Source organism: Gordonia jinhuaensis (assembly GCF_014639795.1).
GTDB classification, from domain to species: Bacteria; Actinomycetota; Actinomycetes; order Mycobacteriales; family Mycobacteriaceae; genus Gordonia_B; species Gordonia_B jinhuaensis.
This window is the reverse complement of sequence record NZ_BMGC01000030.1, coordinates 1-48,968: the sequence shown is the minus strand read 5'-3', so window position 1 is coordinate 48,968 and position 48,968 is coordinate 1. Positions and strand designations below refer to the sequence as shown.

Below are 48,968 nucleotides of genomic sequence, written 5' to 3'. Positions count from 1 at the left end.
GCGACGTTGGTCACGCTCGAGTTTCTTGTCCACCACAGTCATCAGTGTCTCGGCTTTCAGTCAGGAGCACCGCTACCTCACACAAACCATCTGACACGCTCCCTGTTGCCGCTGAACCTGACTCGGCCGAAGAGCCCGAACCCAAGCCCACAACCGAGTCCACGACCAAGCGCGCCTATTCCCCGCGCCACTCCGGTGTGGGGTTCATGGACGGCTACGGCGTGATCTCCGGCGACTACGTGCGCGAGTTGGCGAAACGCACGAGTGCGGTCATCAGACCGATCAACCCCAACGGTAAGCCGTTGCGCCCGCACCTACCCTCAGACCCCTACCGGCCGTCGACGGCGATGAACCTGTTCATCCGTATCCGGGACGGTTACTGCACCGTGCCCGGCTGCGACAAGCCCGCCTTCGCCGGCGACCTCGACCACGTGCACGAATACGACCACGACAACCCCGCCGCCGGTGGCCAGACCACCGCAGCAGGACTCGCGACCAAATGCCGGATGCATCACCAGATGAAAACCGACGGCGTGTTCCTCGACGACCAATACATCGACGCCACCGGCAAAGCCCGCCAAATCTTCTACACCCAGAACGGCACAACCATCCACGGTCACGCCGAATCCGGCGACGACCTGTTCCCCACCCTGCGGGACATCACCTTCACCAACCCGCAACCACCGAAACACCCACCACCACAACCAAACACCCCAGAGTCACCCACCAGACGCCGACCACGCCTGGCAGACACACACGCCCGCCGACGCCAAGAACGAGAACGCAACCGCAAAGCCCTTGGAGGAGAACATGCAGACCAAACGCGGCTCGGCGCGCACGACCCACCGCCCTACTGATGGCCGCTATGTCACGACGTCAGGCTGCGGCTCGTGTCCTTGAGATCCACACCCGAGCGCCCGAGCTCACGCGCGCCCGCGACCAGCGACGCGACGACCCGCGCGGCACCGGCATAGTCGAGCCCTCCCGGCGGGTGGATGTTGGAGATGCAATTGCGTTGGGAGTCAGCCATCCCCGGCTGTGGATGATGCGTCAGATAGATGCCGACGCTGTCGGCAACCGAGAGTCCCGGTCGTTCCCCGATGATCACCAGCAATGTCTGCGCCCCCAGCGCCGCCGCGATGTGATCCCCCAGTGCCACTCGCGCCTGCGTCGCGATCACCGGTGTCGCAATCGAATACACCGGCGACAACACATCCTTCACCGCACCCACCACTGCGGCGCCGTGCTCGGCGAGAGCGGTCGGCGACAACCCGTCGGCGAGCACGATCGCGATATCGGGGCCGGGAACCTCACCGGAGGCAACCGCGTTCACCGCCGACAGATCCGCAGGCAGCCTACCGAGATCGGGTCGACGCAGATACTCGCTGCGGTCAGCTGCCTGAGAGGTCACCGCCACCGGATCGCCGACACCCAACGCGGCGATCTGCGCGGACAACGCCTGCACGTCCAGCGGACGGTGCACCGCATCGCGCGCGGCGGCGTGCGCGGCGGCGAACTCCAGCACCCGCTCGGTGGGCAGCGAATCACCCGTCCTGCCCAAACCGATACGCGCAGATGTCCTCTGCCGCAACAACTCCCACAACTCGCCGCTCACGACAACGAACCCGTCAGTGCACGCAGCGGCGAACGTTCGGGTTCGATGTCGAGAATCCGTCCCGCCGCATCGAGCATCCCCACCCGATCCAGCCACGCCGCGAACTCCGGCGCCGGAGTCAACCCCATCGCGCGCCGCGCATACAGCGCATCGTGGAACGACAGGCTCTGATATCCCAGCATCACGTCGTCGGCACCCGGCACGGTGATCACGAATGCCACCCCTGCCGCGCACAGCAACGTCAGCAGCGTGTCCATGTCGTCCTGATCGGCCTCGGCGTGGTTGGTGTAGCAGACGTCGACCCCCATCGGCAGCCCCAGCAGCTTTCCGCAGAAGTGATCCTCCAGGCCGGCACGGATGATCTGTTTGCCGTCATAGAGATATTCCGGACCGATGAAGCCGACCACCGTGTTCACCAGTAGCGGTTCGAGTTCACGTGCCACCGCATACGCCCGGGTCTCGAGTGTCTGCTGATCCACCGGCGCCCCGTCGACCCCGAGATGCGCACCCGCCGACAGAGCCGATCCCTGCCCGGTCTCCAGGTACATCACGTTGTTGCCGACCGTGCCGCGCCCGAGTGACCGGCCGGCCTCGTTGCCCTCACGCAGCAACGCGAGATCGACCCCGAATCCACGGTTGGCGCCCTCGGTGCCGGCGATCGACTGGAACACCAGATCCACCGGCGCACCGGCCTCCACCAACCCGATCGTGGTGGTGACATGCGACAGCACACACGACTGCATCGGGATCTCGTAGCGCGTGCGGATGTCATCGAGCAGATGCAGGAGATCGGAGGTGGCCTGAGGCGAGTCGGTCGCCGGGTTGATCCCGATCACCGCATCGCCACACCCCAACAGCAGCCCGTCGAGCGTCGCCGCGGCGATTCCGGTGGGATCGTCGGTCGGATGGTTGGGTTGCAGCCGGGTCGCCAGCGTGCCCGGCAGACCGATGGTGGTGCGCAACCCCGCGGTCACCCGGGTGGCCGCGGCCACGGCGATCAGATCCTGGTTGCGCATGATCTTGCTGGCCGCCGCGACCATCTCCGGGGTCAGCCCCGGCGACACCGCGGTGAGCGTCGCCGCCGCATCGGCGGCGGGAAGACTCGCGGTCGCCAGGAGCCAGTCCCGCAGACCGCCGACGGTCAGCCCGGCCACCGGCGCAAACGCCTCACGGTCATGGCTGTCGATGATCAGCCGGGTCACCTCGTCGGTCTCATAGGGCACCAGCGGCTGCTCGAGGAACTCGGTGAGCGGCACGTCGGCCAGAACCCATTGTGCCGCAGCCCGTTCGGAGTCGGATGCGGCCGCACATCCGGCCAGCTCATCCCCCGACCGACGAGGTGTGGCCTTGGCCATCACATCGACGAGCCCGGAGAACTCGTAGCTGGTTCCCGACAGTGAATGCCGATACGTGCTCACGGTCGCACCTCACCCCATCATCGCCGAGTGCGCCAGGAGTCGTGCAAGGTCACAGGCGCTGATCCAACGGATCAACGCTAAGTGCCCGCATCGGCACTGTCTACCGATAGACGGCCAGATCACTGCCGCACATCAGGCGGCGGCCTTCTCCAGCGCCGGGGTCACCTTGTCCAGCACATACGGGATCGACAGCGGTGACGGGAGGTTCAGCCCGGTGATCTCGGCGACCGACAGGAAGGCGACCGCACCCTTGCGTACCGAGTCGAGATTCTTGTACCCGGGCAGCGCCTGCAACTTCGCCTTGAGATCGTCGGTCTGCGCGGTGATCGCGAGCAGGTCGGAGTTGAGCTGCGGGACGTTCTCGACACTCACCGGGAAGCGCGGCTGGTTCTGCTTCTTCGCCGTGGCGACCAGATTGTCGGGGATACGCATACCCAGCCGCGTGAACAGCGCTGCGGCACCGTCGGTGGGATCGCCGAACACCTGGATCTGGTCGGCGGAGTACATGTAGGCCAGCGTGAACGTCTTGCCCGCCAGCCCCGGATTGGCCTTCTTGACGCCGTCGACCTTGTCGTTGACACCGGCGATCACCGACTTGGCCTTGTCCGGGGTGCGCATGATCGTGCCGCCGAGGGTCACCATGTCCTCCCACGGGTCCACCTGCGCGCCGGTGATCGACGGGATCGTCGGCGCGAGCTGCTTCAGCTTCGTGAGCGTGTCGGGTTCGGCACCGAAGCCCGGCGCGAGGATCAGATCCGGATTCGCCTTCGCGACCTGGGCCACCAGATCTCCACCCGGATCGATCGACTGCGCATCCTTGAGCTTGTCACCGACCCACGGCGCGGGCGATTTGGTCTGCATCTCGACGTTGTCGACATAGGCCACCGGGGTCACACCGAGGGCGAGCATCACGTCGGTCCACTGCGAGCCGAGGGTGACCACGCGTTTGGGGATGTTCTTGATCTCCACCGATCCGCTCGACGTGTTCACCACCACCGGCGCCACCGTCGAATCCGAGGAGTCGTCGGCGGAACTGCATGCGGCGGCGAACATCACGACCACCGCGGTCACGAGGAGGGCCACGGAGAGGGACACAACGCGCGTCATCGAGCGAATCACGAACACAGCCTTATCTTGTTGGGTGACGTACCGGGGAAGCCTGATCTATCCGGTCAGTTGATGGATGCGAGCCATCGGGACCACCGGACCACTCGACACCGCACGCTCGCCGAACAGTTCACGCATGTCAGCGTCATCGAGATCGTCGATGCCGCGGTCGAATTCCCGTGAGACAACGGTGGTCTGGAGGAAGTCACGCCAGGAGACATTCTCCGAACGACTGCATCCACCCCAGGATCCGCTGGCGACCACCGACGTGAACGGCAACCCGTTGTGCGGACTGCCCGCATTCCCCATCGTGGACTGGTTGACCATCACACGCGAGACGTCGAGCTGACGGGCCAGCCGATCCACCCGCGCGCGGGCACGATCGTTGTCGCCGGTGTGGATCCCGCAACTGTGGCCGCGTCCGCTGTAGGTGAGGATGTCACCCACCGTGGCCACCGCCTCGGCGAAATCGTCATAGGGTGCGACCGAACACACCGGGGTCAGCTTCTCGGTGAACATCGGTCTGCCCACCGACACCCGTGTCGCGGTGAGGATCAGCAACCGTGCGCCGGTCGCGATGCCGGCCGCGGCCGCGATCGTCGCCGCCGAGCGGCCCACGAGATCACGTGCGCGTTCACCGCGCGGCCAGATCACCGCCTCCACCAGATCAGAGGTCTCCGGGTCGAGCACATGCGCTGCGCGCGTGGACAGTTCGGCGAGCAGTCGCGCATACACCGAACGGTGGACCAGCACATTGCTCTCCGACGAGCACGAGGTCCCCTCGTTGAAAGAACCGCCCTCGGCGATCACACGCGCGGCGCGCTCGATGTCGGCGAACTCGTCGACGATGATCGTGGAGTTCCCGGTCCCGGCACTCACCGCGGGCGTACCGCTGGCATAGGCGCGCGACACCGTGGCCGCACCGCCGGTGGCCACCACGAAGTCGCAGCGCGACATCAGCTCCGACACCGACTCGCGGTCGCCGGTGGCCATGAGCGACACCAGACCCGCCGGCGCACCCGACTTCTCGAGCGCATCACCGATATCGGCGACGATGCGCTCGGCGACGCGGCGCGCACTCGGGTGTGCGCTGACGATCACGGCATTGCGCGTCTTGAGTGCCGACAACGTGGTGGTGGCGATCGCCGTGGCCGGGGCGGTTGCCGGAGCCACCACGGCGATCACACCGAGAGGTTTCGCATGCCGTTCGAGTCCACGTCCCCGCTCGATCACCCCGACGGTGGTCTGACCGGACAGATCAGCCATGGTGCCCAGCACCCGCCGACGATGCAGATCGAACAGGTCAGCACTCCGACCCATCCCGGTTGTGTGACGCGAAAGATGCGCGTAGACAGCCACATTGCCGGGCTCATAACACGCCCACCCGACCGCACGCACCACCTCGTCCACCTGCTCCTGGGTGTACCCGGCGTACTCGCGACCGGCGATCCGGGCACGGGTCAGCGCGGCATCCACGACCACAGGGTGCACGGTCACAGGTTGCACGGTCACAGGTTGCACGAGAGCATCGCGTGCGAGGCGAAACTGCAGGCGCTCTTGTTGGAGAGCTTCCACTTGCCGTCCATCCACACGAAGGTGATCGGTTCTGTGCGGTCGGCATATCCGACCAGTGAGGTCACCAGGGTCGCGGTCAGGGTGTCGCCGCTGACCGTCACCGGTCCGGCGATACGCCACTTGTAGACCGGGCCGGCCAGACGCAGAGCGTTGGCGATGCCGTTGGCCGTCGACAGCGCACCGGCGCCGGCCTGCAGCTCGTCGGCCCGCGCAGCACTGCTCGCGTTCGTGTTGAGGATCGTGTTCACCTTGGTGGTGAGCTGTCCCGGCGTCAGCGGCGCGGGTGCGGCCGCCGAGGAGGTCTGTGCGGTCGGCGTCTGTGCCGGTGCGGCCGGTGCGGCGGCTGCCGCGGGAGCATCGGCGGTGGCCGTGTCGGCAGACCCGGCTGCGGCCGGTGCCGCGCCGCCCGCATTCGCCGGTGCCTCTTCGGGCACGTTCTCCGCGGCCGGTGCGCCACCCGCGGGAGCGCCGGCAGCGGCGCCGGTCTTGGGTGCGCCCGGGGCGGCCGACGCGGGCGCACCTGCCGTCGTGGCACCGGCAGCCGCGGTGTCGGCCGCCGCGCCGAGGTTCACCACGGTCGGCTGGGCAGCCGACGCCGAGGAGGAGTTGTTGTCGTCATGGGCCACCAGGATGCCGACCACACCGATGGTCACGATCAGCGCGGAGATCACCGCCGAGACACCTGCCGACACCAGAACGGTCGGCATGTTCACGCCGCTGCCCTTCGAGCTGGTCTGGTCGCTCATCTGCTCGTCTCCCGCACCCTGTTCCGAAAACCTGCCGTCCGCGGGTTCGCCGTACTGGCCCACCGAATACTGCCCATCGCTCACGCGTCAGATTGAACCATAGCCTTACCTAACTTTGACAAGAGCCCCGGGTGATCTCACTGCCATCCGGTGGAGAGATTCTGCCCACAGTCGCGACAGGCGGGTGCGCTCTGATTCGTCGAAAGTTCTTGCATTGACCCGCATTCCGGTGACGAGCACGGGTCCGGGTGCCACTGCGACCACCAGTTCCACCTCGTGGTCCAAGGCCAGCTCCGGCTCGGTGACCACATTCAGTTCACGCACCACATCGGGATCGAGGACAGGTACCCACACACCCTCGCCCACCACAGCCGCGAGCTGATCGATCCGTCCGAGGTAGTTCAGCTCGACCTGCCCTGGTCCGGCGACGGGTCGTTCACGGCCCCTGCTTTCCGTCCCGTCGAGATCGACGGCGACCGTATGTGCCCGGGTGAACCACCCGACCGTGCGGTCGAGCGCACCGGACCCCGGGTCCGTGTTGCGCCCGTGCCGCTCGGTGCTGATGGTCACCTGCGCGGGCGGCGTCTGCGACCACCAGGAGCCGGCCATCAGTGCGACCGCTTCGCGCAGCATCGCTTCCACGTCGCGGTGGTGTTCCAGCAACGCCTCGGTGGTCTGCTGATCGCAGCTGATCCAGTCGATCACCTGATCGCCGTGGGTGTCCACGGTCGGGTCGGTGGGACGCGAGCCCAGCGGACGCAGGTCGGGTCGCTCGTCAACCGTCTCGGTCTCCCCCGCTCGCGTCGCCGACCAGTCCGCATACGACTGCGCCTCCCCGGCCGGTGTGGCACCGGCTGCGACCGTGGCGATGTCCTCGAGCAGGATCTGCCACGACACGGCGTCGACGGCCAGATGGTGGACGGCGAGCAGCAGCAGGCCGCCGCGTCCGGTCGCGGTGATCTGGGTCGCGGCCACCATCGCCGCCGTAGCGGGATCGAGGCGTCCGACCGTGGCGGCCACCACGTCGGCGAGTGCGGTGTCCGGCCCGGCGAGTGCCACCTCGACGTCGAGTTCCGGTGTAGCCCCGGCGAGGAGAGCACCGTCGGTCACCCGCGATCTGAGCATCGGGTGCACCTGTGCGACCCCGCGCAGGATCGTCGCGAGGTGCTGCGGGGTGACGTCGTCGGGCAGTGCGATGAGGTTGTGCTGTGCGAAGCGGCGATACCGGCCGCCGTCCAGCAGCTGCGCCATCACCGGCGTCGGGGTCACCGGTGTCGGGCCGGCCACCTGCGATCCGTACGTATCAGCGCTCTCGGCCTGCACATCGACATCGCGCATGCTGTCGAGCATGGCCGCGAGATCGCGGATCGTGGTCGCCCCGGCCACCATGCGCGCGGACACCACGACTCCCGACGAGCGAATCGCATCGCCGGATCGAATCGCAGCGGCCAGTCGCATCGCTGTGATGCTGTCGAGACCCGCGTCGAGAAGGTCAGTGGTCACACCGATCTCGCTGCCGAGCATCGTCGCGACCACCCCGTGGACCAGTTTCTCGGTGTCGGTCTCGGGAGCCTCATTCCGCTGCGGCGAGGTCTGCGGTGCCGCCTGCGCCTGTGCACGCAACGCCGCGGAGTCGACCTTGCCGTTGGGGGTCATCGGGATCGCGCTCACCGCGGCCAGAGATGCCGGGATCAGATGGCGCGGGACGATCTCGGCGAGCTCTCGACGTATCGCCGACAGGTCGACACCCGTCGATGCGGACACCACGAATGCCGAGAGTTGTTTGGCTCCAGCAGAGTTGGTGGTGACCACCACGGCCGCGTCGGCCACGCGAGACAGACCGCGCAATGCGGCGACGAGTTCTCCGGGTTCCACGCGGAAGCCGCGGATCTTCACCTGGGCGTCGCTGCGGCCGTGATACGCCAGCCGATCGTCGGGCAACCGCCGCACCACATCACCGGTGCGGTAAGCGCGCAGGCCACCGTCGACGCCGACGAACCGCTGCGCGGTCTGCGCCGGGTCGTCGAGGTAGCCCACGGCCACCTGCGGGCCCGACAGATACAGCTCGCCGACACCGCCGCGCGGCACCGGTTTCAGCCGGTCGTCGAGGACATGGGCCGACAGTCCGGCCACCGGACGGCCGATGAGCGGCACCGGCGCGTCGTCGATCACGACCGACACCGCGTCGACCGTGGTCTCGGTGGGCCCGTAGAAATTGAAACCGACTGTGCCGTGGAGCTGTTGGATACGTCGCCACATCCCGCTGTCCACTGCCTCACCGCCCAGGCCGAGCCCGCGCAGCAGCGCATGCTCTTGTCCGGACACGTCACGGCGGAACAGGCCGGCGTCGATGAGCGAGGGCAGCATCGACGGCGAGGTCTCCATCATGTCCACGCCGAGCCTCTCGATCTCCCCGACGAGCAGCAGCGGATCGTGGCGCACCTCATCGCCGAACATCGCGACCGTATGACCCGACAGCAACGCGAGTGTCGGCTGCCAGGCGGCGTCGAATCCGGTTGACCACGCATGTCCCACCGTCAATGGTTGCGGCGCACCGGCGTCGACGAGTCGTCGGTAGACGCGGCGGTCGTGGTCGGCCCACAGTTCACGAATGCCGCGGTGGGTCCCCACCACTCCCTTGGGTTCACCGGTGGTCCCCGAGGTGAAGACGATGTACAGCGGCGCGTCGGCAGACATCTCGTCGCCGGTCGAGGAGAGTCGATCCTCGCGGAGATCGGTATCGGCGCCATCAGGCTCGTCGACGAGAACCTGTGCATCACCGGCGATCTGGGCGGCCAGATGCACGGTCTGCTCGGTCGACACCACCGCCACCGAGGCCGTCCGCGAGACCATCGACGACAGTCTCGCCGCCGGAGTGTTCACCTCGGTGAACACCGCGACCGCACCGACCCGGGCCACGGCGAACAGGGCCACGAACCAGCTGATGTCGCGGGGACACAGCAACGTCACCGCATCACCCGCGCGGACACCGGCGGCGCGCAGTCGTGCGGCCATCATCTCGACGCGGGAGTCGAGTCCGGCGAAGGTGATCGACTCCCGCCCCGCGATCACCGCGGTGCGGTCCGGGTGACGCGCGGCGACCAGGGCCAGAGCCTGCCCGACCAGCGACCAGTCCCCGCTTGTGTTGTCGGGCAGCCCATCCGGGGCGGTGATCGCGGCGGGCTCGCCGGGCAGCAACAGATCGATGTCGTCGATACTGGCGACCCGACTCAAGGCGAGGGTCACCCAGAGCACCCGCTCGGCGAGCTCGGCCGCATCGAACCACACGCCCATGTCGGGTCGCATCTCGACGGTGGTGGCCAACACCCCGTCGTCGATGTAGGGCACCACTGTGAGCGGGTAGTGCGTGAGACTGGTCAGATCGATCGGGGTGACCCGCATCCCGTCGGGTGCGGTGAACGCCTCACCGATCATGCCGCGCGGTGCATTCTGGAAGACCAGCAAGGTGTCGAAGAGCACCGAATGTCCTGACATCGCGGTGATCTGCGCCAACCCGACCTGGTCGTGGGCACGCATCGCCACCGCGTCGCGCTGCACACGCCGGCACACCTGCGCCACGTCGCCGTCGTCGATGTCTGCGAGATCGATACGCACCGGCAAGGTGGTGATGAACAGTCCGATCATGTCGGCCGCACCGGGTAGGTCATCGGGTCGCCCGGACGAGGTCGCACCGTAGACCACGTCATCGGCGCCGGTCAGCCCGCGCAGGATCAATGCCCACGCCACCTGGGTCAGCGTGTTCACCGTGACCCCGATCGACCGGGCGAAGGCGATCACCTGCGCCGACTGCTCACGAGTCAGTCTGCGGTCCACCGACGTCGGCAGTTCCACACGCGACGGTGTCGTCTCGGCGACCAGCGTCGGCGCGTCGAGACCCTCGACGTAGGAACGCCAGACATTCTCCGACGTCTGATGATCGCGCGCACGCAACAGTGCCACGTGGTCGCGATAGGGGCGCGCCGGCGGCCAGCCCGCTACCGATCCACCGGAGACATACGCGCTCAACATCTCCCGCACGAAGATCGGCAACGACCAGCCGTCGATGATCGTGTGGTGTGCCACACAGATGAAGCGGTAACCGCCCCCGCGCCGCGCGGCGATGGTGGCGCGGATGAGCGGCCCGCGGTGCAGATCGAACCGCCGCCGCCGGGTCGCTTCAGCCAGCTCCTCGAGTTCGGTGTCGGAGGCCGGTGTGGTCACGACCGTCCAGTCCAGGTCGGCACGGTCAGGTACCACGAGCACCGGATGCGGCAGATCCGTCGAGAAGAAGGCACCGCGCAGATGCGGATGACGGTCGATCACCGCGGCCATCGACCGCTTCAACAGCTCCAGATCCACCGGGCCGTCGAGGTCGGCGAGAAATCCGATCACATAGGGGTCGTCGGCCGTCTCGTCCATCCCGGCCAGGGCGTAGAGCCCCTCCTGTAGAGCGGTCGCGGCGATGACATCGACGATACTCACTGGTCTCCCCACGAATTCTGCAGCGCAGCAAGCATGTCCGCGTCGAGTCCGGATGCGGCCATCGGCTCCACCGAGACCGCCTGTGCGCTGGTCCCCTCACCGTCGCGCACGGCCGCATCGACGGCAGCGGCGAGTTCGGCGACGGATGTATGGGTGAAGATCTGCTGCGGGTGCACGGGGAGGCCGTCCTCGCGCAGTGCGGCCGCGAGTTGCACCGACACGATACTGTCGCCACCGAGGGCGAAGAAGCCGTCGTCGCGTCCCACCGACGAGACCCCCAGCACCGCTTCCATCGCGGCGGCGATCCGTCGTTCGGTGTCGGTACGCGGCGGCTCCCCCGCAGCCGACCCGGACAGGTCCGGGATCGGCAGTGCAGGCCGGTTCAGCTTCCCCGAACCGGTCAACGGGATCTCGTCGAGGACCACCACCGCCGCCGGTACCGCATAGGACGGGAGCATGCCCTCGAGCCGGCGCCGGATGGCCGATCCGGGCTCGTCACCCACAGATTCGACATCAGCAGAGTCCACCAGCGTGACGTATCCGAAGATCTGAGTGCGGCCGTCGCGCACGATTGCCGTCGCGATCGCGCCATCGACACCGTCGATCCCGCGCATCGCCGCCTCGATCTCCCCGAGTTCCACCCGGAAGCCGCGGATCTTGATCTGATGGTCGACGCGGCCGGTGAACTCCAGTGCCCCCTCGGCATTCCACCGGGCGCGGTCGCCGGTGCGGTACATCCGCGCACCGGGGTACGAGGCGAACGGGTTGGCGACGAATCGGCTCGCGGTCAGTCCCGGTCGCCGCCAATACCCCTGTGCGAGTTGCACTCCGCCCAGGTAGATCTCACCGGGCACACCCGCGGGCACCGGTCGCAGGGCGTCGTCGAGGAGGTAGACCTCCACACCGGGCATCGGTCGTCCGATGCGCAGCGTCTGCGTGCCGAGGACGCTGCGCACCACCGCACCGGCCGACTCGGTGGTGCCGTAGCTGTTGACGATCTCCGAAGCGGGTGCGCCGCCGCGCAGTTCATCGAGGAGATCGGCGGTCAGCGGTTCACCGCTGCACACCCACCGGTCCACCGAACCGAGCACCCCGCGTTCGTCACGAGCCAGCACGCGGATCGCCGAGGGTACGGCCGTCACCTGGGCGATCCGACCATCGGTGAGCAGATCACCGAGCGCGTGCAGGTCACGCGCCTGCTCGTCGTCGGCGATCACCAGTTCGGCACCGGCGATGACCCCGGCGAGCAATTCCAGACCACCGTCGAGGAAGGCCAGCGAACCCTGCGCAAGACGGACGTCGGGATCGGCGACCTCGAACATCGCCGGCTGCCAGGCGAGTCGGTTGGCCATACCGGCCTGCGTTCCCACCACACCCTTGGGCGTCCCGGTGGAACCGGAGGTGAAGAGCAGATAGGCCGGATCGTCGGGATCTGGTTGTGCCACATCGACACCGGCGGGTTCGCTCCCGGCCCGCGGATCGGCACTCCAGATCTCGGGATCAGCCAGGTCGATCGACGTCACCGTCGGGGCCAGCGCCGGGAGGCGTTGTGTGGTGGTCTCATCGACGATCATCACCGCCGGTTCGGCATCGGCGAGGGTGAATGCCAGCCGGTCGTCGGGCAGCCGGGAATCGAGCGGCAGGTAGGCCGCACCGGCGGTCATCGTCGCCACCAGCGCGACCACCATGTCGATGCCGCGTGCGGTGCCGATGGCCACGAACGATCCGGGTCCGGCCCCGTGTGCACGCAGCCGGGCCGCGAGCAGGTCCGCCCGCCTGCGGAGTTCGCCGTGGTCGATGACGTCGGTGCCGCAGCGCAATGCCGGTGCGTGCGACGGCGCCGACGAGGCGGCCAGCAGCGCCGCAACCGTCGTCGGACCTGCGTCCGGCGTCGGTGCGCGTCCCCCGACGCCCCACCGCGTGAGGACGGTGGTGCGCTCGTCCGCGGTGGCGATGTCGACGTCGGCGAGCACGGTGTCCGGGTCGTGGGCCATCTGCGCGAGTACGCGCAGCAACCGCTGCGCCATCGTCTCGATGGTCGACCGGTCGTAAAGGGCGGTCCGGTAGTTGATGCCCACCGCCAGCTCATCACCGGAATCGACGACACCGGAATCGACGGCACCGGCGGGGGGGTGGAAGTCGAACGTCAGGTCGAACTTGGCCGTGGTCTCCACATGCGGCAGGGCCGCGATCGTCGTCGCGCCCGAGGCGTCGAGGGCGGTGGTGAACACGCCCGAGTCCCGCAGCGCCACCAGCACCTGGAACAGCGGGTGACGTGCGGCGACCCGCTCGGGCGCCAGCGCGGTCACGAGCTGTTCGAACGGCACGTCGGCATGGGCGTAGGACTCGAGGGCCGCGTCACGGGCAGTCGAGATCGCCTCGCGCACCGACGCGTTCGGGTCGAGTCGGTTGCGGACCACCACGGTGTTGATGAACATCCCGACCATGCGCTCGAGTGCCGCATCCGAGCGTCCCGAGATCGGTGAGCCCAGTGGTATGTCGTCGCCGCATCCCAGGGCGCGCAACAGGATCGCCACCCCGGTCTGCAACACCATGAACTCACTCGCGCCGGTGGAGATGGCCACCTCGCGCAGTCCCGCCCGCACATCCGGTGACACGGTCACGGTCACGGTCGCACCGTCGGCGGATTCGGTGGCCTGTCGGGGGCGGTCGGGCACCGGGATGGTGTCCTCGGGAAGGTCGGCGAGTTCCCGGCGCCAGAATTCGAGATCTCCGTCCAGGAGACGTTGCTGCCATGCCGCGAAGTCGCGGTACTGCAGGCGCATCGGCTCGTACTCCGGTGCACCACCGGCGGCCCGGGCACGGTAGGCGGTGATCAGGTCGGCGAACAACACCGGCGCCGACCATTCGTCGGAGGCGATGTGATGGATGACCACCGACAGCACATGACGCTGCGGCGCGATCCGCAGCAGCGTCGCGCGCAGGGGGATCTCGGTGGCGAGGTCGATCGCCACCTCGGCGGCGCGGGCCAGCTGAGCGGTCACATCGTGCTCGGTCACGTCGAGCACGGCGAGTTCGGCATCGACGTCGTTGTGCACCAACTGATACGGCGATTCACCATGCATCGGGTAGGTGGTGCGCAGCACCTCATGACGGTCGAGAACGTCGCGCAGCGCTGCCCTGAGCGCCTCGACGTCGACCGGTCCGTCGATACGCGCCGCGAAGGGGATGTTGTATGTCGCCGACGCGCCGTTGAAGTGATAGATGAACCACTGCCGCAGCTGTGAAGCCGACAACGGCGGATGGTCCTGCTCACCGACCGGCACCAACGGCGGGCGCGTAGTCGATTCCGCCACCGAGGCATCGACGATCTCGGCGAGACCCGCAACCGTCGGGTTGTCGAAGGCGTCGCGAATCGAGATGTCGACACCGAATTCTGCGCGCACCCGCGACAGCAGACGGGTGGCCAGCAGTGAGTGGCCGCCGATGTCGAAGAACGAGTCGTCCACCCCGATCTCGTCGAGGGCGAGCAGGTCGGCGAACAGGGCGCACAGTCGGTGCTGTGTCGGGGTCTGCGGCGCACGCAGTGCGGTGGTGCGCTCGAACTCAGGCTGCGGCAATGCACGACGATCGAGTTTGCCGTTCGGTGTGAGCGGCACCTCGTCGATGGACAGCACCCGGTCGGGCACCATGTGTTCGGGCAACGTCGCATGCAGCGATGCCGCGATCTCCGCCTCGTCGATCCCGGCCGTGGGATCGGCCGGGATGGCATATCCGACGAGAACCTTTCCCCGGGTGGGATGTTCGGCGACATCGACCACTGCCCGCGCCACCGACGGCACCGCGACGATCGCCGCCTCGATCTCACCGAGTTCGATTCTGAACCCACGGATCTTCACCTGCGCATCGGCACGTCCGATGTAGTCGAGACCCTCACCGGTGGTCGTCCAGCGCACCAGGTCGCCGGTGCGGTACAGCCGACGACCGGGGTCGAACGGATCGGCGACGAACCGCTCGGCGGTGAGAGCGCCACGATGCAGATAACCCTGCGCCAGATGATCGCCACCGATGTAGAGCTCGCCGATCACCCCGGCCGGCACGGGATGGAGTCCGGCGTCGAGCACGCGCAAGGTGGTGTTGCGCTTGGGGGTACCGATGGGGACGATCCGATTGCCCTGCGGCCCTTCGACCTTGTACCTGCTCGCGGCCAGCGTGGTCTCGGTGGGTCCGTAGAAGTTGTGCAGCATCGCCTCGAACGTCTCATGGAACCGGTCGGCGATCTCGCCGGGCAATGCCTCGCCGCCGATCGGGACACGTCGCAGGCTCCGCCACTGGGCGGCGTCGGGCAGCATGAGGAACATACCGAGCAGCGACGGCACGAAATGCATCGTGCTCACGGCTTTGTCCCGCAGGAGTGCGGTCAGATAGCCGATGTCGGTGAGGCCGCCCGGCCGCGGGATCACCAGTCGCGCACCGGTGGTGAGCGTTCCGAAGATCTCGCCGACACTGACGTCGAAACTCGTTGACGCCACCTGCAGCAGTGCATCGCGGGCCCCCGCGTCGTATTCGTCGGCCATCCAGCCCAGGTGGTCGACGATCGCACGATGCGAGATCAGCACGCCCTTCGGCAGGCCGGTGGATCCCGAGGTGTAGATGACATAGGCGCCGTCGGCGGGCGTCAGTGGCGCCGCGCGATCAGCATCGGTGACCGCCTCGGCGGGCGCCGACGTGTCGGCGATCACGCGCCGCAGTTCGGCGGTACGGACCCCGTGGGGGATCTGTGCGGCCACATCGTCTCCGAGGTCACCGATCACCAGGTCCGGTGCCGAGTCGGCGAGCATGTGGGCGATGCGATCGGCCGGGTAGGTCGGATCCACCGGGACGTAGGCGGCTCCGGCCTTGAGTACACCGAGTGCGGCGATCACGAGATCGGCCGAGTGGGTGAAACACAGTGCGACACAACTGTGTGTCGAGATGTTCTGCGCGAGCAGCCACCGCGCCACCCGGTTCGACATCACATCGACATCGGTATAGGTCAGGGTGGTCTCGTCGAGGTCGACGGCCACGCGATCACCACTGATCGCCACCTGGCGGGCGAACATGTCCGGGAGGGTGTCGGCGGTCAGCGGCGTGCGCGCACCACACGACATCGCCTCCGCCTCCGCGAGCGCCCGCGCGGTCATCATCGGTGCACGCAGCAGCGCAGCCTGCGGGTCGCGCAGACCCGCAGCGAGCACCTCGCCGAACACGTCGAGGATCACCTGCGCATGCGGACCGTCGATGACCGCGAGCTGGTGGTCGAGGATCACCTCGGCACCCTCACCCCATTCGATCATCACACTCACCGGAACCTGCGCATGCAGACTTCCGACCTCACGTGCCTGGGAGGTGATTCCCGGCAGGTCGAGTGCGGAGTCGACCGCCTTGCGTGCCGAGAAGCCCAGTCGCACCAGTGAACTCGTGTCGGCGACGAGATCGGGTCGGATGGCTGCCACCACCGTGTCGAGTTCGGTCCCGGCGTGGGCGAACGCGCCCGCACAGGTGTCCCGCGTCGCGTCGACCGCGTCACCGAAACCCGCGTCGAGATCGATCGCGGTGCGCAGGAGCACGGTGTTGCCGAAGTAGCCGAGCGCGCGATCTGCGCCGGGCAACGACCGGTTGACCACCGGGCTGGCCACCACCACGTCGTCGGTTCCGCAGGTACGCGCGATCGCGACGTCGAATGCCGCCAGCAGCACCATGAACGCGGTCGCCGAATGCTCACGAGCCAGCGCATCCACCCGCGACATCGTCTCCACGTCGAGGTGCAGGCGGCGTTGCGCGGCGAGGTCGTCGGCATCCGACGCAATCGTCGACTCCCCCGGCAGTTCCACCGTTTCGGTGACCGAGCCCAGCGTCTGCCGCCAGTACCGCAGACCGTCTGCGTCGGCCGGGTCGGAGTCCGAAGCCGACCGGGTGGCGTCGGCGTACTGTACGGCCTCCCGATCCCACTGAATCCGGTCCCACTGAATCCGGTCCCACTGAATCCTGTCCCCGTCGGTCCTGCCGCCACCGAGCCCGGTGATGGTCCGATAGGCGTGACCGAGGTCCTCGAAGTAGATCGCCCAACAGTCGTCATCCCAGGCGACGTGATGGGTAACCAGTGCGAGCACATGGTGATCGGGGCCGCGGCCGATGAGGTGGACCTGCAGCGGGGTGTCGACCGACAGGTCGAAGACGTGATCGGCCGCGCCCGACAGGATCGCCTCGACCATCGAATCGACACCACCCTGGTCGGCAGCATCGTCGTCGGCACCGAGTTCGAGGACCTCACGCAGTCCCGGAGCCTCGTCGGTGACCACCGCACGCGGCGTGCCGGTCTCCTCGTCTGCACGTATCACCGTCCGCAGGATCTCGTGGCGGGCGGCAACGGCCGACACCGCGGCGTCGAGAGCGTCGACGTCGAGGGGACCGCGAAGATCCACTGCCACCGAGACGTTGAGCGCGGTGGTGGTCGGGTCAGCGGTCTGCAGCCACCACATTCGCTGCTGCGGCGACGACAGCTCACCGCGGTCCGCGCGCCGCAGGATCTGCGCGTCTCCCGAGTTCAGCCCGCGTTGCGCCTTGCGCTGCGCGAGGACGTCGGCACGGCGTCGGCGGAGTTCGGCTCGGCTCATCGAGTTGCTCGTGGTCACGTCAGTGAAATCCTTCGTTATGCGGTGTTGATTCGCGTGGTTCGCGGTTCTGCTCAGGTGCGCTGGGCTTCAGGTGCGGCAGGTCTCACGTGCGTTGGGCGGCGGCTCGCCGGAATCCGGTGACCGACAGGGCGCCGAAGACCACCACGAATGCGGCGCTCCAGGCCAGTGAGATCGCCAGCGGGCGGGCGACTGCGCCGCCCTCGGTCAGTCCGCGTATCGCATCGATCGCCGGGCTCATCGGTTGGTAACGCACGATCGGTCGTAGCCAGCCGGGATACTCACTGGCCGGCGCGAAACCCGTGGTGAAGAACAACATCAGCAGATACAGCGCCGACAGGTTCATCAGCACCTGCTTACCCGAGACCCGGGTGGCCAATGCCGTCGACATGCATGCGCAGGCCAACCCGAAGGCCGCTGCCACACCCAGCGCGGCGATACCGGCGAGAATGCCCTGATGCCAACGGAAGCCGAGGGCTGCGCCGATCGCGAACAGCACCGCGGTGCCCACTGCCGCACGCACCACCTCGGCGCACAGCCGCGCCGCGACGAATCCGCCGCGGCTCACCGGCAGCGTCCACAGCCGGCCCAGCAGGCCGCTCTCCCGATCGGCGACCAGTCCCGCCCCGGTGGCGAGCGCTCCGTACATGACCCCGACCAGTGCGGTCAGCGCGACGTTGCGGTACACACTGCCCCCGCCGCCCATCGCCGTCACCGTCTTGCCGAGCACCAACTGGAACATCAGCAGGAGAAAGACCGGGAAGACGATCGTCTGGATCACGATGCCCGGGTCGCGACTCCACGACCGTAACGCCGACCCCGCCAGCGCCCCGACCTGCCGCCCGGTGGACACTGCACGGCGCGGACACTCCGGCGTCGAGGGCCGTGCGTGGGTGTCGATCATCGTCTCGCTCACCGGCCCAGCTGCTTTCGTCCGGCAGCCACGATGCACACCGCACCGACCGCGACCATCCCCACCGACCAGATCACCACGGCCATCGCGCCCACCGAGCCACCTCCGGCCGCGCCGCGCATGGCGTCGGCGAAGACCGAGACCGGCTGATTGCGTACCACCGGTGCGATCCAGTGCGGGAAACCCGACGCCGGGATCACGCCGGTGGAGGCCATGACCAAGATCAGCTGCGGCACCATCAGCACCGCGGCAACACCTTCGGGGTGTGGAAGCACGAATCCCACTGCGTCGCAGATCATCACGATGCCGAGTGCGAAGACACAGGCCATCACGATGAAGCCGATTCCGCCGCCCACTGACTCGAACCGGAAACCGAAGATCGTCCCGATCACAACCGCGACCACCAGTGACACGAGGTTGCGCGACATGGCCGCGAGAACTCGGGCGACCAGGGGCGCGACGCGCGGGATCGGGCACGACATCAGACGTGAGCGCACACCCGCGGCGTGGTCACGGGCTGCGTTCTCGGCGGCGACGATTCCGGTGAACAATCCGGCCTGGATCACGATCAGCGGCGTCAGGTACTGCGCGTAGTCGACACCCACCGTCGAGAACCGATGGTGCAGCGGTACATAGAAGCAGACGAAGAAGGCCAGCGGCGAGACGATCGCGAACACCAGGTCGCCCTCGCGGACACCGGCGCGTATCGCCCGCCCGGTCAAGGTCCCCACGGCCGAACGCATCGACACCCGCGTGCGCGGGCTGGCCGAGGCCACCACCGGCGGCGCTGATGCCACCAGTCCGTCGCGGGTGAGGGATCGGCTCATCGGCTGTTCCCCACCGGCTGCGCACCCGACTCGGTGAGCCGGAAGAAGACCTCGTCGAGTGAGGGACGACGCAGACCGATGTCGACCACGTCGACCGCGGCGACGCGGACTGCTTCGATCACGGTCGCGACCGTGTCGATGCCATCGGGTGCGTCGACACAGACCATCGCCGCCGACTGCTCACCGACCTCTGACACTCGCTCGGATTCGACCACGCTCACCTCGGCCAGTGCGGCGAGCAGACGTCGACGGTCATCCGGATCGGTCAGGATCACCTCGCAGACGGCCTCGCCGACAAGCACTTTGAGATCGTGTGGAGTACCAGATGCCACTTCGCGTCCGTGATCGAGCATCACGATACGGTCGGCCAGCCGGTCGGCCTCCTCCAGATACTGCGTCGTCAACAGCACGGTCATCCCCTCCGACCGTAGCCGGGCGACCGTCTGCCACACCGATTGCCGACTACGCGGATCGAGTCCGGTGGTCGGTTCGTCGAGGAACAACACCTGCGGACGGGTCACCAGCGCACAGGCGATGTCGACACGGCGTCGCATCCCGCCCGACAGCGCCGACACCCGTCTGTCGATCACCTCACCGAGTTCATAGGTTTCGACGAGTTCGTCTGTCCGCGCGGGAATCTCGCGCCTGGAGAGACCGGTGAGACGACCGAACAGCGACAGATTCTCACGTGCCGTCAGAGCCATGTCCAGAGCCGCCGACTGCCCCGTCAACGAGATCAAGGTGCGGACCTGAGCGGCGTCGGCGACCACATCGCACCCACAGATCGTCGCAGTTCCCGAATCCGGCTGCTGCAGGGTGGCCAGGATCGACACCAGTGTGGTCTTGCCGCTGCCGTTGGGCCCGAGCAACCCGAGCACGGTGCCCTCCTGCACCGACAGCGACACCGAATCGAGCGCGCGGACATCGCCGAACGCTCTGCTCATGTGGTCAATCTCTATGACAGGCAAGACAACTCCGCTCTGGATGTGGCATTCGCATGTGGGATAGGGTGGCCGGTATGAGCTTCACTCTTCCCCGGCAGATCGTGGACGTGACCGATGCGGCGCGCGCGCAGCCGGCTCCGGCCGTCCCCACATTGCACGAGCCCTTCACCTCTCGACTCGCCGATCCCGACACCGACGCGGCGATGATCGCCGACTGGATGTCGCGTCCGCATCTGGCCGACACCTGGGACCGTGACTTCGGTGCACAGCGCTGGCGTGACCACCTCGCCGCACAGCGCGACGGTACGTACTCGCGGCCCATGATCGTCTCCGACAACGGTGAGCCCATCCTCTACGCCGAGGTCTACCGCCCCGCCCAGGATGTGATCGCACATCTCTACGACGCGGAACCCGGCGACATCGGCATCCATCTGGCGATGGCCGACCCCGGTCGCGGACATCGCGGGACGCTGCACGCCCTTGTCGGCCCGTTCATCCTCGGTCTGCTCGCCCGCGAACCGGACTGCCGGCGCATCCTCGTCGACCCCGAGGCCTCGAACGTGGCCGCATGCTCGGCCGCCGAACGCTTCGGCGGGGTCAGCCTGGGCGACCACGATCTCCTGGGACACCGGATCCGCCTGTACTGCATCGCGATCGAGCGTGGTGACACCGATACCGGTGAGACCGCATATGCCGGCGCCCAGGTCACTCATCGCGGCGACTCCGCATAGAGTTCCTCATCCGACATCGCGGCGACCTCCAGGTAGAGACGGGCCATCTCGATCAGCCGCATGTCGGTGCCCTCGGCGGCCACCGTGCGCTCGACCAGTCGTGCGGCGAGTGCACGGGCGGTGCGCGCGGCGAACAGGTCGGCAGCAGTCAGCGCGGTGGTCTCCAGCGATTCGCGGATGGTTGCGATCACCGCGGTACCGCGTACCGAATCGCCACCGAGCGCGAAGAAGTCCGCGGTCACCGACACCTCGTCGAGGTCGAGGATGTCGGCCACGATGTCGGCCACCGCCTCCTCCACCGGACCCTCCGGTGACACGGCAGCTTCCACGGTCATCTGCGGATCACTCTGTGCCGCAATACGTATGGCCACCCGATCGAGTTTGCCGTTCACCGTCAGCGGCAGCTCGGCGAGCACCGTGATCACCGACGGGATCATGTAGTCGGGTAGCCGGGCGGCGAGGCCGTCGCGGATCACGTCGGCATCGGTGGCCGACTCGCCGCCCCCGGATCTCACGCCACATGCGGCCACCAGGCGCGCAGGGGTCGAATCATCCAGCCAGGCAACGGCATCGGTGACGCGGTCGATGTCACGGCATGCCGCCTCCACCTCGCCGAGTTCGACGCGGTGTCCACGCACCTTCACCTGATGGTCGGCGCGCCCGAGGAATTCCAGACAGCCGTCGGGCAGATAGCGGGCGAGGTCTCCGGTGCGGTACCAGCGGATGCCGTCGATCTCCACGAACTTCTCCGCCGTGCGCACCGCATCGCCGCGATAGCCGACTGCCACACCGGCACCACCGAGCCACAGCTCGCCGGGAACCCAGTCAGGCCGGTCGGCGCCCGCCTCGTCGGTCACACGCGCAGCCATGTTGGCCATCGGGTACCCATAGGGCACCGCACGCGCGGCCGCCTGTGACGAGGCGAGATCCACATCGGGGGTCGCTCCGGTGGTTTCACAGATCGTCGAGTGGATCGCCGTTTCCGTGGCGCCGCCGAGCCCGGCGAAAGCGGTGTGCGGGTTCAGTTCTGCCACCATCCTCGGCAGATCGGTGTCCACCCAGTCACCGCCGGTGATCACCAGCCGCAGCGATGCGGCAGCATCCTCGCGTTCGGTAAGGCGCTCGAGCAACACGCGCAGCAGCCCGGGCGCCACATTGACCACGCTGACCCGGTGATCGGCGACCAGAGCTGGCCAGGTGAACGGATCTCGTCGCTGGTCGGCGGTCGCGGCGACCACGGCCCCGCCGGCGGCGAACATCCCGAAGATGTCGTAGACCGACAGGTCGAATTCCAGTGCCGAGAGCCCGAGGGATCGGTCCTGCGCGCCGATCGACCAGCGGTCGTTGATCGCGGCGATGGTGTTGGCCGCGGCGGCGTGGGTGACCTCGACGCCCTTGGGCTCACCGGTGGACCCTGACGTGTAAAGCACATAGGCCACCTCGGTGGGATCGGCGATCACCGGCTCGGTCAGCGGCGACCCGGCCAGCGCGTCGGCGAGCGAGATCACCGGCACCGTCGAAGAGTTCGCACCGATGACTGGTTCACCTGTGATCGGCTCACCCAGAAGTGCTGCGGCGCCGGACTTCTCGATGATCATCCGGGCACGGTTCGGCGGCTGGTCGACACTGATCGGCAGGTAGGCCGCACCAGCGGACAGCACTCCGACCACGGCGACCACCTGATCGGGTCCCTTGGGCAGCCGTACCGCGACGGTGTCGCCGGGTGCCACACCGCCTGCGCGAAGCGCCGAGGCCACCCGCAGCGCACGCGCGGCGAGGTCCCGGTAGTTCACCGTCTCACCGGTGGCGATGATCGCCGGCGCCGCACCCGAGGTGGCGGCATGCTCGAAGACGGGTGCATGCAGGGCGCGGATATCGAACTCCATCCGCGGCCCGCGGTGATGCGGTGCGACATCCGGGCCGGACGGGGCGCCCTCCGGACGTCGCGCGGCGAGCGCGTCGACACGTCGGCGATAGTCGTCGAACATCTCCTCCACGACACCGTCTTCGAAGGCATCGGCGCGCACATCCCAGTTCAGCAGCAGTCCGCCGGAGAATTCGGTGACCTGCGCGTCGAGGAGCACCTGCGGCCCCTGCGACACGATCCACACCGGAGACCCGAAGACCTCGCGGGCGGCCCCGGAGAACAATTCACCGAGTCCCAGTGCGCTGGTGTAGACCACGGGGGCGATCATCTGCCGACCGCGACGCCGACCCAGCTCCCGCAACACCTCCAGACCCGAGCAGCCATTGTGTGCGGCGTTCGCGTACATCCGTCGCTGCAACTCCCGCGCCCGACTCGCCGCATCGTCGCCATCGGTCGCGGCGGGGACATCGATCAGCACCGACGAGGTGAAATCACCGACCACCCGGTCGATGTCGGGATGGATGGGTTCACGATCGAACAGGGGGAGATTCAACAGGAACGAGGAGTTCGCCGACCACCGGCCGATACTCGAGGCGAAGACCGACGCCAGCGCAGCGGCGGTGGTCACCGACGCCGACCGCGCCGCGGCATGCACGGCGGCGGTCTGTGCCTCGTCGATCCAATGGTGCAACCGCACCGTCGCCGAGTTCTCGGCGCCGGCGCGCACCGGCAGTGCTGGTGGCTCGGGCAGCTCGTCGAGGCGCTGCGCCCACCAGAGTTCGTCGGCCGGATCGGCGGCGGTTCCCGCCCGCGACGACAGATAGTCACGGAAGCTCAACTGCGGTTCGGTAACCGCCTCACCGCGGTAGAGCCGCGCGAGATCGTCGATGAGCACGCGGTAGCTCACCGCGTCGGCGGCGAGCATGTCCACGTCGAGGTGTAGTCGCGAACGACCACCGGGCAGTCGGCTCAGGGTCACGTCGATCACCTGACCGGCGGCCACATCGAGTCGCTGATGGGTCTTGGCCGACCGGACCTGCTGCAGCGCAGTCTCTCGCTCGTCGTCGTCGAGGGTCCGCCAGTCGTTGACCGCGAGCGGGCGCACCCCCTCGACCGGTCCGATGTGCTGGCGCCCCGCGTCGTCGATGACCGCACGCAGCATCGGATGGATCCCGACCAGTCGCCGCAGCACCTGCTGCAGTCGCTCGGGGTCGAGATCGTTGTCGGCATCGAACTCGACGTACAGATGTGCGCTGACCCCGCCGAGCTCCTGCTCGGCGCTTCGACCCACCCAATAGGCATGCTGCATCGGTGCGAGCGCGAAGGTCTCGGCGTCGTCGCGGGCCGACTCCCGGTCCTCCTGGGAGGCCCCGGCATCTCCAGCCTGGGTATCGCCGGTCTCGGTGTCAGCGATCTGGGCACCGAGGATCTCGGCCCATGCCGAGGCGGTCGGTCGTGCGGCCATCGTCGCGAAGTCGATGTCGTAGCCCTGCCTGCGCCACTGCCCGGCCAGTCGCATCATCCTGATCGAATCGAGTCCGGCCTCGATCAGATCGTCCTCAGGGGCCAGCTTCTCGATGCCCAGAGCGGCCGACACCTCCGCGACCACATCGGCGAGAGTCATCGTCGCCGTCACTTCTCACCTCCGTCACGTGCGACCAGATGCGGTGCGATACTCGCGAGTTTCTCTGCCGTCTCGGTGAATTCACGCTCCGGCCGGGACTGCCCGACGATGCCGGCCCCGGCCCGGATGGTGGTGCGACCGGCCCGGTCGACGACACTGCGCAACACCAGTGCCGCCTCGAGCTCTCCGCGGGATGAGGCGGTCACCACGGCTCCGCAGAACCTGCCGCGTCGCTGGGGTTCGAGCCGGAAGATCGCGTCGACGGCCTCGCGCTTGGGTATCCCCGAGGCGGTGACCGACGGGAACAGCACCCGCAGCGCCTGCCACGGATCATGCTGCGGGGCAAGGATCCCCTGCACAGTGGAGGCCAGATGCTGCACACTCCCCCGTTCCCGGACCGCCATGAATTCGGTGACGATCGTGGTGCCGGGAACCGACACCGACTCGATCTCCGACATCGAGGTACGCACCGACACCGCGTGTTCGGTGATCTCCTTGGGATCGGTCACCAGGTCGATCCGCGCCGCGGCGTCCTGCTCGGGTGAACGTCCCAGCGCGCGAGTGCCGGCCAGCGGTTCGGTCACCACCGTTCCCGAGCCATCGACCGCACCGACGAGTTCAGGAGAGAAACCGGTCATCGACAGTCCGCCGCACCGCATGAGGAAGGAACGCGCCGGCGAATTGGCGGCCCGTCCACGGGCGTAGGTCGCGGGGAAGTCCACGGCGAAATCGACGGCGACCTCACGCGACATGATGACCTTCTCGTACCGCCCGGCCGTGATGTCGGCGACCGCCGCGGCCACACGTCCTCGGTAGTCATCGGGATCGGCCGAGACGTCGACGCCGCATGCGGGCGCGTCGACATCGCGTGCGGTGCGTGCGAGTGCGACCAGCTCCTCACACCACGGACCCGCCGCGGTGATCGCTGCCGACACATCGGCCTCGTCCTCCCCGAGACGCGTCGAGTCGAGAACGGCCTCGCGTTCGGGCACGAACAGGTAGGCCAGATCGTCATCGGGCGACAGTCGATGCGCCGCACCGAGATAGGGCGCGCAGAAGTCGAAGTCGATATGCCCGTACACACGCCAGTCGGCCAGCGGCAATGCCTTCAGCGCCGCGGCGAGCGCAGCAGCCGGATCCTCACCAGCGTCATGGACCCGCTCGGTTTCCCCGTACCGGATGGTCACCGCGGACGGTGTCAGGCGAATATCCGCGCGGACACCCGCTGCGAAGTACCATCGCTCGTCACGATCGTAGATCAGGTACTCGTCCGCACACGCCGCCGCCCAGGCGGCGACGATCGTCGCGGCGCGTGCATGGCGACCGCGCATGCCGCCGGTGACCGATGTCGTCGGCTCTCCCGCGAGCGTGGTCATCGCGACGTCCCCACGCCGTCGGTGTGCGCGACCGTCGGTCCCGACCAGTTCTCATCCACGTGCGCAACACAATCGGTGCGCGGGGCGGGACCGAATACGACGGTCCAGCCGGCGGGCACATCGATCGTATGCGGCCACAGCGAATACTGACCGGCCGCATTGGTCAACACCGCGAAGTCGATGTCGTCACGGTCAAAAGGATTGGTGTGCATGAAGAATATCCACTTCTCTCGTGTCTGGATCGCCGACGGTCACATCGATCGGCCGGAAGTCGGCGGGCAGCCCGCCGTGGACATGTCAGGAAGCGAGTGCGGTGACCCGGGCATGCAGCGACTCGGCGATCTCGCCGGATCGCACGGCGATGGTCGACAGCAATGTCGAACTCAGCCCGTGGGTGGCCTCCATACCCCCGTTGAGGTACACCGTGGCACCCACCGAGTCGTCGGTGAGCAGACGGCAGTCACGCGATGTCACCGGACCGGTCTCGTCGTACTCACACCGTGCGGCGTCCTCCGGCGACAGCAGTGAGCGGATGTCATGCGGCCGGAATCCGGTGGCGCACACCAGCGCATCGGTCGACAACGTGGTGATCTCACCGCTCATCTCGTCACGCAGCGTCAGCTGCACACCGTCGGCGTCCTCGGCGACCTCGGCGATCGTGGTGGCGCCGTGGATGAACAGTCGCCGACGACCGGCCACCTTCTCCTGGTATTCGCGTCGGTAGAGTTCCTCGAGCAGGTCGATGTCGACCGCGGAGTAGTTGGTTCCGCGATGGTAGGCAAGCATCGTGGCGCGCACCTGCGGGCTCGCCGAGTACCAGCGGTCGACCGTCGCCGGGTCGAACACGCGGTTGGCGAACGGCGAATCGTCGGCGGGGGTCATCCCGAACTTCTGGTGGATCAGATGCACCTCTGCGGTGGGATACTCCGAATGCAGGAAACCTGCGACCTCCGCCGCGCTCTGTCCGGCTCCGAGTACCGCGAAGGCGCCGCGCGGCGCCGACGGCACCCGCGGTAGCCACTGCAGGATCTGATGGTTGTGGAAGATCCGCGACGACGCCGTGATCCCCTCGGGCAGTCGCGGATTGAGGCCCGGCGCGAAGATCACGTTGCGCGCGCCGATGGTCGTCGAACCGGTGGCGGTCTCGCAGTGGACCAGTGCCTGCTCGGGGTTGTCGGGGTCGACGAGCTCGACACCGGTCACCCGATGTCCGTAACGCACGTCGGCGTCCACGCGCTGCGCCGCCCACGCCAGATAGTCGCCGAATTCCTGCCGGCTCGGGAAGAAAGTCTGATGGTTGATGAAGTCCGCCATCCGACCGTTGCAGTGCAGGTAGTTGAAGAAGCTGTAGGCGCTGCGCGGATTACGCATCGTGGCAAGGTCTTTCGGGAAGGCGACCTGCATCGTGGCACCCGGGAGCATCATCCCGGGATGCCAGCCGAAGGCGGGCTTGGACTCGCAGAACACTGTCCGCATCCCGCCCGCGACGCAGGCACCGCTCTCTTCCAGAGCGATGGCCAGTCCGAGATTGGCCGGACCGAAACCGATTCCGATCACGTCGACAGATTCTTGAGAACTCATCCACCCCACCCTTGCCTTTGATTGCTGTGGTTAGCCTAAGCTAACCTCAGCGATCGGACAACACCGCCTCGTCGACCGGCAGACAACGCACAGCCCGCGACCAGGGATGCAGTGCCAGTGTGCCGATGATCACCGTCGTCAGTGCGTGGCTGTCCAATACCCCTGCGCCTTGATCGCTTTGCGCGACAAGGAAAACCGCTCCTTGAGCACCTTCGTCACGGCTCGTGTCGTCACCGTGTCGCAGGCGACAAATGCGGAATGATCTCCGATCGGCGGCGCGGCCGATGAGACCGCCTCCACCAGCGCCGCGCCGGCGCCGGTGCGCGCCACCCAGACGACCTCGTCTCCGGGTCGGCGCCGGACCGGCACTGTGGTGTCGGACTCACTGGTGTGCTCCAGCCAGATCCGCGCCGGCACCGGACCGATCGCGTCGAGGAGTGAATTGATGGCGGGCAACGAGGCGAGGTCACCGATCATCAGCCAGCCGGCGGGTGCCGGTGAGGGCATCTCGAACTTGGACCCGAGCATCGTCGCGCCGATGGTGTCGCCGACCGCTGCCGACTGTGCCCATCGCACGGCAGGTCCGTCGTGCACCGCGAACTCGAAGGCGAAGGTGTCGGTTGCCGGGTCGGGATCGACGAGGGTGTAGCCGCGCTGATGAGGTTTGCCGTCGTCGGTCGGGATCCACAACCGCACCCACATCGTCGGGTGGACCCCCACCTCGGTGAGCAGACCCCCGCCCGACATCGGCAGCCGAAGATAGTTCTCCGACACCAGCTCGGCCGGTCCGGTGACCGTCACAGTGAAGTCATTGGCGCGTAGAACCTTCAGGACAGCACCCTGCCACCCTCGATGCACCTGCGGCGCGGACATGGCACTCCTCGTGTCAGTGACGTCGACTTCTGCCGACCTAAGGAGAGCCTAAGTTAATGTCCGCGCGTTTCACAACGCGAGTCGAGCACCCGATGGTGATGCCATCGGTGATGCCACCGGCACCTACACGGCCAATCGGCCGTACACGGGATTGTGCTGCAGATAGTTCTGCATGAAGTCACAGATGGGATGGACACGCGAACCCGAGTCCACCGCATACTGCATGGCACCGCCGGCCAGCCGCGACGCAAGGCCGTGACCGGTGTATTCGTCGAACAGGACGGTGTGCAAGATCGTGAGCACACGTTGTCCATGGTCCTCGGCGGCGCTGTAGCCGAGGACACCGACGAGATCACCGGCGACCCACAGCTCGAAACGTTCGCGGTCAGGATTGTGAACGACGCGCGAGAGCTGCTGCAGGATCGCATCAGCAGACTGCGGTGGCTTCTTTCTCCGAGTTGGCACGACAACCTCCCCTCGTGGGTGACCCCAGCGGCATTGCTGCGACCTCATTCATTGTGACGCCAGTCACAATACGCGATCACTTCGGATTCGGCACTCTGTCGATCTCCCGGCGTACGCTGACGGTGTCATGCGACCGTGAATCGCACGACAGAACCAGCCAACTGAACATCCACGGGTGCTCTCGCGAACCGAGGGCTGAGATGGCGGCATGGCGGCCGCCGACCGTACGAACCTGACCGGGTAATGCCGGCGTAGGGAGATCTCATGAGCACCACTGTGCCGTCCACTGCTGTGACCTCGGGACCGATCGAGGGCTCCACCAAGGAGTATCGCCTTGTGCGACACGCTTATTCGGACCAATCGCACGTTTCCGACGAATTGCGCATCCCCTTCCGGCGGGTGCACCTGACCAACGGCGAACATCTCGATCTCTACGACACCTCCGGGCCTTACACCGAATCGGAGCCGGTGCTCGATCTCGACGCGGGCCTCGCGCGTACGCGCGACCACTGGCGCAGACCCGATCCCGTCGACGGCGCGGCCACCCAACTCGCCTGGGCGCGCGCGGGGATCGTGACGCCCGAGATGGCGTTCATCGCCGAACGTGAGGGCGTCGACCCGGACCTCGTCCGGTCCGAGGTGGCCATCGGACGTGCGGTGATCCCCGCCAATCACCGCCATCCCGAGTCCGAGCCGATGATCATCGGTAAGGCGTTCGCGGTGAAGATCAACGCCAACATCGGTAATTCCGCTGTGCGCAGCTCGATCTCCGATGAGGTCGAGAAGATGGTGTGGGCGACTCGCTGGGGCGCCGACACCATCATGGATCTGTCCACCGGCAAGGACATCCATCTGACCCGCGAATGGATCCTGCGCAACTCGCCGGTCCCGGTGGGAACCGTGCCGATCTATCAGGCGCTGGAGAAGGTCAACGGCGATCCCACCGCTCTGACCTGGGAGATCTACCGCGACACGGTGATCGAGCAGGCCGAGCAGGGCGTGGACTACATGACGGTGCACGCCGGTGTGCTGTTGCGGTATGTGCCGCTGGCCGCACACCGGGTCACCGGGATCGTCTCGCGCGGCGGTTCGATCATGGCCGCCTGGTGCCTCGCACACCACCAGGAGTCCTTCCTGTACACCCACTTCCATGAGCTGTGTGAGATCTTCGCCCGCTACGACATCACCTTCTCCCTCGGTGACGGTCTGCGGCCGGGCTCGATCGCCGACGCCAACGACGAGGCGCAGTTCGCCGAGCTGCGCACCCTCGGCGAGCTGACAAAGATCGCGAAAAGCCACGGCGTACAGGTGATGATCGAGGGACCAGGGCATATTCCCATGCACAAGATCGTCGAGAACGTCGCTCTCGAAGAGCAGCTGTGCGAGGAGGCGCCGTTCTACACGCTCGGGCCGCTGGCCACCGATATCGCACCGGCCTACGACCACATCACCTCGGCGATCGGCGCGGCGATGATCGCCCAGGCAGGCACCGCGATGCTCTGCTATGTGACCCCGAAGGAACACCTCGGACTGCCCGATCGCGATGACGTGAAAACCGGTGTCATCACCTACAAGATCGCCGCACATGCCGCAGATCTGGCCAAGGGACATCCGCGCGCGCAGGAACGTGATGACGCACTGTCCAAGGCGCGCTTCGAGTTCCGCTGGACCGACCAGTTCAACCTGGCCCTCGACCCCGACACCGCACGCGAGTTCCACGACGAGACGCTGCCCGCCGAACCCGCCAAGACCGCACACTTCTGCTCCATGTGCGGGCCGAAGTTCTGTTCGATGCGGATCTCAGCGGATGTGCGGGCCTACGCCGAAGAGCACGGCCTGGTGACACAGGAGGACATCGACCGCAAACTCGCCGCCGAGATGGACTCCAAGAGTCAGGAATTCATCGATCACGGCAAGAAGGTCTATCTGCCGGTGGTCTGAGAGCCCACCTGCCGTCACCACCTGCCGTCACCACTTGCACCGTCACCGCCGCCCCTACTCGCCGACCCCCAGGAGCCCCGCCCATGGCCCACATGCCCGTCGACCTGCTGCCCGCACCCGCACCCCGCCAGACGCCGGTGCGGGCGATGACGATCGCCGGCTCGGACTCCGGTGGCGGCGCGGGAATCCAGGCCGACATGCGCACCATGGCGATGTGCGGAGTGCACGGCTGTGTGGCGGTGACGGCGGTGACGGTGCAGAACTCGCTGGGAGTCAGCGGTTTCAGCGCGATCGACCCGGCGGTGGTCGCCGATCAGATGCGTTCGGTGGTCTCCGACATCGGTATCAGTGCGGCCAAGACGGGGATGCTGGCGTCGAGTGCCATCATCGAATCCGTCGCGGCCACGGCATCCGAACTCGGCATCGGCCGTGACACACCGATCCCCCTCGTGGTGGATCCGGTGTCCGCATCGATGCACGGCGACAAGCTGCTCGCCGACGACGCGATGGACGCGTTGCGCTCGGTGCTGATCCCGAAGGCCACCGTGGTCACCCCGAATCTCGACGAAGTACGCCTGATCACCGGCATCGACGTGACCGACGACACTAGTCAGCGTGCCGCCGCGGAGAAGCTCCACGCGATGGGCGCCCAGTGGGCGGTGGTCAAGGGCGGTCATCTGCGCTCCAGCGACCAGTCGGTGGATCTGCTCTACAACGGCGACGTGTTCCACAGCTTCCCCTACCCGCGTATCGACACCGGTGACGACCACGGCGCCGGCGACACACTCGCCGCGGCCATCACCTGCGCACTCGCACACGGACGCTCGGTGCCCGAGGCCGTGGAATTCGCGAAGGGCTGGGTCAGCAGATGTCTGGAGTGGGCCTACCCGCTCGGTGCCGGACATGGGCCGGTCAACCCGCTGTGGCGCCTGTCGGTATGAGTCGACAGTACGAGCCATGAGCCGACTGGAGCGGCCGGTCCGTGGGTGGTTCGGATCGAACCCCCCACATCTGTGCGACCGCGGGCATAGTGGTTGATGTGCCCGACGGCGGCAGGCTCTTGTAGGGAGTCAAACCGACGAATGCCGCCAGCGGGTGAAAGGAGTTGCGACATGGCCGATCTCAACGGCAAGAACGTTCTCATCATCTCCACCGAATTCGGCACCGAACAAGCCGAGATCGAGACACCGCGGGATTTCCTGCTCGCGGCGGGCGCCTCGGTGACCGTTGCCACGCCCGACGGCGGCACCATTCAGACCGTCATCTCCGATCGCGACCCGGCCGACCAGGTGTCGGCCGACACCACGATCGCCGACGTGGCCGACTCTGACTTCGATGCGCTGGTGGTACCCGGCGGAACCGTCAATGCCGACACCCTGCGGCAGGACAAGGACGCGGTCGCACTGGCACGGCGCTTCGCGACCGCGGGTAAGCCCATCGCGGCGATCTGCCACGCACCGTGGCTGCTCGTCGAGGCGGGACTGACGATCGGCAAGACGCTCACCTCGTTCCCGTCGCTGCGCAGCGACCTCAACAATGCCGGCGCAACGTGGGTCGATCGCGAGGTCGTCGCCGATGACACCAACGGTTTCACGCTGATCACCTCGCGCAACCCCGACGATCTGGACGCCTTCGATTCGACACTGGCCGAGACCCTGGAGAAGGCGGGCGCCGCTGCCGGCTCGGGACGATAGATGCCCGCAGGCTCGACCGACTACCGTCGGCAGGCGATCAGCGGCTTCCTGCGCACGCGGCGCGCAGAGATCGAACCCGATCCGTCGTGGCCCATCGTCGAACCCGGTGGGTCCCGGCGGGTGCCGGGGCTGCGGCGTGAGGAAGTGGCATGGAAAGCCGGCGTGAGCGTCGACTACTACGTCAAGGTCGAACAAGCCAAAGTCCGGCCGTCGGAACCGATCATCACCGCGATCGCCGACGCGCTGGAGCTCACCGGCACCGACGCCGCCTATCTCCGGATGTTGTTCGACCCCAATCCGCCTGCGGCGGTGCAGATCCCCGATGTGGTGGATGTGGACACCGCACGCTATTCGCTCGAATACGTCGGCACCCATCTCGACGACGTCCTGATGACCCATCTGCTCGACGACGAGCTGAACATCACCACGCTCGACGATCGGACGCGTGCGATCCTCTTCCCCGGCCATGATGATCGTCCGGAGCGATTCTCGTTGCTGGAGTACATCTTCGATGATCCGGTGAGCCGCCGCGTCTACGTCGACTGGACCGAGAAAGCGCGCGAGGTGGTGGGACTGGCGCATATGCGCCTGGCCCAGGGCGGGGTGTCACCACAACTCGAATCACTCATCGCGCACCTGATGTCGCGGAGTTCGGCGTTCGCGCACATCTTCAAGCAGTACCGCCCCTACACCAACACCGTCGGCTCGTGGCGGATTCGTCTGCCCGACAACACGACACACACGTCGCGATATGTCACCGTCAGCTCCCCCACCCATCCGGCGCTGTCCCTGGTGATCTACCGCTCCGATGCGGAGACCGAACGGTCGGATTCCGCACGATGAACTCGACAGGAGAATTCATGACCGCCACCACCGCGGCCCCCGCGACCACCCACACCACCAGCTTCGTCGACGGGTCGTTCCTCGACCCGTCCGACACCGCCGACACCCTCGACGTGCTCAATCCGTCGACCGGCCAGACGCTGACGACGCTGAACATCTCCTCGGCGCAGGTGGTCGACGACGCCGTCGCCGCGGCGACGAGGGCCCAGCCCGCCTGGAGTGCGCTCACCGAAGTGCAGCGTGCGCAGTACATGCACCGTATCGCCGACGTGATGGCCGGTCGGCGTGAGGAATTCGTCACCGACCTGATGACCGAACAGGGCAAGACCCGAGCAGACGCCGAAGGCGAGGTCGACAAAGCGATCTCCTACTTCCACTACATGGCCGAGTGGGCACGCCGCATCGAGGGCGAGATGATCCCGTCAGACCGGACAGACGAGCTGATCCTGCTGCGCCGCCGCCCGATCGGCGTCGTCGCCGGCATCTGTCCATGGAATTTCCCGCTGTTCCTCATCGCACGCAAAGCCGCACCGGCGTTCATCACCGGCAGCACGGTGGTGATCAAACCCGCCGAGGACACCCCGCTCAACGCGATCATGTTCGCCGAGGTCTGCGCCGAGGCCGGCCTGCCCGACGGTGTGTTCAACCTGGTGATCGGACGGGGTGACGTCGGCGAGGCGCTCTCCGGACACCCGGATGTCGACTTCGTGACCTTCACCGGTTCCACCGCAACGGGATCGAAGATCATGGAGTCGGCCAGCCGCAACGTCACCAAGGTGACCCTCGAACTCGGCGGCAAGGCCCCGGCCATCGTCGCCGCCGACGCCGACCTCGATCTCGCGGTCGAGATGATCGCCATGTCGCGACTGATGAACAACGGTCAGGTGTGCACCTGCGCCGAACGCGTGTACGTCGATGCATCGGTGGCCCCTGTGTTCCTGGCGAAGATGACCGACTACTTCTCGTCGCTGAAGGTGGGCGACCCCGCCGACGAGTCGGTGGAGGTGGGCCCGCTCATCAACGCCGACGCGAAATCCAACACGCTGGCTTTCCTGGAGCGCGCGCGTGAGCAGGGCGCGACCGTGCTCACCGGCGGTGAGGATGTCGAGGGTCCGGGATACTTCTTCACCCCCGCGGTCATCGAGGTCACCGACGTCGACGCCGAGATCCTGCACGCCGAGGTGTTCGGACCGATCCTGCCCGTACACGTGGTGTCGGGGATCGACGAGGCGATCGCCGAGGCCAATGACTGCAACTACGGTCTGTCGTCGTCGCTGTACACCAATGATCTCAACCTCGCGATGCGTGTGATCGACGAGCTCGAGTTCGGCGAGGTCTACGTCAACCGGGAGAACGAGGAGGCCATTCAGGGCTTCCACGCCGGCATCAAGGCATCGGGAATCGGCGGCGCCGACGGCAAACATGCCATCGAGGACTACACCACCACCCAGGTCAGCTACATCCAGCGACGCTGAGAGCCCGCCGACGCGTCGCCCCCACCACCGACCGTCGGCTCGTGACGACCGTGCGTCGCGGCGCCTCAGGCGTCGCGGCGCACGGTCGCAGCCACTCCGGCGCCGAAGACGATCAGCGAGATCACCACGAAGTACACGAGAGATCCGTAGATCCCCCAGTGGAAGTAGCCGGTGTACGTGTCGTCCATGGAGGAGTCGGCGGCCAGAAACCGTCCGGCGTTCTGGAACGGCAGCCACGGTCCCACGTCGTCCCCGACGTGCGGGATCGACACGAGCACGTTCTCCAGCACCAGCATCCACACCATCAGGATCACGATCGCGCCGGCGGTCTGGCGCACCAGAGCGCCCACCCCGATCCCGATGAGCACCGCGCAGAAGGCGAACACCGGCATACCCCAGTAGCTGCGCACCGCGTCGGCGGCAGCGAGATCCACGGTGTGCGATCCCGAGGTGAGGGCCTTGCCGATCAGCATCGCCGCGATGTTGAGGACGCCGGCCACCACCGCGGCGAGCAGACCGTAGACGATCGCCTTGGCCACGAGCACCAGCGCTCGGTTGGGTGTGGCCAGGAATGTGGTGCGGATGGTGCCGAAGCGGAACTCACTGGTGACCGACAGGACTGCCATGATGGTCAGCACCACCACACCCACCTGGTACACGCCGAGAGCGAACAGTGTGGGTGACACACTCGTCCGAACGCCGGAATCCTCACTGCCCGAGGCCGATCCGATGATGACCGCCAAGCCGAGACCGATCACCGCCACGATCGCCACACACCAGTAAGGCGAGCGGGTGGTGAGCAACTTGATGCGCTCGGAGTTGATGGTGCGCGCGATCACTGGTGGCCTCCCTGACCGTGGAACGGACCCTGGGGCTGGAACGGTCCCTGCGGGAACTGGTTCTGACTGAATTGGTTCTGGGGGTACTGGTTCTGGGGAAACTGACTCCGGGGCGGCGGCCCCTGGGGATGCTGTCCTGGAGATCCCTGCCCCGGGGCACCCGACTGATATTGGGCGGCACCTGCGGTCATCCGCATGTACGCCTCCTCCAGGGAGCCGTTCCTCGGGGTGAGTTCGTGCAGCGCAATGTGATTGGCGGCGGCGATGTCACCGACGCGTTCGGCCGGTGCGTCGACCACGGTGAGGCTGGGACGGCCGTCTGCGGTGCTCGAGCGCATCGCGGTGATCTGATTCTGACCGAGCACCTGCGCGAGGCGATCGGGTTCGGGACTGCGGACGATCACCGAAGCCTGTGCGAGCGAGGAGAACTGGGCGACGGACATGTCGGCGATGAGCCGACCCTGACCGATGACGATCAGGTGATCGGCAGTCTGAGCCATCTCCGAGAGCAGGTGGCTCGACACCAGCACCGTGCGCCCCTGACGGGCCAGCGCGCGCATGTAGTTGCGGATCCACACGATGCCCTCGGGGTCGAGTCCGTTGACCGGCTCGTCGAACAGCAGCACACCCGGATCCCCGAGCATCGCACCGGCCAGGCCCAGCCGCTGCGACATGCCGAGGGAGAACCCGCCCGCCCGCTTATCGGCCACCGACGTCAGACCCACGTCGGCGAGCACCTGATCCACCCGGGAGTCGGGAATCCCGTTGGCAGCGGCCATCCACCGCAGATGCGCTCGCGCAGACCTGTTGGGGTGCACCCACTTCGCATCGAGCAGCGCGCCGACGTGGCGCAGGGGTTCGCTGAGTTCCCGATAGTTCGTCCCGTTGATGAGTGCCCGCCCGGCCGACGGCTGGTCGAGGCCGAGGATCATCCGCATCGTGGTTGACTTACCCGCGCCGTTGGGTCCGAGGAATCCGGTCACCAGACCGGGCCGGACCGTGAAGGTCAGATCGTCCACCGCACGGGTCGTACCGTAATCCTTGGACAGCCCTTCGACGTTGATCATGCCCGCTACTCTGCCAAACCCCTGCACACAATGACACCCCGGACACTCCGGGCACTCAGACACTCCGGACACTCAGACACCCCGGGCATCGACGTTCAGCGAACTCCTGCGACGAGACCCTCAGGCAATCGCCGGCGACGAGGCTGTCGCCCAGAATCGGCGCGGTATCCGCCCCGACCGCGCGGCGAGATGGCCGGCGTCCACAGCCAGCCGCATCGCCGTGGCCATCGCCTCCGGGTCGTCGGCCCTGGTCACCGCGGATGCGAGCAGCACTCCGTCACAGCCGAGCTCCATCGCCTGGGCGGCGTCGCTGGCGGTGCCGATCCCCGCATCGAGGATCACCGGCACCCGCACCGCATCGGTGATCATCTCGATGTGATGCGGGTTGGAGATGCCCAGCCCGCTGCCGATCGGGGAACCGGCGGGCATGACGGCCGCGACCCCGGCATCCTCCAACCGGACCGCGATCACCGGGTCGTCGGTGGTGTAGACCAGCACGGTGAATCCGTCATCGACGAGAGTTCTTGCCGCCGAGAGCGTCTCGACAACATCGGGGAGAAGGCTGCGCTCGTCTCCGATCACCTCGAGTTTGACCCAGTCGGTGTCGAGCGCCTCACGTGCCAAGCGGGCGGTGAGCACCGCCTCGGCGGCCGACTGGGAACCGGCGGTGTTGGGCAACACGGCGATGCCGAGACGGCGCAGCAGTGCGAGCACCCCGCTGGATCCACTGGCATCGACGCGCCGCATGGCGACGGTGGTCAATTCGGTACCCGAGGCGAGCAGCGCACGCTCGAGGGCCTCGAGCGTGCGCGCACCTCCGGTGCCCATGATCAGCCGGGAATTCAGGTCGCGGTCGCCGATCCGCAGCGGGGTCTGTGTGGTCGTGTGCGTATCGGTGGTCGTGTGCGTGTCGGTCATCGTTCAGCCGCCCTGGACCGCGGTGAGGACTTCCACCTCGGCGCCGTCGAACAGTGGGCGGTCCCAGGCACCCCGGGGGTGCACCTCGCCGTCGAGTGCCACTGCGATGCCCTCTTCACCCACCTCGAGCGCAGCGAGGATCGCGCGCATGCTGGTTCCATCGGGGAAGGTGTGATCGTCACCGTTGACCGTCACCGTCATCGTCATGTGAACCTCCTCGGGGAGAGATCGTCGAAGGTGGACCGGCGCCCCGCCGACACAGCCGCCGACCCAGCAGCAGAGCCGTCGAGCAGGTCGGCCACGAGCGCGCCGGTGAGCGGGGCCAGCATCATGCCCTCGCGTCCGTGACCGGTCGCCACGAGCGTGTGGTCGTCGAGCCGGCCGACCACCGGAAGGCCGTCGGGGGTGGCCGGGCGCATCGCCGCGGTGATGTCGGCCAGCCGGTACTCACGCAACCCCGGCATCACCAGGAATGCGTCGTCGAGAAGGTCTTTGACCCCGCCGATGCGCGGGGCCAGATCGTCGGCGTCGGCGACTTCGTACTGTGTGGCGCCCACGACCACCCCGTCATGGCGCGGCACGATGTAGACATCGCGGCCGTGCACCTTGGCCCGCACCACCGCCGACGGCGGCGGTGAGGTGTCGTGCCCGGCACGGAGGCGTACCGCCTCACCCTTCTGCGCGATCAGCGGGATCCGCGGACACAGCCGCCTCGTGTCGATACCGGCGGCGAGCAGGATCTGGTCGGGATGACGGTCACCGGCGCGCGCCATCTCGTCGATCTCGTCGATGCGACGCGTCACGAGCTGTCCGCCACGCGCGATGACGGCATCGGCGAGCGCCTGCACGACCCGTCGGTTGTCCAGCGCACCTTCGTCTTTGGCGAGATAGCCGCCGCGGACACGCGGGCTGAGCATCGGTTCACGCAGGGTCAACTCGCCGACGTCGACGACTGCGACGTCGTCGTCGGGCGTCCAGACCGTGGACGCCAGGCGCGCGAACTCGTCGAGGTCGGCACGATCGAAGCCGACGAACAGGGTCTCGGTGGCGGTCTGCAGCGAATCGCCGCCCGGCGCACCGATTTCGGCGAGTAATGCCGGCCACAACGACCCCGACTCGTGGGCCAGTTCGAGTTGGCGCTCTTCGCCGGGATGCCCCTCACCGAGGTCGCCGAGCATGGCCGCTGCCACCCAGGAGGCACGACCACGTTCACCGTTGTCGAAAACGGTTACCTGCCAGCCACTCTCGAGAGCCCGCAGAGCACAGGTCAACCCGATGACTCCGCCTCCGATGACGGCCAGGGTCGACGTCATAGCGCTGATTCTCCTTCCTGCGCCGGCATGATCCGGATCAGGTTCGACGGTCAGTGGCGGCGAACCACACTCTCAGCCCGACGTTCCTCGGACCCCCGCGTTCGACATCCACACTAATCGCTAACGTTGGCGGGTGTGAACACCGCTGCAGACGGGGTGACCCGCGCCGAGCGTCTTCGCGCACGCCTGGACTCCGCACGGCTGTACCTGTGTACCGACGCCCGACGCGACCGCGGCGACCTGCTCGACTTCCTCGACGCTGCGCTGACCGGCGGCGTCGACATCGTGCAGCTGCGTGACAAGGGGTCGGCCGGCGAGGCGCGATTCGGCCCGCTGGAGGCGAGTGCCGAACTCGACATCCTCGCCGGCATGCGCGAGGTGGCCGACCGACACGGCGCGCTGCTGGCCGTCAACGATCGCGCCGACATCGCCGTGACCACCGGCGCCGACGTGCTGCACCTGGGCCAAGACGATCTGCCGGTGGCCGCCGCACGCGCCGTGGTGGGTACCGACATGCTCATCGGGCGCTCCACCCACGACGCCTCGCAGGCCGATGCCGCGGCGACCGCCGAAGGCGTGGACTACTTCTGCGTGGGTCCGTGCTGGCCGACGCCGACGAAGCCGGGCCGCTCTGCTCCCGGGCTGCCGCTGGTGGAGCATGTGCGTGAGGTCGCCCGTCCCTGGTTCGCCATCGGTGGCATCGATGCCGCCCGCCTGCCCGAGGTGCTCGAGGCGGGCGCCACCCGGGTCGTGGTGGTCCGCGCGATCACCGCCGCCGACGACCCGGCCGCGGCCGCGGCAGCACTGCGCAGCCGGCTCTCCTGACGACTTTCGCCGATCTCTCTTGCCCACAGGGCAACTGCGGGTCTAGTGTCGAGCACATCATGCGCAGTCTTCTCGTAGCCCGTCGCCGTAGCGGGGTCTGATTTCCAGACCGACACCCCGCTACGGAGTGTCGTGCTACTCGTCGGTCGCCTCTCGCGTACCGACCAGAAAACGACAGACATCATGATTCAGTTCGACTCTCCCGCTCATTCACATGCCGAGTCCGCAGGTAGCGGCATCACTCTCGACGGTGCCGATCCCTTCCGGGCGCGCTACGGCGTCGGGCTGCCACGCGCGCTGCGCGACGAGGCGACCGGCATGAGTTGGCAGGAGTTCACGACCACCTACACCGGCTCGGCCGGACCACTGCGGCTCGGCGCCTGGACCACCCGGCCGGCCGCGAGCGACATGGTCGAATGCGACGCCACGCTGGCGCGCGGCGACCAGATCGTCGCGATGCGCGAGAGGGCCGCCGGACCGATCGGTGCGCTGACCTCGATGCTGCATCGGCTGGGGGCCAGCGTGGAGGTTCGCGCGCTGCATCAGCGTGAGACCTCCGCGGGGGTCACCACATTCCTGCTGTGTGCATGCGAGGGCAGACTGGCCTGGTCGATGGGTTCGGCGGCCGACGCCGAGGGGTCGGGTATACGCGCACTGATCGCCGGCGCCAACCGGCTGGCCTGAACTCAGCGACTGCGCAGGCTCACCAATTCGGCGTGCAGACGCGGCCAACTCGCCTCGAATGCCGGATGCAGCGGCAGATTCGCCACCTCCTCGACCGCGACCCACCGCAGTTCCACCGACTCCTCGTTGGCCACGGTCGACACCGGCTCGGCGACGTCGGCGATGACGGTGGTGTAGGTCCAGCCGTTGGTCGCGGTGAACGTCAACAGCTCGGCGCGCACACTCACCAGGGCGGGCGGGATGCCGGCCTCCTCGGAGGCCTCCCGGACGGCGGTGTCGGCGGCCGACTCGTGGGAGTCGCGCGCACCTCCGGGCATGGCCCACGTGCCGCCTTGATGACTCCACGGGGCGCGGTGCTGCAGCAACACGACGTCACCGGACTCATCCGGCGCGCGCAGCAGCAGTCCGGCGGCCCCGAATCGACCCCAGAACCGTGATCCGTCGCTGTCGATCGCCCAGCCGTCGCCGTCTCCGCGCATGGCCGCTGACCACCCCCCGACGTCGTCGCCCCTCGGCGTGTTGGCCACCACGCTAGTCCTCGACTCCCGGACCGCGCGGACCAGCGCGCCCGCGGATCACCGGGCGGGCACACACGGGCGTAACCACGCGCACCCTTCGAGCGATCGAACTATAGAGTCATCAGTCAGCGGCGCGCGAATGAGAGGTGTGGTGACCGGCGATCCAGGGGCTGACCCGAACAGCTCCGGACGCCTGCGTACGTGGGTTGGTCCCCGTCGCGGTTTCGGCCACGTGCGCAGTCGCGGACCGGAGAACCGTGATGATGCCGATTCCCGCGACTCCTCCCGCACCCGTGTCCGTCGGCCCCGTGTGCTGCGCCCGGCGACCGCCGCCGAACCCGAGGTCGGGCCCGACGGTTTGCATCCCGGTGTTCCGATCCGCCCACCGGTGCCCGCCGGCGAAGCCCCGGTCGCACCGTCGTCGCCGTTCCTGTCGATGCGCGAGATGGTGGGCACCACTCCCGGCCGACTGTTGGTGATCACCGCGGTGCTGGTGATGGCCGCGGTGGTGATCGGCGCCTACGGCTCGAATGTGATGACCCGGCGCACCACCGCGCTGAGCACGATCATCACCGACACCGAGCCGATCGCCCAGTCGGCGCAGGTCCTCTACAGCTCACTGTCGATCGCCGACGCCTCGGCGAATGCGGCGTTCATCTCGGGCGGGCTGGAGTCACCCGAGCTGCGCAGTCGCTACAACGATGCGATCGCCACGGCCTCGCAGGCGCTGATCCAGGCCGCGAGCGGCACCACCATCGAGAACCAGCAGGTGCGCAGCGACCTCGACACCCTGTCGATGCAGTTACCCGTCTACACGGGGCTGATCGAGACGGCGCGCACCAACAACCGGCAGGGCAACCCGGTGGGCTCGTCCTATCTGGGTATGGCCTCCAACCTCATGCAGTCCACGATCCTGCCGGCCGCCGAGCGGCTCTACGAGAAACGCTGGGATGCGATCACGCGTCCCGATGGCACCATCTCCCAGCCGCCGTGGGGGGCGTATGTGCTGCTCACGCTGCTGGTGGTGATGCTGGTGGCCACCCATGTGTATGTGGCCCGGCACACCCGCCGCAGGTTCAACGTGGGCATCCTGGTGGCCATCGTGTGCGTGGCGCTGGTGTTCATCTGGGTCCTGATCGGCGGTCTGGCCTCGGTGTCGGCCGCCCACCGGGCCACCACCGACGGCCTGACACCGCTGCGCGATCTCACCGAGGCCCGGATCCTCATCCAGAAGGGCCGCTCGGACGAGACGCTGTCACTGGCACGCCACGGCGACGAGGACACCCTGGAGTCCGACTTCGTCTCCAGTGCCGACCATGTCACGGTGATCCTGCAGCGCTACCAGCAACCGGGCAGTCCCGACATCGGCGACTCGGTGGACTCCGCATCGCGTGCGCTCGCACAGTGGCGCAGCTCGCATGCGCTGGCCGGGAGCCGCGCGTCGACCGGTGACTTCGCCTCGGCGGTACGTCTGACCGTCGGCTCGGGCGCCGACGGCTCCTCGCAGGCGTATGCGACGCTCGACCGCGCACTCGTGGAGGCCATCGACCACACCCGCACCACGTTCCGCGACGACATCAACACCGCGCGGGTGCTGATCGGCTACACCGGCGCCGGTGTGGTGACGCTGACGGTGCTGGCCGCGATCGCCACCGCCATCGGCATGTTCCCCCGGATCAGGGAGTACCGGTGAGCGGGCATCGCCGGCGACTGGTCGGCGCGGTGGTCGCGACCGCGGCGGTGGCACTGACCGCCTCTGCCTGCGTGCGGGTGGAGGCCCCCGACGCCGCACCGCCGTCGGCGCAGATGACCACCCCCACACCCGAGGGGTGGGCGCGCGGCGACACCGACCCGGTGGATTCGGAGAACTCCGGCACCTGCGAGGCGTCGGGCAGTCTGCGCCCGCCCGCGGTGATGCCCGCCCCCAACCGCATGCCGCGCGGGTCCACCATGGAGGCGATCCACCAGCGCGGTGTGCTGATCGCCGGCGTGGACATCGGCAGCAACCTGTTCAGCTTCCGCGACCCGGCCACCGGGGAGATCGAGGGGTTCGACATCGACGTGGCCAGGGAGATGGCACGCGCGATCTTCGGGGACCCCAACCGTATCGAGTTCCGGATCCTCAGTTCCTCCGAGCGCATCTCCGCACTGGAGACCAATTCGGTGGACATCGTGGTCAAGACCATGAGCATCACCTGCGATCGGCTCGACGACGTCGCCTTCTCCACGGTGTACTTCGAGGCGTCCCAACGTATCCTGACCCTGCAGGGCTCGCCGATCACGGGCGTGTCCGATCTGGCGGGCCGGCGAGTGTGCGTCGCGCGCGGGACGTCGTCGGCGCGGCGCATCGAGGAGCTGGCGCCGAAGGCCCAGATCTACACCACAGGGACGTGGGCGGACTGTCTGGTCGCGCTGCAGCAGAACCAGACCGACGCGATCTCCACCGACGACGCGATCCTCGCCGGGCTCGCCGCACAAGACCCGTATGCGCGGGTCGTCGGTTCGAGTCTGGGTGTGGAGCCCTACGGCATCGGGATCAACAAGGACCACACCGACCTGGTCCGGTTCGTCAACGGGGTGCTCGCGCAGATGCGCGCCGACGGCCGTTGGTACCAGCTTTATGACACCTGGCTCTCTATCCTCGGACCAGCGGGGTATCCGCCGCAGCCCACCTACCGGGACTGACGCCAGGCACCCCCGGACAACCCGGAATCACCACGAGACCATCACGATGAGAGGCGCGAGGAGGTGAGCGCACGCCATGGCCGAGCACTCCCGTTCGCACGTCGCCGAGGCCGAGGTCGCCACCCAGGCCGAGGTCGCGACGCAGGCCGCGTCTCGCAACGATCTCGACGTGGCCACCCAGGCGGCCGCACGCACTGATCTGGAGGTGGCCACCCAGGCGGCAGCGCGCAGCGATCTCGAGGTGGCCACCCAGGCGGCCTCGCCGGGCACGCTCGCCAAGACCTCGACGGTGTTCCGGCCCCGCGGCGACACCGCCACCGACCAGACCGCCATGGTCTCGGGACCGGCGGCCATCCCGGGTGCCGGTGCGGTCAAGCGGCGTCGCCGCATCGGCGGCGGACTGGTGGAGATCCCGCGGGTCGGCGACGTCGCACCGACCGACGCGGTGATGACCGATCCGGTGATCCCGGAGAACAAGCGGGACTGCTGGCGCTGCGGACGTCCGATCGGACGGACCACCGGCTTCGGCCGGGGTCCGCTGACCGGCGACTGTCCGCACTGCGGTGCGCACTACTCGTTCGTCCCCGGCTTGGCGCCGGGGACGATGGTCGCCGACCAGTACGAGATCGCCGGCGCCATCGCCCACGGCGGCATGGGGTGGATCTACCTCGCGATCGACCGCAACGTGTCCGACCGGCCGGTGGTGCTCAAGGGTCTGCTCAACTCGATGGACGCCGACGCGCGGGCCGTCGCCGTGGCCGAGCGGCAGTTCCTGGCCTCCGTCTCCCATCCGGGCATCGTCAAGATCTACAACTTCGTCGAGCACACCGACGTCACCGACCGCACCTTCGGCTACATCGTGATGGAGTACGTGGGCGGTGCCACGCTCAAGGCGCTGACCTCGGGCAAGGCGACCGTGGACGAGGACGAGGACACCTCGGCCGCAAACGCCCCGGCCACCGAGTCGGGCGCCAACCGCCAGGGCACCCTGCTCTCGCCCGAGCAGGCGATGGCGTACATGCTCGAAGTGCTCGGCGCGCTGTCGTACTTCCACTCGCTGGGGCTGGCCTACAACGACGTGAAACCCGAGAACATCATGATCGGCGACGATCAGGTGAAGCTGATCGACCTCGGCGCGGTGTCCGCGATCAACGGATACGGCCACCTCTATGGCACACCCGGCTTCCAGGCACCGGAGATCGTGCAGACCGGGCCGCAGGTGGCCACCGACATCTACAGTGTCGGAAGGACTCTGGCGGTTCTCACACTGCCCATGCCGATGGCTGACGGGCGCTACGTCGACGGCCTGCCCGATCCGAAGAACTCGCCGCTGCTCGCCGAGTACCCCTCATTCCAGCGGCTGCTGGAGCGTGCGACCGATCCCGATCCCCGGCACCGATTCGCCAGTGCCGAGGAGATGAGCACTCAGATGCTCAACGTGCTGCGAGAAGTGGTGGCACACAAGACCGGTGTGCCGCGGCCGGCGCTGTCGACGGTGTTCACCCCACAGCGCACCACCTTCGGCACCGAGGCGATGCTGGGACCGGTCGACGGGTATTTCGAGAACGACAACATGGACTACACCCTCAATCCGTCCGATATCGTTGCCGCACTGCCGATCCCGCTGATCGACCAGAACGACCCGGCAGCCGGACTGCTGAACTCGGCCGCCATGAGCGAACCGACCCAGACCCTGGAGACCATCCACACCGCACGAGAGAACGGCCTGGCGGAGGTGATCGGTGTGGACTCGAACCGCGATCACCCGTCGCTGGAGGTCGACCTCGCCGAGGCCCGCGCCTACATCGAACTCGGTGATGTCGATTCGGCGCTGGAGGTACTCGGCGAGACGGCCACACACTACGGGGCGTCGTGGCGGTTGCAGTGGTACCTGGGTATCTGCGCACTGCTCAATGAGGATCCGGAGTTGGCCTACAAGCGTTTTCGCCGTGTACTGGCCGCCATGCCCGGTGAGATCGCCCCCAAACTCGCGGTGGCAGCCACGGCCGAGCTGCTGGCCCGCTGGGTGAGCGCAGAGGGCAGCACCAGCAGTCGTCGCGAGGCCGAGGTCCGAGGATGGAAAGACACCGCCCTGCAGCTGTACACCGCCCTGTGGGAAACCGACCGGGCGATCGTGACCGCCGCCTTCGGTGTGGCCCGGATGCGCTATGCCGCAGGCGATATCGACGGCACGATTCGTGCTCTCGATGAGGTCCCCGCGACCAGCCGCCACTACAACACCGCCGGGTGCACCACCGTGCTGGTCCTCGTGCACGCCGGCGATGCGGTGGATGTGACCGAAGAGCAGCTCCGCGCCGCGGCGCGGCGGCTTACGGCCATGCCCGACGCCGAACCGCGCAAGGACCGGCTGGCGATCCTGGTGCTCGGGACCGCACTGAACTGGCGGCTCAAACATCCCGATGGCGCCACATCGACCGAGCCGCTGCTGGGCTACGACTTCACCGAACTCGGGCTGCGGACAGGGACCGAGGAGTCGTTGCGGCGCCTGGCCCGCTCGACCGTCGACCGCAAACGCCGGTTCACCCTCATCGACCTCGCGAATTTCGTGCGGCCACAGACCGTCTTCTGACCCGCCGTACCGCCGGACGCTCTCAGGGCGCTGCGTTGTACCGGTCGAGCAGTTCGGCGAAGGTGGCGCGCTCGGTGTCCGACCAGTCCTCGGTCCGTCCGGCCACGGTCTCACGCTGCGCCTTCTCGGCGATCTCGAGTACGGCCAGCCCCTCGTCGGTGAGATAGAGCGGCATCCGTCGGCCGCTGCCGTCGGCGCGTCGCACGAGCCCTCGTTCCACGAGCGAAGTCAGCTGCCGACTGGCTGTCGACTTGTCGATGTAGGCCTCACCAGCGACGACACCGGCGAGAATCCCGGGCTCGTTGGCGACGATGCGCAGCAGCGAGAAGTCGACATAGGTCAGTCCCGGCTGCACCTCACGTCCCTCGCCCCGCGTACGACGCGAGAAGCGAGTGAATGCGCGCACGATGCGGTCGATGTCGTCTGTCGGGCTCGTCACCACAGAATCCTTCACCTTGCATACGATTACCTACGAGTTGTAGTCTACAACTACACCGAGTTGCGCGATACAACTCAAATCCGACTTTCCCGGCCAGGAGCGCTCATGTCTCATGTGACCCCGCAGGCAGTGCCCATGCGGACAATCCTGACGCACGTGGTGGTGCCCGCATTGATGGGCGTGGCCATGGCGTTGTGCTATATCGGCGGCTTCAGCAAGCCCGATCCACACCACCTCCGCATCGACATCGTGGGCCCGGCTCCGCAGGCGGCGGTCGCGACGAGTCAGCTGCAGAACGCACTGGGTGATCGCGTTGACCTTCGCACCTCTGACAGTGCCGAGAACGCCACCGAAGCCATCCAGCATCGCGATCTGGTTGCCGCCTATGTGCTCTCACCCACCAAGCCCCAGCTGTTGGTGAGCACGGGCGCATCCGACACCCAGGCCGTGACGGTCGAGCGAATGTTCACACCGGTCGCCAACCAGGCCAACCTCCCGCTGGAGATCCGCGACGTCGCCCCGGTCGACTCGTCCTCGGACCCGAGCGGTCAGTCATTGTTCTTCTACATGGTCGCGCTGACCGTCGGCGGATACGGCACCGCGATCGCGATCGGCGTCGCCGCCGGATCGCGCCGGATGCGAGTGCGGATCGGACTCGGAGTCGGCGGCGCCGCCGTGGTCACCTTCCTGGTCATGCTGATCGCCTCGGCGGTCTTCGACGCCATTCCTTCGCACGTCTGGGAGATCTCGCTGCTCTCGTTCGTCTACCTCTTGGCGGTGATGGCCTTCGGCATATCGCTGCACGTACTCCTCGGCAGATTCACCACGCTGGCGATGGTCACCATCTTCGTCGGCCTCAACTTCACCACCTGTGGCGGCGTGTTCCCGCCGTCACTGCAGCCGGGCTTCTTCTCTGCGCTGCACAGCTTCTGGCTCGGTGCAGGTCTGAACGAAGCCGGCCGCAACCTCATGTACTTCCCCGACGTCAGCATCGTGACAGACGTGTGGAAGATCGTCGGCTGGGTTCTCGTGGGCGGCGCCTTGCTCGCCATCGCGACCTATGTGCAGAAGCGGCGGCTCACCCCCACCCCCACACCTCCTCGCGACCAGCTGGATCCGGAGTCCGAGGAAGAACTCGAGGAGGACGTCGCAGCCTGATCCTGCAGCATCTCTCTCCTCGTGAGAACGTTCGGCGTGCACTGCCCCGCGGTGCACGCCGAACGTGTCTCTTGAGCACGACGCCGAGTCGACACGGTTCCCGGAGGTTCCCGCTGTCATTCACGTGAATGATCTTGGTTTTGTTGGTGATTCGGTGTTATTTCCCCTTGTCGGGATGGGTTTTCCGCGATAGACTCGAACATGTATTCGATAGATGGTTCGAGTCGAGGTCATCCACCGGGAGGGGGTTCCGATGTCTCAGGTTGAACAGTCTGTTGAGTCAGANGGTGGTTGTTCGGGCGCGGCGTGCTGGTGCGTTGATGGAGTGGCACCGGTTGCGGGCGATGGCCGAGGTTTTCGAACGGCTGGTCGCGCCGTATGTCGGGGAAGACCGCCGTGTCTACGACGCCCATACCCGTGCGGCGAATGAGATCGCGATGATGCTCGGTCGTAGTCAAGCCGGTGTGGAAACCGAGTTGATGGACGCCGCGCACCTGTTCGCGGGCCTTCCGCAGGTGGCGCACTGCCTGCATGACGGAGTGATCACCGGCGGACACATCCGCACGATCATCGCCCGAACCGCACTGGTCGGCGGCCAAGAGTATGCGCCCCTGGTCGATGGTGAGTTGGCGGAGGCTCTGCGGCGGCAGGGCAGCTGGTCGCTGCAACGTCTGCGCGATGTGTGTGACCGGATTGTGTTCCGCCACGACCCTGCCGCGGTGCGTGAACGCCGTAAAGCCGCGGAAGAAGGCCGTCGGGTGTGGGCCGAGAACACAACCGACGGCATGGCTGTGCTGCATGCCTCCATGACCGCCGAAAACGTGCGCATCGCCGCAGCCCGCGTCGATGCGTTGGCGAACAGTGTGTGCGAGTCCGATCCGCGGCGTGACGGCGCGCGTCGCTCCGATGCAGTGTTCGCACTGTTGTCAGGAGACGTGTTCGAGTGCCAATGCGACCGCGGCGACCAGTGTGACGCCACGATCCCCGCACCGGCGATGGTGCAGGCGGCTGAGGCGCAGGTGATCATCCATGTGATTACCGAGGCCGCCACACTCGAAGATCCGGATCCGGAGCCGGAGGCTGAGCCGGAGGCGAAGGCGGAGGCGGCGGAAGCTGCTGTAGCTGAATCTGATTCGGTCGACAAGTCTGGACCCGAGCCCAGGACCAAGCGAGCCTATTCCCCGCGCCACTCCGGTGTCG

Annotated in this window: 37 protein-coding genes and 1 riboswitch; of the genes, 14 read left to right on the top strand and 23 right to left on the bottom strand. The window is 67.3% G+C overall.

From position 1 onward, the window contains the following. Positions 1-206 precede the first annotated feature (206 nt). On the top strand, positions 207-857 hold the full coding sequence (locus IEW22_RS15885; protein ID WP_188587652.1) for an HNH endonuclease signature motif containing protein: 651 nt from the start codon (positions 207-209) through the stop codon (positions 855-857). An 11-nt stretch (positions 858-868) separates the two neighbouring features. On the opposite strand, the gene eutC is transcribed toward IEW22_RS15885, so the two are convergent. From eutC to IEW22_RS15835, 10 genes are all read right to left on the bottom strand, one after another. Next, positions 869-1,615, bottom strand: coding sequence for an ethanolamine ammonia-lyase subunit EutC (gene eutC, locus IEW22_RS15880; RefSeq protein ID WP_188587650.1), 747 nt, complete (start codon positions 1,613-1,615; stop codon positions 869-871). Continuing rightward, positions 1,612-3,033, bottom strand: a complete 1,422-nt coding sequence (locus IEW22_RS15875; protein WP_188587648.1) for an ethanolamine ammonia-lyase subunit EutB — start codon at positions 3,031-3,033, stop codon at positions 1,612-1,614. Before IEW22_RS15875 ends, eutC begins: the two co-directional genes overlap by 4 nt. 132 nt (positions 3,034-3,165) lie before the next feature. After that, complete coding sequence (locus IEW22_RS15870) at positions 3,166-4,140, bottom strand: ABC transporter substrate-binding protein (RefSeq protein ID WP_188587646.1); 975 nt, start codon at positions 4,138-4,140, stop codon at positions 3,166-3,168. A gap of 57 nt (positions 4,141-4,197) precedes the next feature. Then, positions 4,198-5,637 carry an aldehyde dehydrogenase family protein gene (locus tag IEW22_RS15865; RefSeq protein WP_188587644.1) on the bottom strand — a complete coding sequence of 480 codons (1,440 nt, stop codon included), beginning with the start codon at positions 5,635-5,637 and terminating at the stop codon, positions 4,198-4,200. An 11-nt stretch (positions 5,638-5,648) separates the two neighbouring features. After that, on the bottom strand, positions 5,649-6,545 hold the full coding sequence (locus IEW22_RS15860) for a hypothetical protein (protein ID WP_188587642.1): 897 nt from the start codon (positions 6,543-6,545) through the stop codon (positions 5,649-5,651). A gap of 21 nt (positions 6,546-6,566) precedes the next feature. Then, positions 6,567-10,943: a condensation domain-containing protein gene (locus IEW22_RS15855; protein ID WP_188587640.1), complete on the bottom strand. Its 4,377-nt coding sequence runs from the start codon at positions 10,941-10,943 to the stop codon at positions 6,567-6,569. Then, on the bottom strand, positions 10,940-17,578 hold the full coding sequence (locus IEW22_RS15850) for a non-ribosomal peptide synthetase (protein WP_188587639.1): 6,639 nt from the start codon (positions 17,576-17,578) through the stop codon (positions 10,940-10,942). The genes IEW22_RS15855 and IEW22_RS15850 overlap by 4 nt, the downstream gene beginning before the upstream one ends. A gap of 85 nt (positions 17,579-17,663) precedes the next feature. Further along, on the bottom strand, positions 17,664-18,494 hold the full coding sequence (locus IEW22_RS15845; RefSeq protein WP_229742791.1) for an ABC transporter permease: 831 nt from the start codon (positions 18,492-18,494) through the stop codon (positions 17,664-17,666). Further along, positions 18,491-19,318, bottom strand: a complete 828-nt coding sequence (locus IEW22_RS15840; protein WP_188587637.1) for an ABC transporter permease — start codon at positions 19,316-19,318, stop codon at positions 18,491-18,493. The genes IEW22_RS15845 and IEW22_RS15840 overlap by 4 nt, the downstream gene beginning before the upstream one ends. Continuing rightward, entirely contained in the window at positions 19,315-20,262 is a 948-nt protein-coding gene (locus IEW22_RS15835) for an ATP-binding cassette domain-containing protein (RefSeq protein ID WP_188587636.1), read from the bottom strand. The genes IEW22_RS15840 and IEW22_RS15835 overlap by 4 nt, the downstream gene beginning before the upstream one ends. 74 nt (positions 20,263-20,336) lie before the next feature. Between IEW22_RS15835 and IEW22_RS15830 the strand changes: the two genes are divergently transcribed. Next, on the top strand, positions 20,337-20,993 hold the full coding sequence (locus IEW22_RS15830) for a GNAT family N-acetyltransferase (RefSeq protein ID WP_188587634.1): 657 nt from the start codon (positions 20,337-20,339) through the stop codon (positions 20,991-20,993). Here the strand turns inward: IEW22_RS15830 and IEW22_RS15825 are convergent. From IEW22_RS15825 to IEW22_RS15800, 6 genes are all read right to left on the bottom strand, one after another. Then, the gene (locus IEW22_RS15825; protein WP_188587672.1) at positions 20,972-24,484 is read right to left on the bottom strand and encodes a non-ribosomal peptide synthetase; all 3,513 of its coding nucleotides are present in this window, start codon (positions 24,482-24,484) and stop codon (positions 20,972-20,974) included. The genes IEW22_RS15830 and IEW22_RS15825 overlap by 22 nt on opposite strands. Positions 24,485-24,492: 8 nt before the next feature. Then, positions 24,493-25,860, bottom strand: a complete 1,368-nt coding sequence (locus tag IEW22_RS15820; RefSeq protein WP_229742790.1) for a salicylate synthase — start codon at positions 25,858-25,860, stop codon at positions 24,493-24,495. Beyond that, entirely contained in the window at positions 25,857-26,072 is a 216-nt protein-coding gene (locus IEW22_RS15815) for an MbtH family protein (protein ID WP_188587631.1), read from the bottom strand. The genes IEW22_RS15820 and IEW22_RS15815 overlap by 4 nt, the downstream gene beginning before the upstream one ends. An 85-nt stretch (positions 26,073-26,157) precedes the next feature. Then, positions 26,158-27,441, bottom strand: a complete 1,284-nt coding sequence (locus IEW22_RS15810; RefSeq protein ID WP_188587629.1) for a lysine N(6)-hydroxylase/L-ornithine N(5)-oxygenase family protein — start codon at positions 27,439-27,441, stop codon at positions 26,158-26,160. A 138-nt stretch (positions 27,442-27,579) separates the two neighbouring features. After that, positions 27,580-28,314, bottom strand: coding sequence for a siderophore-interacting protein (locus tag IEW22_RS15805; protein WP_188587627.1), 735 nt, complete (start codon positions 28,312-28,314; stop codon positions 27,580-27,582). Between the two features lie 123 nt (positions 28,315-28,437). Next, the gene (locus tag IEW22_RS15800; RefSeq protein ID WP_188587625.1) at positions 28,438-28,827 is read right to left on the bottom strand and encodes a GNAT family N-acetyltransferase; all 390 of its coding nucleotides are present in this window, start codon (positions 28,825-28,827) and stop codon (positions 28,438-28,440) included. Between the two features lie 113 nt (positions 28,828-28,940). After that, positions 28,941-29,053, top strand: a riboswitch (TPP riboswitch). On the opposite strand from IEW22_RS15800, the gene thiC reads away from it, so the two are divergent. The 5 genes from thiC (at position 29,044) to aldA (ending at position 34,732) form a co-directional block, all read left to right on the top strand. Continuing rightward, positions 29,044-30,720, top strand: coding sequence for a phosphomethylpyrimidine synthase ThiC (gene thiC, locus IEW22_RS15795; RefSeq protein ID WP_188587623.1), 1,677 nt, complete (start codon positions 29,044-29,046; stop codon positions 30,718-30,720). Its footprint overlaps the riboswitch before it by 10 nt. Before the next feature lie 83 nt (positions 30,721-30,803). Then, the gene (gene thiD / locus IEW22_RS15790; RefSeq protein ID WP_373284214.1) at positions 30,804-31,661 is read left to right on the top strand and encodes a bifunctional hydroxymethylpyrimidine kinase/phosphomethylpyrimidine kinase; all 858 of its coding nucleotides are present in this window, start codon (positions 30,804-30,806) and stop codon (positions 31,659-31,661) included. Between the two features lie 171 nt (positions 31,662-31,832). Next, entirely contained in the window at positions 31,833-32,414 is a 582-nt protein-coding gene (locus IEW22_RS15785; protein WP_188587622.1) for a type 1 glutamine amidotransferase domain-containing protein, read from the top strand. Beyond that, positions 32,415-33,257, top strand: coding sequence for a helix-turn-helix domain-containing protein (locus IEW22_RS15780; RefSeq protein ID WP_188587621.1), 843 nt, complete (start codon positions 32,415-32,417; stop codon positions 33,255-33,257). Positions 33,258-33,274: 17 nt separating this feature from the next. Continuing rightward, positions 33,275-34,732, top strand: coding sequence for an aldehyde dehydrogenase (aldA, locus tag IEW22_RS15775; RefSeq protein WP_188587619.1), 1,458 nt, complete (start codon positions 33,275-33,277; stop codon positions 34,730-34,732). A gap of 65 nt (positions 34,733-34,797) precedes the next feature. On the opposite strand, the gene IEW22_RS15770 is transcribed toward aldA, so the two are convergent. The 5 genes from IEW22_RS15770 to thiO form a co-directional block, all read right to left on the bottom strand. After that, positions 34,798-35,571, bottom strand: coding sequence for an ABC transporter permease (locus IEW22_RS15770; RefSeq protein ID WP_229742789.1), 774 nt, complete (start codon positions 35,569-35,571; stop codon positions 34,798-34,800). Continuing rightward, complete coding sequence (locus tag IEW22_RS15765; RefSeq protein ID WP_188587617.1) at positions 35,568-36,638, bottom strand: ABC transporter ATP-binding protein; 1,071 nt, start codon at positions 36,636-36,638, stop codon at positions 35,568-35,570. Before IEW22_RS15765 ends, IEW22_RS15770 begins: the two co-directional genes overlap by 4 nt. A gap of 120 nt (positions 36,639-36,758) precedes the next feature. Further along, positions 36,759-37,556, bottom strand: coding sequence for a thiazole synthase (gene thiG / locus IEW22_RS15760; protein ID WP_188587615.1), 798 nt, complete (start codon positions 37,554-37,556; stop codon positions 36,759-36,761). Between the two features lie 3 nt (positions 37,557-37,559). Next, positions 37,560-37,763 (bottom strand): sulfur carrier protein ThiS, encoded by a 204-nt coding sequence (thiS, locus tag IEW22_RS15755; RefSeq protein WP_308421408.1) that lies wholly within the window; start codon positions 37,761-37,763, stop codon positions 37,560-37,562. Beyond that, positions 37,760-38,869, bottom strand: a complete 1,110-nt coding sequence (thiO, locus tag IEW22_RS15750; protein WP_188587614.1) for a glycine oxidase ThiO — start codon at positions 38,867-38,869, stop codon at positions 37,760-37,762. Before thiO ends, thiS begins: the two co-directional genes overlap by 4 nt. Before the next feature lie 156 nt (positions 38,870-39,025). Between thiO and thiE the strand changes: the two genes are divergently transcribed. Beyond that, positions 39,026-39,694 carry a thiamine phosphate synthase gene (gene thiE / locus IEW22_RS15745; protein WP_188587660.1) on the top strand — a complete coding sequence of 223 codons (669 nt, stop codon included), beginning with the start codon at positions 39,026-39,028 and terminating at the stop codon, positions 39,692-39,694. A gap of 183 nt (positions 39,695-39,877) precedes the next feature. Continuing rightward, a complete protein-coding gene (locus tag IEW22_RS15740; RefSeq protein ID WP_229742788.1) occupies positions 39,878-40,378 on the top strand; it encodes a 2-isopropylmalate synthase in 501 nt (166 codons plus the stop codon). Between the two features lie 2 nt (positions 40,379-40,380). On the opposite strand, the gene IEW22_RS15735 is transcribed toward IEW22_RS15740, so the two are convergent. Further along, positions 40,381-40,857 carry an NUDIX hydrolase gene (locus tag IEW22_RS15735; protein WP_188587656.1) on the bottom strand — a complete coding sequence of 159 codons (477 nt, stop codon included), beginning with the start codon at positions 40,855-40,857 and terminating at the stop codon, positions 40,381-40,383. A 190-nt stretch (positions 40,858-41,047) separates the two neighbouring features. Between IEW22_RS15735 and IEW22_RS15730 the strand changes: the two genes are divergently transcribed. The 3 genes from IEW22_RS15730 (at position 41,048) to IEW22_RS15720 (ending at position 46,171) form a co-directional block, all read left to right on the top strand. Continuing rightward, positions 41,048-42,589, top strand: a complete 1,542-nt coding sequence (locus IEW22_RS15730) for a hypothetical protein (protein WP_188587612.1) — start codon at positions 41,048-41,050, stop codon at positions 42,587-42,589. Beyond that, complete coding sequence (locus IEW22_RS15725) at positions 42,586-43,581, top strand: glutamate ABC transporter substrate-binding protein (RefSeq protein WP_229742787.1); 996 nt, start codon at positions 42,586-42,588, stop codon at positions 43,579-43,581. Before IEW22_RS15730 ends, IEW22_RS15725 begins: the two co-directional genes overlap by 4 nt. A gap of 76 nt (positions 43,582-43,657) precedes the next feature. After that, positions 43,658-46,171, top strand: coding sequence for a serine/threonine-protein kinase (locus tag IEW22_RS15720; protein ID WP_188587610.1), 2,514 nt, complete (start codon positions 43,658-43,660; stop codon positions 46,169-46,171). Between the two features lie 22 nt (positions 46,172-46,193). Here IEW22_RS15720 and IEW22_RS15715 read toward each other — a convergent pair whose 3' ends face one another. Beyond that, complete coding sequence (locus tag IEW22_RS15715) at positions 46,194-46,610, bottom strand: MarR family winged helix-turn-helix transcriptional regulator (RefSeq protein WP_188587608.1); 417 nt, start codon at positions 46,608-46,610, stop codon at positions 46,194-46,196. A 105-nt stretch (positions 46,611-46,715) separates the two neighbouring features. Between IEW22_RS15715 and IEW22_RS15710 the strand changes: the two genes are divergently transcribed. Then, on the top strand, positions 46,716-47,768 hold the full coding sequence (locus IEW22_RS15710) for a hypothetical protein (RefSeq protein WP_188587606.1): 1,053 nt from the start codon (positions 46,716-46,718) through the stop codon (positions 47,766-47,768). A gap of 344 nt (positions 47,769-48,112) precedes the next feature. Beyond that, positions 48,113-48,968: DUF222 domain-containing protein (locus IEW22_RS15705; protein ID WP_188587603.1), on the top strand; the 856-nt coding region annotated here is incomplete at its 3' end.

Excerpts from the sequence above, each read along its gene's own strand:
- IEW22_RS15885 (WP_188587652.1), top strand. The coding sequence starts at position 207 with ATGGACGGCTACGGCGTGATCTCCGGCGACTACGTGCGCGAGTTGGCG.
- IEW22_RS15870 (WP_188587646.1), bottom strand. The coding sequence starts at position 4,140 with ATGACGCGCGTTGTGTCCCTCTCCGTGGCCCTCCTCGTGACCGCGGTG.
- IEW22_RS15840 (WP_188587637.1), bottom strand. The coding sequence starts at position 19,318 with ATGAGCCGATCCCTCACCCGCGACGGACTGGTGGCATCAGCGCCGCCG.
- IEW22_RS15835 (WP_188587636.1), bottom strand. The coding sequence starts at position 20,262 with ATGAGCAGAGCGTTCGGCGATGTCCGCGCGCTCGATTCGGTGTCGCTG.
- IEW22_RS15830 (WP_188587634.1), top strand. The coding sequence starts at position 20,337 with ATGAGCTTCACTCTTCCCCGGCAGATCGTGGACGTGACCGATGCGGCG.
- IEW22_RS15825 (WP_188587672.1), bottom strand. The coding sequence starts at position 24,484 with ATGACTCTCGCCGATGTGGTCGCGGAGGTGTCGGCCGCTCTGGGCATC.
- IEW22_RS15820 (WP_229742790.1), bottom strand. The coding sequence starts at position 25,860 with ATGACCACGCTCGCGGGAGAGCCGACGACATCGGTCACCGGCGGCATG.
- IEW22_RS15815 (WP_188587631.1), bottom strand. The coding sequence starts at position 26,072 with ATGCACACCAATCCTTTTGACCGTGACGACATCGACTTCGCGGTGTTG.
- IEW22_RS15810 (WP_188587629.1), bottom strand. The coding sequence starts at position 27,441 with ATGAGTTCTCAAGAATCTGTCGACGTGATCGGAATCGGTTTCGGTCCG.
- IEW22_RS15805 (WP_188587627.1), bottom strand. The coding sequence starts at position 28,314 with ATGTCCGCGCCGCAGGTGCATCGAGGGTGGCAGGGTGCTGTCCTGAAG.
- IEW22_RS15800 (WP_188587625.1), bottom strand. The coding sequence starts at position 28,827 with ATGAGGTCGCAGCAATGCCGCTGGGGTCACCCACGAGGGGAGGTTGTC.
- thiC (WP_188587623.1), top strand. The coding sequence starts at position 29,044 with ATGAGCACCACTGTGCCGTCCACTGCTGTGACCTCGGGACCGATCGAG.
- thiD (WP_373284214.1), top strand. The coding sequence starts at position 30,804 with ATGGCCCACATGCCCGTCGACCTGCTGCCCGCACCCGCACCCCGCCAG.
- IEW22_RS15785 (WP_188587622.1), top strand. The coding sequence starts at position 31,833 with ATGGCCGATCTCAACGGCAAGAACGTTCTCATCATCTCCACCGAATTC.
- IEW22_RS15780 (WP_188587621.1), top strand. The coding sequence starts at position 32,415 with ATGCCCGCAGGCTCGACCGACTACCGTCGGCAGGCGATCAGCGGCTTC.
- aldA (WP_188587619.1), top strand. The coding sequence starts at position 33,275 with ATGACCGCCACCACCGCGGCCCCCGCGACCACCCACACCACCAGCTTC.
- IEW22_RS15765 (WP_188587617.1), bottom strand. The coding sequence starts at position 36,638 with ATGATCAACGTCGAAGGGCTGTCCAAGGATTACGGTACGACCCGTGCG.
- thiG (WP_188587615.1), bottom strand. The coding sequence starts at position 37,556 with ATGACCGACACGCACACGACCACCGATACGCACACGACCACACAGACC.
- thiS (WP_308421408.1), bottom strand. The coding sequence starts at position 37,763 with ATGACGATGACGGTGACGGTCAACGGTGACGATCACACCTTCCCCGAT.
- thiO (WP_188587614.1), bottom strand. The coding sequence starts at position 38,869 with ATGACGTCGACCCTGGCCGTCATCGGAGGCGGAGTCATCGGGTTGACC.
- IEW22_RS15740 (WP_229742788.1), top strand. The coding sequence starts at position 39,878 with ATGATTCAGTTCGACTCTCCCGCTCATTCACATGCCGAGTCCGCAGGT.
- IEW22_RS15735 (WP_188587656.1), bottom strand. The coding sequence starts at position 40,857 with ATGCGCGGAGACGGCGACGGCTGGGCGATCGACAGCGACGGATCACGG.
- IEW22_RS15720 (WP_188587610.1), top strand. The coding sequence starts at position 43,658 with ATGGCCGAGCACTCCCGTTCGCACGTCGCCGAGGCCGAGGTCGCCACC.
- IEW22_RS15710 (WP_188587606.1), top strand. The coding sequence starts at position 46,716 with ATGTCTCATGTGACCCCGCAGGCAGTGCCCATGCGGACAATCCTGACG.